Genomic DNA, 57671 nt, shown 5'->3' with positions numbered 1-57671 from the left:
TATATGGCGGTGAAATGAGTGCTCATCACTATTTCCGTGACTTTGCTTACTGCGACAGCGGTATGATTCCGTGGTTACTTACTGTTGCCCTACTTTCTGAAACAGGACAATCACTTTCAACCCTCGTTGAAAATATGATTACCAAGTTTCCTTGTAGTGGTGAAATCAACTTTAAAGTGGCTGACACACAAACCACTATTCAAAAGATTTTCGATTTCTATGCCGAACAAAAACCAGAAATTGACCGTACCGATGGTGTAAGCCTCGACTTTGGTGCATGGCGTTTTAATGTCCGCGCTTCAAACACTGAGCCTTTACTACGTCTTAACATTGAAAGCCGTGCAGATCGTCAAGCTCAGCCAATGCAGCATTATGTAGATGAATTGACTGGATTAATTCAGTCTTAATAGACCTCATATCAAAGATGATGGAACATTATTGTTCCATCTCTTTTTTGTTATTCTGCATAATTTTATAAGTATGATTATGTCCATCCAATACATCCTTATTTAGATTTTCATAACCTTTTAACAATACTTTCTTATCAAAATTACACGTTGGATTTTCATTAATAAATTTTTGGTGAATGGCACTATAACAACTCGAGACATCATCAACAAATTGATAGTAATCTGACAAAGGCAACCCTGCCAGCTTTAATAGTTTTGGAGCAACGAAACTTGCAGCAATATAAGGTTGCTTCAAAGGCTTCTTATCTAATTTATAATTGCTCCATACCACAAACGGTGTCTGATAATTTTTTAAATTAGTTCGCTCAGGATCATCTTTAAAAAATCCATAACTCTCATAAACTTCTTGTAGATTCGGTAAATGATCGCCAAAGGCCACTAAAATTGTTGGTCGATCTACTGTCTTTAAATATTCAGCGAGCTCTTTTAGCTTTTGGTTAGCACGCACAGTTCCAGCAGTATAAGTACTTAATTTTTGCTTTTCGGTTTCAGATAATTCTTTGTTAAATTTATAATTTTGTTTACCAAATCGATCATCGTTATACATTGGGTGATTTTCAACAGTAATCGCATAAATAAACTTTGGCTGTTGCTCACTCTCTTCTAAAGTAGACTTAATCGAATCAAAAATAAGATCATCTGTAGCCCATCCACCCAAGTTAAAAACTGTAGACCGATCTTTTTGGGCAATCATATTTTCAAGTGATATAAATTTATCAAACCCTAATGCTGGATATACCTTATTACGATTATAGTAATATCCATAGTTATTATGCATTGCAACCGTTTGATAACCGATTGAATTTAAATAATAAGGTAGAGCATAAATTGGCTTTTTCAGCTTAGAGACATATAACAACTCATTGGGGAAAAAAGTTGTATTTAGACTCGTAAGAACTTCAAATTCGACATTCGCAGTACCTCCCCCAAAAGAAGGAGACAATAAATTAGAGACCTGATTTTGATGAACAAAAGATAGTAAATCTTTAGATAAACCACTATCTAAATGATGGGAATCCCAAAAAGATTCTTCCATCACGATAACAATGTTCGGATATTCCTTCTCATTATTTTCTAAAGGTTGAACCAAACGATGTTCCTGCAAAATCTGCTGTATGTCTTGCTCAGATACTTTACGGTTAGGTAATAAAACACTGGTTACATTATCCAATACCTTAGATACGTAAAAAGTCACAAAGCCATAATCTTGAATTTTCCGATAGTCTCCAATCCAGTCATTTCTCGTATTTGGAAATTCCTGTAAACTGGCACAAATCATGGGTTTATTTTCTGAAAAACATGCCCCTGTAGGATTTTTAATAAAATTTAAGTAAATTAAGCCACTACCAAGCAATCCAAAAATAATAATATTGGGAACATAGGTATGAAAAGTGGCTTTACTTTCTTTACGTATAGCGATCAGCAGCACAATAAGAAAGAAAATTATCAGAGTAAAAAAGATGAGCTGTAAGTGCCAAGGAGTTGCCTTCATCGCCTCAGGAAGTAAAAAAATATCTTCAGGACTTAAATTACTAAATAAATATTGTTGCTTCTTTTTATTAATAAAATTTAAAAATATAACGAATAATTGACTTAAAATAAGAGCCGTATACTTACGACCAATTACAATAAAAAATAGTTGAATGACTGCATAGTTAAAGAGAATTGAAAAAATAGCTTTTTCTGAAATCAAATAGCTATAAAACTTATCCCATGTCAGACTCATATCCCATGCAACGTATACACCTACGCAAGTGGATAAAAAGGCAATAAAGATAAATAACAGCTGTTGACGTAGAAAAACCATGATGACAAAAAAGAGACTAACAGGATTGTGGCGAATACTAGCATGAAAGTAATCACTACAACTGTAGCCTCTTTTTAGAAAAGAGCTTTATCTCAATCCAAGAAAGGTAGGTAATTGATATTTAGAAAAATTAAATAATCAATTTTTATATCTTGCTCTAATGTTGTCTAAAGTTTTATCCATCAACTTTTTCTAATAAAATTTTAATCAATCCACGTGTTGATGCATCGAGTGTTGAAAGATCATTTTGGACACCATTTAAAATCGGGAGTAATTGATCAGCAATTTGTTTGCCTTTTTCTACGCCCCATTGATCAAACGGGTTAATGTTCCAAATTACGGATTGGACGAATACTTTATGCTCATATAAAGCAATCAACATCCCTAAACTATAAGGATTTAGTTCTTTTAAAAGTAATGTTGAACTTGGTTGGTTTCCTTCGTATTGCTTATGAATAGGCAAGTTCTCTAGTTCTTTAGCATCTAACGCTTCATTACCAAAAGCTAATAAACGTGATTGTGCCAAACAATTTGATAATGCAAGATGATGCTGTTCAATCAATGCCTCAGCATTTTCTACATAAGTAAAATGGTCTGCATTATAACGTTGCACAGGGGCAATAAAATCACAACTTACCGCCTGAGTTCCTTGATGGAGCAACTGATAAAAGGCGTGTTGAGCATTTGGTCCCACTTCACCCCATACAATTGGGCAAGTATCTAATTCGACTTTCTGCCCACCTCTCTGTACAGATTTACCGTTAGACTCCATTTCAAGCTGCTGTAAATAAGCAGCGAAATATTTTAGACGGCCGTCATAAGGCAATACAGCATGGGTCTGAATATTTAAAAAATTATTATTCCAGACTCCTAATAATGCCATAAGTACAGGTATATTCTGCTCAAAACTTGTATTCTGGAAATGCTCATCAACAGCATGGGCGCCAGCTAAAAGCTGTTGGAAACCTTCAACCCCAACTGACAATGCGATAGGTAAACCAATACATGACCAAAGAGAATAACGTCCACCAACCCAATCCCAAAGTAGTAATTGATTTTCAGTAGCAATTCCCCACTCTGACATTTTGTCAGCTTTTGTTGAAACTCCAATGAAATGGCTTTTCACTACCCGTTCGTGCTTTCCTAATGCTTTTTCAAGCCACTGACGAACTGTTTGAGCATTTGATAAGGTATCAATCGTACCAAATGACTTCGACGAAATAATAAATAAAGTCGTTTCTGGACGTAGTTGATGTAGGAGGTCCGATAACTGACTACCATCCATTGTGGATACGAAATGTACATTGAGTGGTTTAGCTGTTTTTACTTTAAAATCACACAATGCATGGGTCACCATTTGTGGCCCTAAATCAGAACCACCTACACCAATATTAACAACATCCTGAATGACTTCGCCTGTAGCACCACGATATTGTCCAGCATGTATTTTCTCAACCAGTGCATACATACGCTGCAATTGATCATGGACTTGTTTAGTTAGTCCTGGAAATTTAGAATACTCTGATGGTAAGCGTAAAGCCCAATGCATTGCCGCACGCTGCTCGGTACAGTTAACTTTATCTTGAGAAAATAATCGTTCGATCCAGTGAGTTAATTGTTTAGTTTTTGCTAAAGCTACCAATTGCTCTAAAACACTTTTAGTCACACGGTGCTTACTATAATCAAAAACCAATTGATCGAACTTTACAGAGTATTGCTGAAATCGATCAGACTCTGATGCAAATAGTTCTTTTATATGTAGATTCGAATTTTTCTCAACCAAAGAATGAAGCTGAGCGATAGGCGAAACTAACTCTTTAGGAAATTTTTCGATAGATTTATTCATAATCGACCTACCCCTTCATAAGCAAAACCCTTAGATTTGACATATGCTGGATCGTAAATATTACGCCCATCCAAAATAAGTGGATGCAGCATTAATTGTTGTAAATAGTTAAAGTCAGGACTCCAATATTGCTTCCATGCTGTAACCAGACACAGGGCATGTGCCCCTTGTGCTGCTTCATATCGATCAGCGCATAAAATCAGGTCTTCACGACTGCCATATATGCCTTCAATTTCCTCAAGAGCTTGTGGATCATGTAACCGAACTTTCACACCTTGAGCCCATAAAGCAGTTAATAGAATATGAATCGGAGAATTGTGCGTACTTGGAGTATTCTCTTTAAAAGAAGCTCCCCAAATTGCGACAGTTTTTCCACTCAAGTCACAATGATAATAGTTCCATAATTTACGGAATAAAATTTCTTTTTGTTGTTCGTTAATCGCCCAAACTTGTTCTAATAGTCGGCTTTTCACACCTGTTTCAGAAACAGTACTGGAGAGTGTAAGAATATCATGTGAAAAATTTTCACCACCAAATCCAACGCCTGCTGACAAGTAAGCTGCGCCAATACGTGTATCTGCAGCAATGCCATGCTTTACATTGGCAATATCAATCCCCAATTTTTCCGCAACTAGTGCAAGGTCATTCATATAACTAATTCTAGTTGCCAACATGCCTGAAATACTGAGCTTGGTAAATTCGGCATCTAAAATCGGCATGAATAAATATTGATAGCTAAAACGGAAGAATGGACGCAATAACTCTTGCATCGTATCTTGAGCAGAGTTTGATTCAACTCCAACAATGACATGTTTTACATTCAATACACTATTAATTGCATTTCCTTCCTGAATCACGTCAGGAAAATAAACCCATTCGTCTTTAGGTAAATGATGCTTTAATTTAGCTGTGCCATGTAAACCGAAGGTAGAACCATTTACCATTAGTCTCGGATGAACAATTGGACGTTCACTTAACTTCTCAACTGTTTTTAAAGCAAATTCTATTTGTGTTGGACTAAAACAAAATAAATAAACTTCAATATCTAAAGGAATTTGAGAGAATGAACATTCTATTAAAAAACCAGCTTTTCTTTGTTTATTTAAATAATTATTAACTTCTTGATCTTGATATGAAAGTACAGATATATTTTCCTCACAGGTGACACTAGTACACCAATAAATCTGATTACCATATTCAGCTAATAAAGCTGCCATCACACCAGCATGTAAGGTGGTTCCAAACACCGCGATTTTCATTGCACACCTGTTTTTAATATTCTGTAGATTTCTCTTCCATTTACAGGAAGAGAATATATTGCTTAACTCATATATTGATTAAATTTTACAAATATTTAATTAGAGCTACAAAAAATTATAGTTTAAGTTCATGAATCAACTGCTTAAAATCATTTCCCAATTTAGGATGCTCAATACCATAGTGAAGTACAGCTTTTAAATAACCAAGCTTACTACCACAGTCAAAAGTTTGACCCCGCATACGATAAGCTTCCACCCTATCTGTTTGCTGTAGCACAGCAATCGCATCTGTCAATTGAATCTCACTACTTGCACCTTTAGGAATGTTCTCTAAAAGGTGCATAATTTTTGCTGGTAATACGTAACGACCAACCACAGAGAGATTTGAAGGGGCAGCCCCAATCGATGGCTTTTCAATAATATCCTGTATAGCTATGCTTTCACCTACATCTGGCGTTCTCGTGACATCAACAATCCCATATTGGTCTACCAAATCATCAGGTATTGCCTCTACCATAATTTGTGCGGCTTTACTCTCAGCATACCGAGCGACCATCTGGGATAAATCATTTTTTTCTGAGTTATCTTTAACTAGTACATCTGGTAACAACACCGCAAAATCGTCGTCCCCTACCACGCTTTTAGCACATAATACAGCGTGGCCTAGCCCTAATGGTTGAGGCTGGCGCACACTAACAATGCTTACATTTGAAGGCAAAATATCAGTAATTTCTTTAAGTAAATCAAATTTCTGTTTTTCTTTTAATATTGTTTCTAACTCAAAATCATGATCAAAATAATCCTCAATAGCAACTTTAGCCGAATGCGTTACAAAAATAATTTGCTCAATACCCGCTTCGACTGCCTCACGTACTACATATTCAATAGCAGGGCGGTCAACTACCGTAACCATTTCTTTAGGAATAGACTTACTTGCAGGCAAAAAACGTGTACCTAAACCAGCAACTGGTAAAACTGCTTTTTTGATCATATGGCTAACTTTATAACTAACAATTAATATTGTACTTCATCTTTTTTTGGCGAACCTGAAAAGCGGCTTGCTCCCACTAACTGATCTGGTGCATTAATACCTTCTTTTTTAAGTATTACTAAAACTGTTTTCAACATAATCTTAAAATCTAACCAGATATTATGTTGTTCCACATATTCAACATCTAATTCAAATTTTTCTTCCCAACTTAAATTATTACGACCGCTTACTTGTGCAAGACCAGTCATACCAGGCCTTACCTCATGGCGACGCATTTGTCTTGGTGTGTAATGCTGCATAAAGTCAGCAAGTTGAGGGCGAGGCCCAACAATACTCATATCACCCTTTAATACATTAATCAGTTGTGGCATTTCATCTAAAGTTGTAGAACGCAATTTTTGACCAAAAGGAGTAATTCTTTCTTCATCTGGTAAAATATTGCCATCCTGATCCACTCCATCTTTCATAGATCGAAACTTAATCATTTTAAAAATTTTGCCATTTTTACCGGGACGCTCTTGTAAGAAAAAAACTGGTGATCCCAAATTCTTATTTACTTTATAGGCGATCAAAATAAAAATTGGCGATAAAATAATTAAAGCTATCAAAGAGATAATGATATCTATTAGTCGTTTCATTGTTTGCTCTTATTTCTACTGTGAAGTACACGTAAGCTTGAGTTATCCACGAAGTATAGTGAAAGTAGACACGCATGCATTCTATCAGGTTTTCAAAATAGTTCTTTATACCTCAACAAAAAACTTATGTTTTTTTACAATTGCAAACCCAGATTCCTCAGTTTAGATTAACAATACATCCACATTAAACTTAAATTATATCAATCACTTACTATAAATTTGCACAATAAATTCATACAGACATTTTCTCAAAAGCAGATTATGTCTTAGAGCAAATTAGGATACGTATAATATTTAATAACTCATCCAGTAATTTTTTTCCTCGCCTAAAAATATATCTTCTATCCACCCATCAATTGAACATTTATTATATAAATCTGATGTAAGAGGTTGGTATTTACTTAAGAAGAAATCTTTTTCAAGAATAAACTCATCACGTGAAATTAAAAAAATATTTTCAGAATTATAGAAAGGGTATTCTTTTATGTTTGTATTAGTTGTAATTAATTTTTTTCCTGCTCCAATTGCTTCAAATGTTCGCATTGTCAATCCTGACTGCCCAGGATGACTAATATCTAAGATAACATTTGATTTTTTATAGAATTCGATGATCTCATCTAAGCTTAAACCCTTAAAACTTAATTTATTAAAATCAAAATCGTAAAATGTCTTATCAAAAAATTTCTTATAAAAATATACTAATCTACCCTGCATATAATAATAATTAAATGTCGTTAGGTCATTTTCTTTGCACCACTCTGTTACTTTATTACTTATTATATAACGATCAGAATGAGCAGTACCTAAAAATAATACATCTATTTCTTTTTGATTTTTATTATCGTATATCTCTCTATACTTATCGGTAAAATATAAAGGTCTGAAACCGATGTTAAATTTCTCCGCATCCCTTTTATCAAAAGTGAATCGCTTATGAAAATAATCTAATATTTTAAGACCGTGGCTATGATTATGAAAACTATCCCAAGTATAGAATATACGAACACATTGGGGTTGAAGCTCTATAAACTTTTCAAGAAAAAAAGAAGGTACAACTTCACCACGATTAACTAATAAATAATCAAATTTTTCATTTCTAATTTTTTTTAAGATATTATTATAGTATTTATGAATTTTTCGCTGTAATAAATCTCTTTTCAAACGAATTAAACCTTTAATAAAATTATTATTTTTAGGTCTTTCATCAAAATAGGTTACTTGAGCACCATGTTTTTCCAGTTGCTGAACAATCCCTTTTTCTAAATCAAAAGTTTGTACACACAAAAATAGTACTTTTTTTCCTGCAAGGTGCTCAAGTTTTTTCATTTACTTATATAACCCTTTTTCTTTCATTTCATTGATAGATTGTTGATACCGATCTTCTTGAATTTCTTGAGTATTCACCCATTGTGTAAATTCTTTTATGCCTTCTTCAAATGAAACTTTAGGTTCAAAACCCAAATATTTCTTAATTTTTGTCAGATCAGCATAATTATGACGAATATCTCCTAAGCGATAATTTCCTGAAATAGCGATAGGCACATCTATATTGTAATTTTTAACAAGTTGATCAGCAACGGTTAAAACACTTGTTGCAATGCCTGTTCCAACATTAAATACTTGGTTATTTGCCTCTTCTTTTTCTAATCCTAGAATTGTTGCTTCGACCACATCATCAATATAAACAAAGTCGCGACTTTCTTTACCATCTTCAAAAATATTAATATTATTTCCATTTTTAATTTGTGTAGAGAATATAGATAAAATACCTGTATACGGGTTCTTAAGTGATTGGCCAGGCCCATATACATTTTGATAGCGGAATGCCACACCAGCAATACCCATACTTGAACAAACAGTTAATACCATTTGCTCCTGATTTTGTTTAGTGATTCCGTATACTGAAGATGGATGAATCTTAGACTCTTCATCTGTAGCAACTAGTTTTAATTCAGATGAACCATGATATTTGACTTCAAAATCTTTCTGATCCATATAATCAGCAGTTCTTTGAGTAGGATAAACAACTCCCAGCTCTTTACTAATATATTTTCCTTCACCATAAATTGAGCGAGAGGATGCTACTATTACTTTCTTAACTGGGTAAGAGTTATTTACTAATAAATCCAACATTAAAGCAGTACCATTAATATTTACATCAACATATTTATGTACTTCATACATAGACTGCCCAGTACCAGTTTCTGCAGCTAAATGGATAATAGCATCTTGATCTTTTAATGCTAATTCCCAATCAGACTTATTAGTTACTGTTCCTAAGATAAACTTTACTTTATCTTTAATACTTAGAAATAGTGGTGATGTTTCCTGAGGATTAACGCCATGAATCTGTTGTGATAAATTATCTAAAACAGTAACGTTATATCCTTTTGCAACAAGTTTTAATGCTAAGTTTGAACCAATAAAACCAGCACCACCAGTAATTAGTACATTTTTAATCAACATATTTTTCCCATTTTTGACTTTCAAAATTATAAAATTTTATTGGCCGAGCCGGCGAACCAACTGCAATAACATAAGATGGTAAACTTTTTGAAACAACAGAGTTTGCTCCCACGATAGCTCCCTCTCCGATAGTTACACCTGGTAAAACAGATACAAACTCACCAAGCCACACATTGTCATGAATTTTAACTGGTTTTATTGATAAGGGCCTATCTACTGGCAAGGACATTGGGTCAGAATCATTTTCATCACCTATATAGCTGCCATGTGTACAATCAGATATATAAATTTTACTAGCCATAAGAACATTATTACCAATTTCTACACTTTTCGCAGCAGTAATATGTACATAATCATTTAATTGTACGTTCTTTCCAAATTTTAAAAGCTTTGCATCAGTATTAATTTGAGGAAAACATTCAATCCTACAACCAACACCAGTAGTCAAATTTAACCCAAAATCAATATTTTTTTTGTTCCTAATATCAATTGGAAAGCGAACTAATCTGGCTTTTGAGAAAAAGAGTTTTGTTTTTATAACATTAAACGCAAGTTTAATTAGACCCAAATAACCATATTGATAAAGTATTTTCATATTACATTCTCTTGATTAGCTGTAATAATGTATACATTCGAACAATTAACTTATGAAGTAATGTATTGGTACTTTTCTCCCCACCAGTTGAAGCGTTATTACCATGGCGTCTATATTTAATAAGAGGAGTTTCTAAAAGTTTCACTTTAAAAAAGAACTCTCCAACATTAGCTATCCAGTAATCATGAGCACACCACTTTGATTGGATAGGAAATGGTAATAATTTAGAAAAAATTTCTCTTCTAAATGCCATGCATGCACCAATATACCTAGTTTTCAACCAATTATTTAGAAAACCATCTTTAGTATTATGTAATTCAAAGTGAGAACCTAAAGTTGGCTTAAGATGAGAATCTGAAATGATTGCATCGGAAACAACCAAATCAAAATCTAATAAATATTTCATCATTAATTCAACTTTATTTTCCATCCAGACATCATCTTGATCAGAAAGAAAAATATAATCACCAGAAGAATGATTAATAGCATTTTCAAAATTTTTGGTGTACCCCTTACCTAATTCATTAGTTATTATTTTAATTCTTGGATCATTTAATGATTTAATTAATAATAAAGTCTCATCTGTAGAATGATCATCAGATATAATAACTTCGTCAGTTGATGACAATTGTGGTAAAATAGAATTCAACTGTTCAATAATATACTTTTCACCATTATAGGTAGCTAAACAAACAGATATCATATTATTACTCACATTGCACTAACTTATATCAATCAGCTTGACAAAAAAATTAAAAATATATTGACAGTAAAATATATTAAAATACTATCAAAAACTCGAATAAAAAATATCACTTAAAAAAAATCTTTAAACCATCTTTAAAACCATTTATAAAAGATTTCATGTATTCCAATCGCTGCCCCTTAACCATATATATTATTAAAAATTGATGAATTACATTAATAACCAATTGATGCAAAACAAATATATTTGGTATATGTGGCTCTTTTAACATATAAAAACTATTACGAATAATATAATATCGTCTAAATGAAGAATGTATTGGCATTGTAAAATATTTAGTCTGCTTAATATTGTCGCCAATAGTGTGCCGCATAATTGCTTTCGAAGACATATAGTTTTTATATCCCAGAGCTTCCGATCGCATACACCATTCTGTATCAACATAGTCAATAAAATACTTATCTTTCATCAATCCGACTTTCTTAAGTGTATTAACACTAATTAACGAACCAGAAGAAATAAGCAAAATTGAATTAAATGGCTTAGTAATTTCTGAAACATTATATTTTACTCTTAAGCCATACTTAGAGATACTAATAGCCTTATAATAAAAATTATTTTTACCATCTATAAAGCGAGGCCCTATAGCACCAATTTTAGAATTTTCTCTTAAAATTAATTGATAGTCATCAACTATATCACGCACAAAGCCATCATAAATAACACTATCTTGATCAAAAAATAATATATATTCAGCACCCAACTCTAAAGCTTTTTTAATTCCTATATTTTGCGCACTTGCTATACCTAAGTTATTATCAAGACCTATAAAACAAATATTAGGATTATCTATTAAATCAGAGAAATTAAAATCTTTTGAACCATTATCTACAATAATTGGTAAAACATTTTGTTCCGCCAACTCCCTCACCAATAAAAATATATTTTCACTTGGATTAAACGTCACAATTACTGAAAAAACTATCATTTTACCCCCCACTCATCCAAATGGATTATTGACGTATCAGACAAGTAAAATATATATGTAAAATATATTGCCATAACAATTAAAGAGACATACTTATAAATATTTAAAACACCATTATTTCTCACAAAAACCAAACTAAGAACACTAAAAAATAAGCTATAGTCAGCAACACGAATAGCTATACTTGGATATTTAAATCCAAACACATAATACATAATTAGTAAGCTTATTGATACAGCACTTAATTTTTCAATATAATATCTATTGTCATCTTTACGATTAAAAAGAAGCCTTACAGCAAAGAAGGTTAGAATTATAAATAAATTTTTAAAAGATATAGGGTTAAATTTTTCGGAATAGCTTGAAGCATCATAAACAACATAAGGTGTGAGCCCAACTAAATAAAATAGACAAACACATAAGATCAATGAAAACAACAAGTGCAAATATATATTTCTTCTAACAAGAGAATATATCAATTCAAATAGAAGAACAAAAGATATTGAATAATGTGTTAATAAAGCGAGTATTTTAAATATTGCTTTTTTATAAGTTTTTAACGAAAAAAAAGATAACATTAAAAATGATACAGCTAAAGAGGCTCTTATTTGAGTAAGATCCCATAATGCAAAAAAACAAAAGAAATATAAAAATATAAAATAAGTAAAACCTTCATTACCAATTAATTTTAATTTTTTTGCTAATATAAAAGAGTATATCTTTAACAAAATAGAAAAAAAACAAAATAGAAATAATAATGAAGAAAAACCTAAATCCCAGCTATTTAAAAACATTGAAATAATTTTATATACTGGCTCAACATTAGATGTAGAATAATTTTCAAACATAACTTCATATGCTTGGTAATCATTATCAACATATGCTCCTCGATTAGAAACTATTAGAGCAATAAAAAAAACAATAATAATCGTAAAAAAAGTAATTATGCTATTTTTTGGTACTTTAAAATTTGACATATACTCTCCAAAACAAAATTAAACAATATGAGAAAGAATTTTTTCTTTCAGATTAATATTGTTTTGATTATAAATATATTCAATAACTTCAATATTTTTTTTACTTTTTTGCTTAGTAATATTACTACTAAAATTAGTTACATTTAAAAATTCATACCCCAACTCTTTAAAGTCACCAATATTCTCAGTCAACACTATAGGAATAATTCCATAATTCAGATATTCAATTATTTTTGTTGGGCAGGCTACATTATTAACTAGAATATCATCTCGTAAAATAAAACCATAATGACTCTGCTTATAATACTCTTCTAACTCATTTGGACTTACTGATTTTAAATTTATCTTATCAAGATCGATATTGTGACTACTTAATTTCTCACGAAACCCAATTAAATCACCAGTCAAAATAGTATAGTTAATATTATCATAAAAATGATTTTTTATTACCTCCAACATTAAATCGACATTTTGCCAAACTTGTGTATTACCGCTATAAATTACTTCAATCGTATTAGATAACTCTAACTCCATATTACTGCTTTTTAAATGAGAAGGTAAAATGGCATAGATAATATACTGACATTTTGCATTTTTATATTTTTTAGAAAAATGATTTGCCATAGCATTAGTAACTGCAATAGCAATATCTATTTTTTTGAATAAAATTCTTTCTACAATGTTAAATATTTTTGATTTAAAAATTTTTCCTTGCATTACAAGCTCTTCGGGCACCACCCCATGTAAATCTAAAATATATCTTTTATTAAAAAATATAATAAAAAGTATTAAATTTAAAGCATTGTAAATAGACTGTATATAAACAAGGTTAGATTTTTTAAAGGCCCTAAGGATATAAAAAAAATGTAAAAATAGATTACAAGAAACCTGTAAACGATTATTATGTTGAATTGATTTAAAGTTTAAGTTTTTAAAAAGACTAACATTTAAATATATTCTTTCATCTTCACTAAAAAAGTTATCAATGTTTTCTACCCGTTGGTAAAACCCATCTCTATATTCCTCATCCAATTCAGGATACTTACTTAAAAATAGAATCACTTGACCAATCTCTTTAGTAGCTCTCAACATAAATTCTTTACTATTCTTGCACAAGCTCTACCATCACCATAAGGATTATGAGCTTTAGCCATTTTCTCATATTCGATTTTACTATCAATTAATTTTTGTGCTTCTTTGATTAATGTATTTTTATCTGTTCCAACCAGCCTAACTGTCCCAGCCTCGACTGCTTCCGGTCGTTCTGTTGTATCTCTCATAACTAAAACAGGCTTACCTAAAGAAGGCGCCTCTTCTTGAATACCACCACTATCAGTAATAATAAAATATGACTCATTCATCATATAAATAAATTCTTCGTACTGAAGTGGATCAATCAAATATACATTCGTCAAATCAGAAAGAATCTCGTTTACTGGTTTTTGCACATTTGGATTTAAATGTACTGGATAAACAATATCAATATCTGGATTGTTCTTTGCTAACTCTTTTAATCCTTCACAAATATTGATGAAGCCTTGACCAAAATTTTCACGTCTATGCCCAGTGACCAAAATAATTTTTCTTTCTTCATCTAGCTGATATTGTTTAGAAATTTTAGATTTTATTTTTTCTTTTAGTGTCGGTTGATTTTCAATTCGCTGTAAAACATACATTAAAGCATCTATAACTGTATTACCAGTAACATAGATATCTTGCTGTTTTTTTCCTTCTTTTAAGAGGTTTTCTTCACTTTGCTGAGTTGGAGCAAAATGGTAATTGGTTAAAATACCTGTTAACTGCCTATTGCCTTCTTCTGGCCAAGGCGAATAAATATCATTTGTTCTTAAGCCTGCTTCTACATGCCCTACTTTAATCTTTGCATAAAAGGCCGCTAAGCTAGCAGATAAAGTAGTAGTTGTATCGCCATGTACCAAAACAACATCTGGTTCGAAATCATTTAATACAGATTTCATTCCTATTAATACATTTGAAGTAATATCATATAAATCTTGCCCAGGTTTCATAATATTTAAATCATAATCTGGCTTTATATCAAATATTTCTAATACTTGGTCTAACATTTGTCTATGTTGAGCGGTTACACACACTTTAGTTTCAAAATTATTAGTATCTTTTTGAAACTCTTTCACTAAAGGCGCCATTTTAATAGCTTCAGGACGTGTTCCAAACACAATTAATATTTTTTTCATAATTTCAACCTAAAAATAAGTCCTAACATAGATAATGTTAAAAGGATTTCACCAAATATCATTGAAAATAATATACCATCAATCATAAAGTGAGGAATTAGAACAATATTTAATATAACCGTAGCTGAGGCAGCAGCTACAAATGAATATGTGTACACTTTATCTTTCCTCATTGCGGTTAGATATTGAATACCAATAATATTATTAATTACACCAAAAAATAACCAAATCATCATTACAGCCAAAACATAGCTATAATTAATAAACTCTATTCCATAGATTAAATTAACGATAGGCTTAGATAATAAAGCAACTATTAAACTCAGTATTAATGCAATTCCACCCACTATAGTAAATATTTTTTTAATATATGGCTTTGCTAGATTCTCTTGATTAACTTTAGTGCAACTTATTGGATATAGAGCTTGGGTCACAGGTGTAAATAATCCAACTATAGCTCTAAAAAGCTTTTCAGATGCTGAATAATAACCAACAATAGTATTATTTGATACAAAAGATAAAATAATTGTACCTGAAGAAGTCAACAAATTACTTAGTGCAGAGGTTAAAAATAAGTGCACTCCACCTTTTAAATGGGAGGTCACCACATTAAATTTTTGTACACTAAATTTAATATTAAATTTTTTATAGATTAAATATAAAGAGTAACCACCTGCCAATATTGCGCCTAAAGAGGTCAATAAAGGTACTAAATAATAATCAGAAGCTTGTTTTACAAATATAAAAATTGCTATTGCGAATAGAGTCTTAGTTACTATATTAATTATTGTAATATATTTCATTTTTTCTACCCCCTGAAAAAACCATATAGGGAATAGGACCTGACCTAGTACTGTTCCAAAAGTTAAAAAATAGAGTTCTGGATCTGAACTAAACTTATCAAAAAAAGAAACCAATACTATAAGTATTACAAAGGATATAACTAAAAGAAAAAATTTAATAATCATTACACTACTAAAAATCTCATTTAACTTCTCATTATTTTCTTTATGTACTGCCACCTCTCTCGTTGCTGTAAAATTAAAACCATAATCAGTTAATACTATAAAATAACTAATTATGGCTGTTGCAAAAGCTAATGTACCAAACTTTTCTGCACCCAATATACGTACAAGATAAGGTAAAGTAAGTAATGGTAAAATATAGTTAAGCCCCTGTAATGTTGCTAGTGAAATAAAGTTCCCTAGAAATCTTTTATTTTCAGGGTTAGCTATCAATTTATTTAACTTAGCAAACAATTTACAGGCTCTTTTAGAATATATAAATAAATTTAATGATTAATTAATCAAATAACTTTGCATCTTCTAACTTCGATGCAACTTTATCTTTATCACTTACTAAAACTTGACCAATATTATTTATAGGCCAATCAATTGCGATAGATGGATCATTCCAAACAATCGCTCCTTCACTTTCTTTATTATAATAGTTCGTAGTTTTATATAAAAACTGTGTATTATCTTCTAAAGCAACAAAACCATGTGCAAATCCAGCTGGAATCCAAAATTGTTTATGATTTTCCCCAGTTAGTTCAATACCAACCCATTGACCAAAAGTTGGAGAACTTTTGCGAATATCAACAGCAACATCCCAAGCTTTACCCTGTACAACTCGAACTAACTTACCTTGCGCATATGGGTTAAGCTGATAATGCAATCCTCTTAAAACACCTTTTTGAGATAAAGAATGATTGTCTTGAACGAATTGAGGAATATCTAATCCACGTTCGTCTAACGCTTGCTCAAAAGCTTTTTGGTTAAAACTTTCCATAAACCAGCCACGGTCATCACCAAAAACTTTAGGCTCTAAAATTAAAAGACCCTTAATCTTTGTTTCAATTACATTCATTCTTTTATCTCTATACTTTGAAATATTTACAATTAACTATAAGTTACTACGAGAACATTAATTTTTTTGATGTTCAGCATGTAATTTAAATAAATATTGACCATAGCCTGTTTTCTTAAAGAAGTTTGCACGTTTAAGAAGTTGCTTTTCATCAATCCAACTATTGTTAAATGCAATTTCTTCTAAACAAGCAATTTTTAAACCTTGACGATGCTCTACAGTTTGAACAAACTGACTCGCTTCAAGCAATGAATCATGCGTACCTGTATCTAACCATGCAAATCCACGCCCTAACAACTCAACATTCAACTCTTCTTGTTGGAGATAAACATTATTTACATCGGTAATTTCTAACTCACCTCGATGTGAAGGTTTAATATTTTTCGCAATATCAACTACTTTATTGTCATAGAAATAAAGACCTGTAACAGCATAGTGTGATTTTGGATGTTCAGGTTTTTCTTCAATACTTAAAGCTTTTCCATTTTCATCAAAATCAACAACTCCGAAACGCTCTGGATCATTTACATAATAACCAAATACAGTTGCACCAGTCGCTTTTTCAGTTGCTCGCTTTAGCTGAGTTCCGAAACTTTGGCCATAGAAAATGTTATCACCTAGAATTAAGCAAACATTATCTTTACCTATAAATTCTTCACCCAAGATAAATGCCTGAGCTAAACCATCAGGAGATGGCTGTATTTTATAAGAAAGCTTTAAACCAATTTCTTCACCAGTACCTAAAAGCTTTTCATAATTAGGTAGGTCTTCAGGAGTAGAAATAATTAAAATCTCGTTAATTCCTGCCAACATCAACACAGACAATGGATAATAAATCATTGGCTTATCATAAATTGGCAATAATTGTTTTGATGTACCCATTGTGATTGGGTATAAACGAGTTCCTGAACCACCAGCAAGAATAATACCTTTACGTTTTACTTGGCTCATTAAATAATTTCCTCTAAAACTTGTGCTACACCTAACTTCCAATTCGGTAGGTGTATTTTAAAATTTGCTTGTAGTTTATTTGTATTTAAACGGGAATTTAAAGGTCGTTTAGCTGGAGTAGGGTATGCAGTCGTTTCAATTGCATTTACTTTTTGAATTGCTAAAGATTGTCCTTTTTGTTTAGCTAGCTCAAAAACAAATTGAGCGTAGTCGAACCACGAGCATTCACCAGCAGCAGCCAAATGATAATGCCCTAATAAATCTTTTTGTTGCTGAGCACCCAGTAATGAATAATACTTTAATGCTTGTGCTGTCACATCCGCAATAAGAGCAGCCCCTGTCGGCGCACCAATCTGGTCATGAATAATACTTAGCTCTTCACGATTTGACGCTAATTTCAACATCGTTTTTATAAAGTTATTACCATGTGAACCATAGACCCAACATGTTCTGAAGTTGATAAAAGCACAGCTACTTTGCTCAAGTGCAATTTCACCCAGACGCTTCGTATTTCCATACAAATTTACTGGATCCGTTACGTCACTCTCAGACCATGCTTTTGTTCCTTCACCATTGAAAACATAATCCGTTGAATAATGAACGAGTAAAATATGATGAGTCTGACAAAGTTCAGCTAGATTTTTGACAGCGAGATGATTAATTAAATCAGCATTTTCTTGATCTGATTCAGCTTTATCAACCGCGGTATATGCAGCTGCATTTACAATTATAGTTGGCTCAACTTTTTCAATAGTCTGTTTAATTTGATCAAAATTAGCCAAATCACCACTTAAACCATCTAAACTTGTAGAACGATCAAGTGCAATCACTTCACCAAGCGGTTGCAGAGCACGCTGTAACTCCCAACCGACTTGTCCATTTTTTCCGAGCAATAATATTTTCATGGTTACCACTCAAAAATTAGGCTTTTTTTGCCTGATATTGTTGTTGTACCCAGTTTTTATATTCACCGCTTTGTACGTTTTCAACCCATTCTTGGTTGTTTAAGTACCATTCAACAGTTTTACGCAGGCCTGTTTCAAAACTTTCTTCTGGCACCCAACCTAAATCTTCTTTAATTTTCGTTGCATCAATTGCATAGCGCAGGTCATGACCAGGGCGATCTTTAACATAAGTAATTAAATCAGCATAATGGGCCACGCCTTCAGGTTTATTTGGCGCAAGCTCTTCAAGCAACTGGCAAATTGATTTTACAACATCAATATTTTTTTGTTCATTATGGCCGCCAATATTATAAGTTTCACCCACTGTAGCTTCAGTAACAACTTTATAAAGTGCACGCGCATGATCTTCAACATATAGCCAATCACGAATTTGGTCACCTTTACCATAAATTGGTAAAGCTTTCCCTTTTAATGCATTCAATATCACTAAAGGAATTAATTTTTCTGGGAAGTGATATGGACCATAGTTATTAGAACAATTTGTAATTACTACTGGCAAACCATAAGTACGATTCCAAGCACGTACTAGATGATCTGAACTCGCCTTACTTGCAGAATATGGAGAACTTGGCGCATAAGATGTCGTTTCATGAAATAAATCATCTGTCCCTTCAAGATCACCATACACTTCATCGGTTGAGATATGATGAAAACGAAACGCTGTTTTTTTATCGTCACTTAAATTATTCCAATAATGACGTGCAGCTTCTAATAATTGATATGTGCCAATAATGTTGGTTTCAATGAATGCAGCAGACCCCGTAATTGATCGATCTACGTGTGATTCTGCTGCTAAATGCATAACTAAGTCTGGCTGAAACTCTTTAAATAAAACATCTAAGGCTTTACGGTCACAGATATCAGTTTGAGAAAATTGATATCTTGAATTTTGGTCAACTTCTTTAAGTGATTCTAGATTTCCTGCATATGTCAATTTATCAACATTAAGAACATCGTTATTAGTATTTTTGATAATATGACGAACAACAGCAGAACCAATAAAACCTGCTCCACCTGTAACTAAAATTTTCATAAAATTCCTATGTTAGTAATCTTTACAGTCGAATATCACTTTGTTCTTTATCTAAAACATATTTTAAATCGTATAAAACATGTTTTTCTTTGCCTAACGAAACAAGTTCCTGTGTAGACATTTTTTTAAACTGGTCATGTGCAACCGCAATTACGATAGCGTCATACCGACCTTGTTTTAATTCCATAATTGGAGCTAACCCATACTCTGCTTCAACCTCAGCACTATCTACCCAAGGATCATAGATATCAAGATCTAAATCGTATTCTTTTAGTGCTTTAACCATATCTACAATCTTGGTGTTACGGATATCTGGACAGTTTTCTTTAAAACTTAAACCTAAAATTAATATACGTGCCCCGACAACTTGGATACGTTTCTTTACCATTTCTTTGATCAATTGGGTTGCAACGTATTCTCCCATACGATCATTTAAACGACGAGCTGCTAAAATTATCTCAGGATGTAAACCAATTGACTCTGCTTTATGCGTTAAGTAGTACGGATCAACACCAATACAATGACCACCAACCAAACCCGGCCTAAAATTTAAAAAGTTCCATTTTGTGCCTGCTGCTTTAAGTACATCTTCAGTATCAATACCCATTTTATTAAAAATAAGAGCCAATTCATTGATCAATGCAATGTTGACATCTCTTTGTGTATTTTCGATGACTTTTGCAGCCTCTGCCACTTTAATTGTGGGTGCTTTATGTGTACCTACTTCAATGATCAAGTTATAAGCTTGATCAATATAATCAGCAACTTCAGGAGTAGATCCAGATGTAATTTTTAAAATATTGGTGACACGTCGTTGTTTATCACCAGGGTTAATACGCTCTGGACTATAACCTACAAAAAAATCTTGATTGAACTTTAAACCTGAATATTTTTCTAATTCAGGTATACACACCTCTTCTGTTGCACCTGGATAAACAGTTGATTCATAAACAACGATATCACCCTTTTTTAAAACTTTCGCAATACTTTGTGATGCTTTTATAAGAGGGGTCAAGTCAGGTTGTTTAAAATCGTCAATGGGTGTTGGCACAGTGACTATAAAAAAGTTTGAATTCTGTAAGTCTTGAATATTTGCTGTATACGACAAATGCTGTACGTGTTGTAACTCATCAGAAGTCACTTCTAATGTATGGTCATATCCGTTTTTTAACTCTAATATCCGATTTTCATTTATATCAAATCCGATTGTAGGTTTATGTTTACCAAATTCAACTGCCAAAGGTAATCCAACATACCCTAAGCCGATAACTGCTATTTTTAGTTGTTCAAGTTGAAACATATATAAAACCTAACCATTTAATTTTAAATGGAGAAACATCATGGATACGACCTACTACGTTAATATAGCAGACTTTAAACAAAATTTTCTCGAAATATACAATCACTGCTTGGCAAATAAAGTATGATTTGGGTTAATTATAGACTACAATCCAATGTCTTCATGCAAAGTATCATTGGATTACAAACAATAAAGGGTTTGAATGTGAAGCATCAAAGCACATTATTATTTTTAGCCATTTCACTTTCGTTTACAGGATGTGCAGTCACCTCAGGCTTACAAACTTACGACCTACCTGAACAAGGTACGTTTAAAACAGAACAAGGAGCAGAAGTTTCTGTTGTTCAACTCACCCAAAACAATATTCCAAAAATTAGTTCCGAGGCTTTGCGTCCACAAGGAAATATAAGCGCCTTATTTAATACTCCTTTTTATCAATACCGCTTAAGTGCTGGGGATGTTTTATCTATTCAGCTTTGGGCTTATCCTGAAATTACTCCTCCTATTCAAGGTGCCTCTACCGATATTAAAGCATTTGGATACCCTATTGATTCTGCAGGAAATGTACAGTTACCACTTGTAGGACAAGTTCATATTGCAGGGAAAACACTGGCTGAGACCAATAAATATTTACGAAGTCAATTTGCTAAGTATTTAAAAACACCTGATGTTGTAGTTCGCGTGTTGTCATACCAAGCTAAACGCTATTTTGTTAATGGTCAGGTTATGAAAAGTGGACAATACACTTTAGATGATCAACCGATTAGTATTTATACAGCCTTAAGTATGGCAGGAGGTGTAAATCAAGAGTCTGGTGACAATACTGATATTCAACTCATTCGTAATGGCGAAGTTTATAATTTAAATGTCGTTGCACTTGAGAAACAAGGTTATTCACTACACAAATTATTAGTCCAACCTAATGATACGATTTATGTAAATACAAAGCAAAATCAAAAACTTTATGTCATGGGTGAATCTAATAAAAGCTCAGCAATTCCATTACGAGATCAAGGTATGACCTTAAGTGATGTATTGGGCGAGAGTGAAGGTGTTAATCCATACTCAGCAAGTGCAGCTCGTATTTATGTCATGCGTACAGATTTACAAACAAAAAAATCAACAATCTATCAGCTCAATTTGAGTAGTATTGGCAACCTTGCATTATCTAATCAATTTCAAATGCAAAAAAATGATATTGTTTATATTGATGCAACTGGCTTAACACGCTGGCAACGTATTATGAACCAGATTGTACCGTTCTCAAGTGCACTTTATACCTTTGATCAATTGGGTAAAAACTAGAATGCAGTTACAAAATATCTTAGTAGTCTGTGTAGGTAATATTTGCCGCAGTCCAATGGCAGAATACTTTTTTAAGAACCAACATCCTACATTAAATATCTCATCTGCTGGTATTTCAGCCCTAGTAGGTCATACTGCAGATGACAAAGCTATTCATTGTATGGATCAGTTGAATATTGATATGAGACCACACGTGGCTCGTCAGCTCAGTGCTGAATTGATCAAACAAAATGATTTGATTTTAGTAATGAGCAATAATCAGCAAAAGCATATTGAACAAACTTGGCCATTTGCTAAGGGTAAAATTTTTAGGCTTGGCCATTGGCAAGGGCAAAATATACCTGACCCCTATCAGCATGACCAGGCTTTTTTTGATCAGACTTGCCGCAACATTCAAAGCTATGTGCAAGATTGGCGCACTCAATTATAATTGTATATTAGTTGTAAATTTATGAACCAAAACTCTAAAACTAGCGAAGATAGCATCGATTTAAAAGAATTATTCTTTTCATTGATTGCACAGTGGAAAATCATAGCATGCTGCGTGGTCTTAAGTTTAATTTGTGCCTTGTTATATTTGCGTATAACACCAGACATCTACGCTGTAGATGCAATGGTACAAGTTGAAGATAGTAAAGGTGCTGCCTCTGCTGCTTTACTTGGAGATCTTTCCAAAGTTAGTGGCGGCTTAACACAAAAATCACCAGCCGATCCAGAAATAGAGATTCTTCGTTCTAGAATGGTTTTGGGACAAGTAATTCATAATCTCAATCTTGATATTAAAATTAAAGATAATCAATTAGGTTTGATTGGTAAACTTGTTTCACAAGATAAGAGTAAACTTGAGTATCATCATGATGCTGTAACTTATATTAATCAGAACAATAGATTGATAGTTAAACAACTGAATATCCCTGAATATTATTTAGATAAACCTCTAAAATTAGAGTTTAAAGATGTAAATCAATTTACTCTAACCTATAAAGATCAAGTTATATTTAGTGGATTGTTAAACAAGAAAAATGTACTAAATGGCGAAAAAGGTTTATGGCAAGTACAACTTGATGCACAAGGTGATTTAAAAAAACAGAGTTTCACTTTAACTAAAGCAGCTCTTCCAACAGCTGTTAAGAATTTTAATAATATTTATGGTGTTGCAGAAAAAGGAAAGATGACAGGGGTTATTGGTCTAAGTTATTTAGGTCAAGATCCTGAGCACATTACGCAAGTACTTAATAATGTTTTAAATGTTTATCATGAACAAAACATTGAGAGAAAGTCTCTAGAATCTAAACAAACTTTAGCATTTCTTGAAAAGCAGTTGCCAGAACTTCGAAAACAGCTAGAGGATTCTGAGATCAAATTTAACCAGTTCCGTGAGAAGTATAAAACAGTCGATGTGAATGCTGAATCGGAGCTATTACTTAAACAAAATATTGATTTAGAAAAGCTTAAAATCGAGTTACAACAGAAACAAGCTGAGCTTTCAGCTAAATATACTAATGATCATCCATTAATTCTGCAAATTGATGCTCAAATTGCAGAGATTAATAAAAAGATTGCTGATCTTAATAATCGTTTAACTCAACTTCCAGAAACACAACGTTTATATTTACAACTTTATCGTGATGTAAAAGTAAATACCGAACTATATACATCTTTACTTAATTCTTATCAGCAGCTGAAGATCGCCAATGCTGGTGAAATTGGTAACGTTCGTATCATTGATACTGCTGTAGAACCTGTTAAACCTATTAAACCAAACAAACTGATTGTCTTAGCTCTATCTATACTTGCTGGTGGATTTATCGGTATATTAATTGCTTTATTACGTAATATGATGCGTAGTGGCGTTAAAGATTCTACACAAATCGAAACCGAGCTGGATCTTCCAGTTTACGCAACTGTACCTCGTTCTCCTATTCAAGAAACTCGTATGAGTATTTTGAAGAAGAAAAAGAGTATTCCTATTTTAGCAGTTAAAAGTAGTGATGATATTGCGATTGAAAGTTTGCGTAGTATTCGTACTGCCATTCACTTCGCATTAACTACAGCAAAAAATAATATTATTATGATTGCTGGACCATCTCCAGAGGTTGGTAAATCGTTTATTTCAACGAACCTAGCAACTATTTTTGCACAAGGAAATAAACGCGTATTATTGATTGATGCTGATATGCGTCGTGGCTATATGCATAAATACTTCGATGTTGATGTGAAACCTGGTCTTTCTGAGTTGTTAAGTGGACAGTCTGCTTTACAACAGGTATTACATAAAACTCAAGTTGCGAATCTTGATGTGATTACTCGAGGTAAGAGTCCAACCAATCCTTCAGAAATGTTGAGCTCTACACAATTTAAAGAATTACTCGAGCAACTCCAAACTCAATATGATCATATCATTATTGATACTCCTCCAGTGCTTGCAGTAACTGACGGTATTATTATTTCACAATACACAGGCGTGAACTTAATTGTTGCCCGTTACATCAAATCTCATATGAAAGAGCTTGAGTTAACAGTTAACCGCTTTGAACAAGCTGGTGTTAAAGTGAATGGCTTTATCCTTAACGATATTCAACGCTCTAGTGGCGGTGGATATGGCTATAACTATGCCTATGCATATAAAGCACAAAAAGAAGACTAATTAAGAGTTTTTTAAAAAAAGCCGGATCAAATGATCCGGCTTTTTTATTTGATTTTTTAAGTTTCGCCAAATTAAAACTAACTAAAATATATAAAAAAACCACTCGTTTTTTTTGTTAAACATTCTATGCTTAAGTCGAAGCATGCTAAGATCGAAGCAGCCTTTTAGACTCAAATGATTATTTTTGGAACCTTTTATGAGTAAAGCCTTACCCATTGCTGTCGCTGTAGTTTTAGGCGGTGCTGCACTTGTACCTGTATATTATGCAACTCAACATCCGACCACAGAAGTCGGACGTAAAGCAGACAAAAATGCTTCTCCAATTCAAAAAATCAGTTATGTTCTTGGTTATGAAGTTGCACAACAAACTCCTCCAGAATTGGATACTAAGGCCTTTGTTCAAGGGATCCATGATGCTCGTAGCAAGCAGTCAAGTGCTTATACTCAAGAAGATTTAAAAGCAGCTGTTGCAGCTTATGAAAAAGAGTTACAACAAAAAATGCAGCACCAAAACAAATCAGAGCAAGCAGTTACAGCTTCTGAATCTGCAGATGCACAATTCCTTACTGAAAACAAAACTAAAGCTGGGGTAAAAACCACTGCATCAGGCTTGCAATATATCATTACTAAAGAAGGTACTGGTAAGCAGCCAACAGCTCAGTCCGTTGTCAAAGTACATTATGAAGGTCGCTTAATTAATGGACAGGTTTTCGATAGTTCTTATAAGCGTGGTCAGCCAGTTGAGTTCCCGCTTAATCAGGTCATTCCGGGTTGGACTGAAGGTCTTCAACTCATGAAAGAAGGCGGAAAAGCGACTTTATTTATCCCATCAAACCTTGCATACGGTCCACAAGAACTTCCAGGGATCCCTGCAAACAGTACACTGATTTTTGATGTTGAACTCATTTCAGTGAAATAATAACAATTCAGGAGAGTCATTATACTCTCCTGTTTTTTTGGAAAATGGCATGAAAAAAATTAGTTTGTTTATTGCAGCATCAACAATGAGTTTATCTGTTCTTGCTGCCGCACCGATAACAAATAAAAGTCCAGCAAAGGATCAGTTTAGCTATAGTTATGGCTATTTAATGGGTCGTAATAATACTGATGCATTAACAGATTTAAATCTTGATATCTTTTACCAAGGTCTTCAAGAAGGGGCACAGAAAAAAAATGCCCGCTTAACAGACGAAGAAATGGCGAAAGCAATTAATGAGTATAAGAAAACTTTAGAAGCTAAACAGCTCGTTGAGTTTCAAAAACTAGGGCAACAAAATGCTCAGGCTGGCGCTGCTTTTCTCGCTGAAAATGCGAAAAAATCTGGTGTGATTACAACTAAATCGGGTTTGCAATATCAGGTATTAAAAGAAGGTTCTGGTAAAACACCTAAAGCTACTTCTCGCGTAAAAGTCAACTATGAAGGTCGTTTACTTGACGGGACTGTTTTTGATAGCTCAATTGCACGTAATCATCCTGTAGATTTCCAATTAAACCAAGTTATTGCAGGCTGGACAGAAGGCTTACAAACAATGAAAGAAGGCGGTAAAACCCGTTTCTTCATTCCAGCTAAACTTGCTTATGGTGAAGTAGGTGCTGGTGACAGTATCGGTCCAAATAGCACGTTAATTTTTGATGTTGAATTACTACAAGTTTTGCCAAAATAAATTTTTTTAGTTAGAAAAAAGCGATCATAAATGATCGCTTTTTTATTTTAATGTTTTAAATCTCTCGGTCTAAAACCAGTAATCAGTAAGCCAATTAAGTAAGCGATTACGCCTACTACGCATAGACCTGCGACCTCAGCAATACGGATCCATTGAGAAAGTTCACCGTTGTACCAACTTAACCCAAACCAAAGCGCTGCAATCATGGCAAGATTTGCTAAACCATATTGAAGGACTAATTTTTTCCAATGCGCGCCAAATCGGAAAATATTACGCTTATGTAGATAGAAGTAGAGTAAACCAGCATTTACCAAAGCCGAGCCTGAAGATGCCAAGGCAAGCGCCATATGTTCAGCCTGCCAATTGATTAGTTTAAAGAATCCAATAAATACAACGTTTAAAATTGCATTTGCAGCAACTGACATTAAACCCACACGGACTGGTGTTTTGGTATCTTGTTGAGCATAGAAACCCGGTGCGAATACCTTAATTAACATAAAGGAAATTACACCAGCACTCATACATTGCAATGCAAGTGCAGTCATTTGAGTGTCATGTAGGTCAAACTCACCACGTTGGAATAGAGCTTGAATAATCGGTGTAGAAAGCATAAATAAAGCAATACTTGCTGGTAATCCCACCAATACAATAACTTTTGCTGCCCAGTCGATCATACCGCGGAACTTTTCTTGATCTTGCTCAGCATGGCGTGCTGAAAGCGAAGGTAAAATTACTGTACCAATCGCAACACCAATTAAACCTAAAGGTAGTTCCGTCATACGCTCAGCACTATAGAGCCAAGATACCGAACCATCTTGCATGAAAGATGCCCAAATTGTATTTAACAACAGGTTAATCTGAGTTACAGATACGCCAAATAATGCAGGAAGCATTAATTTTAAAATACGCTCTACACCCTCGTGTTTAAAATCAACTTTAGGTGGAATTAAGAGGTTTTTACGCCATAACTCAGGAATTTGTACAGCTAACTGTAAAATACCCGCTGCTACAACTGACCATCCTAATGCTTTAATTGGCTCAGCCATATATGGTGTAAGCCACCATGCACCTGCAATCATTGCTACATTGAGCAATACAGGTGAAAAAGCTGGGGAAGCAAAAGAACCGTAACTGTTTAAGATACTGCTGGCAAAAGCAGTCAGTGACATAAACATTAAATATGGAATAGTCAGACGGAACATGCTGACCGCTAAATCGAACTTTTCAGGGTCATTATGGAAACCCGGCGCATACATATAGATGATTGCAGGTGCTAAGACCATAGCCACGAAAGTGAGTAAGGTCATGACTGTGAGTAAGCAACCAAATACCCGACTAATCAGGATTTGAACTTCAGCATGTGCTCGGCCTGTTTTATATTCGGTTAGTACCGGAATAAAAGCCTGTGAAAAAGCCCCTTCGGCAAACAACCTTCGAAAGAAGTTGGGAATACGAAAAGCAACGACAAAGGTATCGAAATCTTTACCCGCACCAAACACGTTGAGCAATACGACATCTCGTACTAAGCCCAATACCCGTGACAACATCGTCATCGCACTGACAATAAAAGTCGATCGCCACAATGCCATCGTACTCACCTACAGCTATATTCGAAAGTCGCTATTGTAATGAAACTAGAAAATCTTTTCGTTGTGAAATGATGAATGAACTCAAGTTTTTTTCTGTGCTAACAGTTGTCTAAAGTGTTGCCATTTAAAATAAGGCCCCGGATCAGTTTTTCGGCCCGGTGCAATGTCCGAATGCCCTGCAATATGATTTTTAATTTCAGAATAAGCCTGACGAATAGCGGTAACTACATCGGTTAGTACGCTGTACTGTACTTCCTCAAAAGGCAAGTCATCACTTCCTTCAAGTTCTATTCCAATTGAATAATCATTGCATTCAACTTTAGCTAAATAGCTCGAACGTCCTGCATGCCATGCACGATCATTAAAGTTAACAAACTGTAGGACTTCACCTGTTCGTAAAATTAACAGGTGCGTAGAGACTTGCATACCTTCAATAGTCTGAAAATAGGGATGTACGGACCAATCTAATTTATTTTGGAAAAACTGCTCAATATAGCCTCCCCCAAATTGAGATGGTGGCAAGCTAATATTATGAACCACAATCATTTGAATTTCGGTACCAGTCGGACGCTGGTTAAAATTTGGAGAAGGAACTTGTCTCGCCCCTTTTAATTGTCCATCTATAACTTCATACGGTGTGATTTTCTTCATTGAAGTGCCAATAAATTGCTTGCCATTGTTTTAGTTTAAAACAGTTATGTGCTTTTCAAAGTAGTCAGCACGATTGTTTATCGCGATTAAACGCATAAAACAGCTTATTTTTAAAGTCGACGGTGCTAATATATCGCAAGTTTTAGGGTCATCGACAAAATGGAAACCGTATGAGCATACCTCAGTCTTTGCTTGAACAGTCAATTCAAATCAATATTCAACAAGCATTACAAGAAGATATTGGGGACGGTGACATTACCGCTATGCTCACGCCTGAAGATGAGCAGGCAACCGCGACCATTATTAGCCGTGAAGATATGGTTTTAGCTGGACAGCCGTGGGTGAATGCGCTCATCTCAGCTTATGACAATACTGTTCAAGTGACTTGGCTAAAACAAGAAGGTGAACGTGTTGCTGCAAACGAAGCCTTTTTAAAACTTGCAGGTTCTGCACGTAGCTTACTGACTGTAGAGCGCCCTGCTTTAAACTTTATTCAAACTTTGTCTGCTGTTGCAACAAAAACTGCTGAATATGTTCAGCATCTTGAAGGTTTAAATACAAAACTTCTCGATACACGTAAAACTTTACCGGGCTTACGTATTGCACAAAAATACGCTGTTGCTATTGGCGGCGGACAAAACCATCGTCTTGGTTTATTTGATGCATTCTTAATTAAAGAAAACCATATTATGGCAGCTGGTGGTATTGCTCAAGCGATTGCAAAAGCACATCAAATTGCGCCAGGCAAACCTGTTGAAGTCGAAGTTGAAACTTGGGATGAGCTAAACCAAGCGCTTGAAGCGGGTGCTGATATTGTCATGCTCGACAATTTTAGCCAACAACAAATGATTGATGCTGTAAAACACGTAGCAGGTCGCTGTAAACTCGAAGCTTCTGGCAATATCACCATTGAAAACTTACGCGAAGTGGCGACTACTGGTGTCGACTATATTTCTATGGGTGTGTTGACTAAAGATGTCAAAGCCGTTGATTTATCAATGCGTTTTAATGCCTAAATAAAATCCACATCATTATTGGTATTTTTTTGCGACTTGGTCATGTCTGCCGCTTGTGTTTTTTGCCATGCTGACTGAGTCGCTTGTGCCCCGTTATCTCGTGGGTCGGCAGCCATTAAGACAAATGTAACTACTGCTAATAATACAATAAAACCTTGTAGCATAAATTTTCCCCATCACTTTTAAAAATTCAGGGTTTCAAGGTAAAAGATAAATATGACCAAGCTTAGGAGATTCTGTTACAAAAGGTAAGTCTTTATTTTTATTATTCATCTATACAACAAGTTATTACCTGTCTTCATTTATATTTCCCAACATGAGATTGTGCGAGATGTCATCTACAACCTGCCCAAAATTTATAAATATATTGTTTTTGCAATAAATCAGATATATGCAGAAAGAGAACAGGTTTTGTAGATGACAAATGCATTTGGTTACTTTGGGCGAAACCAAAGTAACGAATTAGCTACTTCCACTGGATGAATAAACGATAAGACTCCGTCGTGCTAACTAATTTAAAATAATTATTAACTAAGACTTCAGCTTAATATTCATGCATTACAGCAACTTAAGACTCTAAATATCCCATATATGGGTCAGAAATTGAATCTTCTTGAGTTTCTATACGTCCTGCAAAACGGCGACTAAACGTCGCATCGTCCGCTAATGTCACCGTAAAGTCATACCAACCACCAAATTCAGACATATCCCAAACCAGTTCTTTTTCGGAACTATTCGTTTCTATAGCCCATGTCTTGTTTGGAAGATAAGCATTTGCTTTAACTGTGAGTTTGACTGACTTATTGCCGTCGTGACGTACTTTTAAATATAAATTCGCATCACACTCTTCCACACATACTCTAATTTCCGGTAATGCTTGAGTCTGGTTAACTTGACTCAAATTACCTTTAAATGCACGGTGGAAACCATTTGGTCCAAGTACCCACAAATCATACTGTCCATTTGTAGCATTCCACACGTCATCAAGCTGTTTACCCACCTCAACCATATAACGACGTGGAATTGCTGTAAGATCTAATCGGTTATACACATGAAAAACTGCTGCTTGTTTGCCCGTGTTTGAGAACATTAGCTTTACAGTTTTTTGAGTGGCATCGACTTTGGCACTGGTGTGCAAAATATATGGCAAAGCACGTGATGGTCTAATCCCCATTTCCTGCTGAGGAAATTGCTGCTGGCTCGGAACAGGAACTTGTGGCAATAAAGCTTGAGCAACACGAATTGCATCGGCTTCGGCTTTAGTTTTCTTCCCATCTAGTTCAGCAACGGGCAAAAGGTTCGGTGTTTTAAAATTAAATGCTGTTATTAAATCACCACATACAGCACGGCGGTATGGGCTAATATTCGGCTCTTGCACACCAAAACGTTTTTCTAAGAACTGTAAAATAGAAGTATGATCAAAGACTTGAGAATTTACCCATCCTCCACGGCTCCACGGAGAAATCACATACATCGGAACGCGTACACCCGGCCCGTATACTCGACCATCTGGCTTAGGTTGAGATTTTGAAGTTGCTACTGCTGGATGATTAAAATACTCATAAGATACTTGCTGATCACTTAATGTAGTTTTTCCATATACGACACCGTTTAAATCTTTAGACGGTGCACTTGGTGAAGGGACATGGTCAAAGAAACCGTCATTTTCATCGAAGTTCACCAATAAAACGGTTTGACTCCACACTTGAGGGTTTTCAGTTAAAGCATTTAATACTTCCTGAATATACCAAGCGCCCTGTACAGGACTAGAAGGCCCCGGATGTTCACTATAAGTTGCAGGAGCAACTAACCAACTCACTTGCGGTAATTTACCCTGCGCAATATCAGCTTTAAAAGTTCCTAGAAAACCACCGTCTGGCATGGTATTGGCAATACCTTTGTAAAGTGGTTGAGTCGCATCAATCTTTTCATCATATGCTGGACACGTTAGTGTGTCGTTACTGACAGGTTGACCAGATTGCTCATTTGCACGGCGATATTGCTTGAAACCAGCTAAAGGGTTATCAGTAAAGTTATCTGGCATATTTTGATAAACTTTCCATGTCACGCCAGCCTGCTGTAAACGCTCAGGATATGTCGTCCATTCATAACCTTCTGTTGATGGTCCAATCCCATCAAATTCATTTACCACACTCGCAACACCTGCACCTGTAGGGCCATTGGTTCCCGTCCAGATAAATTTACGGTTCGGGTTAGTTCCCGCATGCATAGCGCAGTGGTACGCATCACAAATCGTAAAAGCATTCGCTAAGGCAAATTGATATTCAACTTCTTGCTTTTTGTAATAGCCCATCGACTGCGTTTTTTTGTAGGCTACCCAATCACTCATACGACCATTGTCCCAAGCTGCTTGGCCATCAGACCATGAGTGAGGAGTGCCTGAAACTCGCTGAGCATTTCCTAAACGACTATCTAAATGGTAAGGCAATACTTTATTTTTCTTGGCATCGTATTGCTCCCAAACCTTACGACTTTCTGTCATTGGAATGGTAAAACGGTCACCGAAACCACGTACACCTTTTAACGTTCCAAAATAATTATCAAAAGAACGGTTTTCCTGAGTCAAAATCACGATGTGTTTAACATCTTGAATAGTTCCACTTTCAACTTTGGCATCAATTGCTAGCGCTTTTTGAATACTCAGCGGGAAACTCGCCAGAGCAGCGGTCCCAAACATAGTTTTTGTAGAATTTAAAAGAAATTCGCGACGATTCATTTTTTCATCCTTAATTTTTTATTATGGTGCACAGTGCATTTTGCAATTGCTGGTTGGCGGTGTTGTTGGCGATGAATTATCTGAGTTGTTGTCATCGTTACAAGCACTGAGCATAAGCGCTAAAGATGTAATGAATAAAAGTGAAAGTTTTCGCATTAGTTTTTTCCAAACGGTTTAAATGCGAACTACTAATAAAGCGAAAAAGTGACAGGCAAGTGATGTTTTTATGTCGATTTGATGAAGGCATAAAAAAACGCATCCGAAGATGCGTTTTTTAGATAACTTGAAATTACCAGCCTAAAGCTTCTTGCTGCTTTTTAATCAGCTCGGCAATTCCTTTTTCAGCCATTTCTAACATGGCATTGCTTTGTGCACGAGTAAAGGGTTTATCTTCGGCTGTACCTTGAATTTCAATAAACTCACCCGCTTGTGTCATTACTACGTTTAAGTCAGTTTGACAGTTCGAATCTTCTTCATAGCAAAGATCAAGAAGTACTTCATCTTGGTACATACCTACAGAAATTGCAGCAACTAAGCCTTTAAGCGGATCTTGCTTAATTTTTTTCTGTGCAAGTAAAACATTCATCGCATCAACCAATGCTACAGCAGCACCAGTGATTGAAGCAGTACGTGTACCACCATCTGCCTGAATGACATCACAGTCGATGGTAATGGTATTTTCACCAAGCTTTTTCAAATCAACCATCGCACGTAAGCTACGACCAATCAGGCGTTGGATTTCTTGAGTACGACCAGTTTGTTTACCACGAGCAGCTTCACGGTCACAACGTGAGTGTGTTGAGCGCGGTAACATGCCATATTCTGCTGTTACCCAGCCTTGACCTTGGCCTTTTAGAAAGCGTGGCACTGAGTTATCAATGCTTGCAGTACAAAGGACTTTGGTGTGACCAAATTCGACCAGCACAGAACCTTCAGCATAACGGGTGTAGTTTCGTGTAATTTTCACTTCACGTAATTGGTCTAATGCACGTTGGTCAATACGCATAATCCTTCCTAACTTCTCTTAAATACAAACTTGGGCATAGTATAGCAAAGGATTTTGACAGGTTGAGTTTATTCCCTACTTTCAAATGTAAGTCTGCACTTTTCATAACTCAAAAATAAAAATAGCCCCTAAGAAGGAGCTATTTTGGATTAACTGAGATTACGCAAATTTGAATTTTGCTTTTAACTTTTCCAATGTCTGCATTACTTTTCCTGTGGTGTGGTTTGGCAGTGAGCATTTTGCTAAACGCACCCATACACTCCAGAACTGACGCATAAAGTTCGCTTCGTTGTAATTAATGCCATATTCTGCACAGAGGGTCTTAATTTTTGGCGCTACTTCTTTATAGCGGTTGGCAGGCATATCTGGGAATAAATGGTGTTCAATTTGATGACTTAAGTTACCACTCAGAAAATGAAGCCATTCTGTCCCACTAAAATTACTTGAACCACGAATCTGACGTAAATACCACTCTGCCTTAGTTTCAGTATCGGTATTATCTGGCTCAAACGTTTCTGCATCTTCAGTAAAGTGACCATTAAAGATCACAGCAGATGACCACAAGTTACGAATAATATTCGCAACTACATTTCCTGCAAAAACTGGTAAAAACATAGGACCAGAGATGACAGGGAAAAACACATAGTCTTTTAAAACTTGGCGCGTTGCTTTTTTACGCACTTTAGCCGAATCATTCCAAACCTGTTTCCAGCTCTTGGTTTTATAAACTAATGCATCTTCAAGATGTAAGTTTTGCACACCTACATACCACTCGAAGAAAAACATTAATTGTAAACCTAACGGAATATTAAACAGGTGACGAGGTTCCCACTTTTGTTGGTCACTTACTCGTAAAAGGCCATAACCCACATCATGGTCTTTACCTACAATATTGGTATAAGTGTGATGTATATAGTTATGTGTTTCACGCCAGTCATCACCCGATGCAATGGTATCCCAATCGTAAGTATTACCGTTCAGGCTTGGTTCATTTAACCAGTCAAACTGACCATGCATGACGTTATGACCAAGTTCCATGTTTTCTACAATTTTAGAAATACCTAGTAAGCCTGTTCCCAATAACCAGACAGGTGGAATCCAGCCACCAAACATCAACATGCCACGCGATGCGATTTCGGTGTAGCGAACAAAATTACGTACTTTGTAGATATATTTTGCGTCTTGTTCACCAAGACTTTGCATAACGTCTTGACGAATCTGCTCAACACGGCGACCAAACTCAGCAGTTTGCTCTGGTGTTAAATGAGCAGATTTAGAAACAGTAGAAAATTCTAATGCCATATTCATAGGGTTAATCCTCTGTAATTCTTTTTATAGATCAATCGTGACTGGGCTTAATGCCTGGCTCACGCATAGTTTAATTGGACGATTCGGTTGGTCTTCAATTTCACCTGTTAACAGGTTTTGAGTGATACCGCTTACTTTGGTGCAGCTACATTTATTGCAGACACCCATACGGCAGCCATGTTGCGGACGTAGTCCTGCTTGCTCTGCACTGCTCAATAAATTCGTTTCAGCTAAAAACTCGTGTTGGGCACGGCGGAAAATAACAGGCTGTGCGGTATGGGTTCCCATCACTTGAAGTGGTTGGAAATACTCTTGATGAAGCTGAGACTGAGCACCTTTTTGGGCATAAATTTCATTTGCCTGTTGCATCATGCCGTGATGACCACACACATAAGTTGCTATTTGCTCGAAGTCAGGAACAAGCTTTTGCAGTAAACTTTCAGTTAAATGCTGTTTTTGCTCGGTGGTATTAAAAAAATGATATTGAAGCTGTGGGTACTGCTCTGCCAAAGCTTTTAATTCAGCATGAAAAATTTCTGCACGATTAAAATAAATCACATGAATTTGTTTAAGCTGCTGTTTCAAAGCTTGCTGCAAGAGTGAATAAATTGCAGTAATGCCACTTCCTGATGCGATTAAGATGGCAGGCTGCTGGCCTTGATGCAAAGTGAAATCACCTTGTGGCTGTGAAATTTCAACACACTCACCGACATGTAACAGTTGAGCTGCACGAGACACTAAGCCTTGTACTTTAATACCTAAAGCGATTTCACCTTGAGTGGTTACTTCAATAATCGAGTAACTACGTTGTTGGTAAACGCCATCGATAAGCAAAGTCAGTAAAATACTTTGTCCCGCACAAACCTGATCGAAATTAAAATTACGATTTGGTTTAAGCTTGATCAGTACCATATCGGTATGCAGTGGCTGAACTACGGTAACTTCTGCAAGTACCCTTTTCCAAGCCCAAGACACGTTAATTTTTTGCAAAATAAAATCAACGAAATCTTCTCGAACCCAATGCGGTTGATAGTTAAGTGTTGCGTTCATACGTTCCTCTTTTGTTTCTGGCTATTTATTTGAGTGAACACATGTTCGTATAGTGAACATATGTACACTATATTTATAAGTGTTCACTCAGTCAACACTTGTTCACTATTTTTTTTATGAAAGTTTGCTCTTTTTTGTTAGACTTTGGCTCACGGTTTAAATAGGTTTTTTTAATGTCGATACGGGATGAACGAAAACAGCAAAGTCGTCAGGCACTTCTCGATGCTGCCTTGCATCTGAGCACGTCTGGGCGTTCGTTCAGTAGTATCAGTTTGCGTGAAGTTGCACGTGAAGTAGGTTTGGTACCAACAGCGTTCTATCGTCATTTTCAAGACATGGATGAACTTGGTAAAGAACTGGTTGATCAAGTTGCACTGCATTTAAAAAGTGTTTTGCATCAACTTGGACAAAGTTATTTACAACATAAATCTGCTAAAACCCAAACCAGCATTGAGCTATTTGTGCAGGCAGTGAACCATAGTCCGAAACAGTGGCAATTTATGATTGCTGAACGTTGGGGCGGCTCGGAAACTGTTCGTGCAGCCATTGCTAGAGAAATTGAATTTTTAATTGAAGACTTAACGACAGATCTGACTAAACTCGAAAATTTTAAACATATTCAAAACCCTCAAGACTTAAATGTCTTATCTACCATTTTGACCAATATGTCATTTACGTGGGCAATGACGTGGCTCAACCTAGCCAAACAATATCAAGGTGAGCAACTCAAACAGCAGCAAACTGCCTTTATTGAAAATGCATCTACACAAGTTCGCTTACTGTTTAGAGGCATTGCCAACTGGGAACGGTAAAACTGGCAAATGACAAAAAACAGGTTATGTGTTAATACGTAAAGAGTGAAAGAAAAAGGCTAAAATTTCGAGAAAAGTCTTTTTCTTTTTACAGGAAGTAAACTATTCGTTAGGCCAAACTGGTGCGGGAATACCTATGAATCTTGATCGTCATACACAATTTTTGATGCGCAAAGAAAAAATTCTAAGCGTTGCTGAAAAATTGTTACTAGAAAACAATCAGGAAATTACTCTAGATGAATTAGTGGCCGAGCTCGATATTGCAAAAGGTACGCTTTATAAGCACTTTAGAAGTAAAAATGAACTTCTGCTTGAATTGATTATTCAAAATGAAAAACAAATTTTAGAAATTTCTCAAAAATATAATACTGATTTTAAAGAGTATGCACCACGGTATATGCTCCACCATTTGCTCACACCGGGAAAAACGATTTTATTGCATCAACTTGAAGAAAATCTGACCATGACAGAATCTAAGTTGAAGCACCTTTTTGAAGAGCTGTATGAAATCCGTCAGCAACGTATTCTAGCGATTAAAGATATTACCGAAAGTTATTTAAAATCATTAAATTATGATATGTCGATTCGTGACTATTTATCTTATATCTGGTCACTCACTTACGGTGCATCACTACTTTTAAATTCGACTTACTATCAGCGTTCGATTGGTTCTCGCCAAAAATTGATTAATTTATATATTAATCAGGCATTGTCATTACCCACGCAAACCACCAATTTTGATGCGCTAAATTTCCAGATTGAAGAAGAAAATCATCAAAATTAATTGAATTATTTCGTGATTATGAAAGTAATTAAATATTAAAAAAAGGGCTTCTGATGAAGCCCTTTTTTTAACGCAATCAAAATTATTTTGCTTTACGTTCTTTCTCAATTAAGTAGTTAAGTACTTGAGTAACTTTACCATCTTCACCCTGTACAACATATTTACCATTTACCACTACAGCAGGAACGCCTGTTAATTGGTACTGTTGAGCAAGTTTATTTGATTCGGCAACTTTTGCAGTCACAGCAAATGAGTTGTAAGTACTATTAAATTTCTGTTCAGGCACACCATAACGTGTGAAGAACTTAGCCGCAGAAGCTTGGTCAAAAATCTGCTGACCATTTACCTGAATCGCATGGAATAACGGCAAGTGAGTGCGCTTACGTACACCTAATGCCTCAGATGTATAATAAGTACGTGCCCCCTGTTCCCATACTTTGTTCATAGCGGCTGGTGTACGTACGAAACGTATATCACTCGGCGCCTGTTTTAACCACGCTTGCATATGTGGCTCAAGTTTAAAACAGTGCGGACAGCCATACCAAAAGAACTCACGTACTTCGATTTTCCCCGGTACTTCCACTTTGCCTGGATTGGCAATCACGGTGTAGTCTTTACCAGCAACGAAATCTGCTGCCATTGCACTACCCGATACGGCCATAATTGCTGCACTCAAACCACCCAAAACCAATTTTTTCATTGCTACAGCTTTTCCTCTAAGTTGTTATGCATTAGCTTATGCCCTAAATATAAAACAAATATGCTAAATTCGTTTTGCTTCTGTGAAGTTTTTTATTGGGTTTATCGCTTTTTTCCCAATAATCGCTACACTAACGGCGAACTACATCCAAAAAGATAACTCAAGTTTAGAGGTAGCACCATGTCGCAATTGAATGTTGATTTACAAGAAATCGCAAAGTTTGAAGCACTTGCTGCCAAATGGTGGGATCAACATTCTGAATTTCGCCCACTTCACCAGATCAATCCACTACGTCTTAACTGGATTGATGAACGTGCAGGCGGTCTCGCTGGTAAAAAAGTACTTGATGTCGGCTGTGGTGGCGGTATTTTAGCTGAAAGCATGGCACGTCGTGGAGCAGATGTACTGGGCATTGATATGGGTGAAGCGCCTTTAGCCGTAGGCCGTTTGCATGCTCAACAAGAAAATGTTCAAAATATTGAATATCGCCAAATTCCAGTTGAAGAGTTGGCTCAAGAACAAGCAGGCCAATACGATGTGGTCACTTGCATGGAAATGATGGAACACGTTCCAGACCCAGCATCTATTGTTAAAGCATGTCAGGCTTTGGTTAAACCGGGTGGTCATGTGTTCTTCTCGACCATTAACCGTAATCCAAAATCTTATTTGTTCGCCATTATTGGTGCTGAATACGTGCTACGCATGCTTCCAAAAGGTACGCATGATTATCACAAGTTCATTCGCCCTTCAGAAATGGCACATGACATTCGTAATGCAGGCCTAACGTTAAAAGAAATGACGGGCTTACACTACAACCCTATTACGAAACGTTATTGGTTAGCACCAAATGTTGATGTTAACTATATGGTTCATACAGTAAAGACAGGTGCATGATGAAAGCTGTTTTATTTGATTTAGACGGCACTCTCATCGACACGGCTGCCGACTTTATCCGTATTATTCAACAAATGTGCCGTGATGAAAGACGTCCTGTGGTAGAAGCAGATCTCATCCGCACTCAGGTTTCTGAAGGTGCACGTGCGATGGTCAAATTGGTCTATCCAGAACTGGATGTGACCAACCCAATTTTCTTGGCGCATCGCCAAAACTTTTTAGATATTTATGGCAATAATATTGTCGTCGATACAGACCTGTTTGAAGGCATGTATCCGCTTTTAGAAGAGTTAGAAGCTCAGCAAATTCCGTGGGGTATTGTGACCAATAAACCACGCGGTTTAAGTGAGTCATTATTAGAGAAATTAAACCTGACTGAGCGCTGCGCGGTGTTGGTGTGTCCGGAAGATGTTTCTAAAACTAAGCCTGACCCGGAACCGATGTATTTGGCTGCAAAGCAGTTAAATATTCCAGCAGATGAAATTATTTATGTGGGTGACCACCCTCGTGATATTGATGCTGGTCGCAATGCAAATATGTATACCATCTTGGCAGCATACGGTTATTTACCTATTGAACATCGTGATGATCTAGCTGCTTGGCAAGCTGATTCGATTGTAAATACGGTGACAGAATTACACGAGATGTTACGTCAAAAGCTTCCTGCTCTACAGGAAAATCAGCGTATGATAGGTTAACACAAGAGTTTTACAGGCTTTTTTAACGGTTATTTATATCAATATAAAAAGAAGGAGGTTTACCAATGAAATATTCAGAATATCAACCTCGTCCAGATCTACTCAAAGATCGAATTATTTTAATCACTGGTGCAGGTGATGGAATTGGGCGAGCTGCGGCCCTCAGTTATGCTTTACATGGTGCAACTGTAGTCTTGCATGGTAGAACCTTAAATAAACTTGAAGTAATTTATGATGAAATTGAAGGTTTAGGCGCCCCTCAGCCTGCAATTTTACCACTCCAGCTTTCGAGTGCTTCTGATCGTGATTATGACTTTTTAGTGAGTACACTTGAAAAGCAATTTGGACGTCTAGATGGTATTTTGCACAATGCCGGTATTTTAGGTGACCGAGTAGAACTCGCCCATTATCCAGCAGAGGTATGGGATGATGTGATGGCAGTCAATTTACGTGCACCTTTTGCGCTTACTCAAGCCTTACTCCCACTTTTACAAAAATCAGATAACGCTTCTGTTGTGTTTACCAGCTCTGGCGTAGGTCGCGAAGCACGTGCACTTTGGGGTGCTTATTCAGTATCTAAAGTCGCGATTGAAGCTGTGAGCAAAATTTTTGCAGCTGAGCATACTTATCCAAATATTCGCTTTAACTGCATTAACCCAGGTGCAACACGTACCGCAATGCGTGCTAAAGCTTATCCTGAAGAAGATCCAAAAACATTACTAACACCAGAGTCAATCATGCCAGCTTATCTTTATTTAATGGGTGAAGATAGCCTGACGCTCAATGGTCAAAGTATTGATGCACAGGACTAAATAACTATAGATGAAAAGCTAAAATAAATTACGGCCGATCATCACATCTGGCTTGGCTATACCTGAAAAGATATATACAAGCCTTTTTTATTATTGATAAAACACTGGATTTATCCGTAATTTTAATTGAAGCATTAAATGATCTTCACAGTTTCTCTGCATTTTGCGCGTACAGTATTCAACATGAGAGACATCAGATGTAAACGAGGATGCATCATGAAAAAGTTGTTCACCATCTTAGCCCTTAGCATAACTGTACTGACCACCAGTATGGCAAGCTTTGCTGATCCTCCATTTGACCGAGGACATGGCCAGAAAGGACCTAAAGGTGGGCCTCGTGGTGAATGGAATGATCGTGGGCATAAACATGACCGTGACGATGATGAAGATCGTTTTCGCGATGAACGCCGTATGCGTGAAGAACGCGGTTTTGAGCGTCTAAAACAACATCGCTGGCAGCCTGGTTATGTCATGCCACAGCATTATCGCGGCAATGGCTATAAGGTCGACTATAGAGACAGTAACTTGCCTAAACCAGACCGTAACCAGCAATGGTATAAAATTAACAATGACTATATTTTAGTCGACACAGACTCTAACAGTATTGTTAGCATTCGTGGTTTATAAAACTGATAGCTCCTCACTATCAGTTAATAAAAAGGATAAAGCCAATCGGTTTTATCCTTTTTTTATTTTTTATATCAATAAGATATTAAAAACTTATATATTCTAAATTTCTTCTTATTTGATAGATATTTTTCACATTTATTGTTCTTAGCCTTCACGATTTATCTGTAATTTTTCACTAACCTTCAATTATCGAAATTTAATTGATCATTCGAGGTTCATGATGAAAAAACTAACAACAGCAATTGTTCTTTCAATGAGTGGTTTAATTGCAACAACAGCAATGGCTGCACCAAATGATCATGACCATCATGGTAACTACCGAGACCATGATGTCAGACCAGTCAAAGTCATTCACAAAGATGACCATGCGAATATCTGGCGAGAAGGCCAAGTTGTGCCGCATCAATATCAACACCCACGTTATGCAATTGACTATCGCTCACACCAGAAATTGACCAAACCTGGGCGTTTTCAAAAATGGTATAAAGTGAATGGAAACTATGTACTAGTAAATGAACAAAGCCATAAAATCATTAAAGTGATTCGTTAATTTAATAAAACATCAAACACCCAAATGTAATTTGGGTGTTTTTCTATCTAATACATGCGACTTTAAGCTTTTTTGTTTAGAATCATCTTTATATCTTTTTGCTGTTGATTCGAGATCGGTATGCCAACTAAGTCTTTAGAGAAATCACATAATAACACCCAACATTATGTACATTGGTTCCGACATTCAGCACCTTATATTAATGCCCATCGCGATAAAACTTTTGTTCTAATGTTTGGCGGTGAAGCAGTCCGCGACCCTAATTTCGAGCATATTATCCATGATATTGCTTTATTGCATTCACTCGGTATTCGCTTAATTTTAGTCCACGGCGCACGTCCACAAATTAATCAAAACCTTAAAGATAAAGGTATCGAAACACCTTTTTATGACAATAGCCGTATTACCACACGCGAATCATTAAGTTGTGTCATGAGTGCTGTAGGTTCTATTCGTTTAGAAATCGAAGCACTGTTATCTATGGGGTTGGCTAACTCTCCAATGTACGGTGCTCGCATAGACGTCGTATCAGGAAACTTTGTAACAGCTAAACCTTATGGTATTCGTGATGGCATGGATTTTCAGCTTACAGGAGAGGTTCGTTCCATAGACACCGACGCGATTGAACGCCATCTTGATAACGATAATATTGTTTTACTTGGTCCAACTGGTTATTCAACCACAGGTGAAGTATTTAATTTAAGAGCTGAAGAAGTAGCAACGAAAACAGCAACCTATTTAAAAGCAGATAAATTAATATTTTTAGGTGAGCAACAAGGTTTGCTCAATGAAGAAGGACAATTATTGCGTGAATTGAGTCCGCATCAACTTGACTACTATATTCAACAATACCAAGCCAGTAGCCCTACCTTGACCCTACATTTACAAGAAGCAAAAAAAGCTTCTCTATCGGGTGTACACCGTGTTCATTTGATTTCATATGCCTATGATGGCGCACTCATTGAAGAACTGTTCACGCGTGATGGTGTGGGCACCATGATTACCGATGCGCATTATGAAGAAGTTCGTATGGCGCATATTCAAGATGTCGGCGGCCTAATGAATCTATTACGCCCGTTAGAAGAAGAAGGTATTTTGGTTTATCGCTCACGTGAACGTTTAGAGCAAGAAATTAGCCAGTTTGCGGTTATTGAACGAGACGGTATGATTTTGGCCTGTGCTGCTCTTTATCCAATTCCAACTGAATTTAATGAAACTCGTTCGGCAGAAATTGCTTGTGTAGCAGTACACCCAAGTTATCGCAAATCCAACCGTGGTAGCCAAATTCTGCAATTCCTTGAGGAAAAGGCCAAACAACAAGGCATTCGTCAATTATTTGTTTTAACAACACGAACTGCACACTGGTTTTTAGAACATGGCTTCCACCAAGTTACTGTGGATGAATTACCCAATGCCCGTCAGGCACTTTATAACTACCAAAGAAATTCTTTAGTCTTTAAAAAACTGCTTCCATAGGCTTTGCATTTTTTAAGATATTCTTATTTCAGATAAGCTTAGTCCAAAAAGTACGACCATACATACCATTAATGTATGGTTGTACTTTTTTTAAATCTTTAAATTTTATTATTTTAATATTTTTCATTTTATTTACAAAAACTTAAACACTATTTTTTAAATATTATTCTATTTAATAAATCATTTTTTTGCATAAGTTTATCGCCGAATGTTTTTAGCTTTTTTTTGCATAAATAAAGACTGAATACTTATTTTTTATGAAATAAAAATCCCTTTAGGGTATCTGCTCATCCAATTATTTTTCTTTTTCTCTTTCGGGGAGCACGAAACCACATGGCACTTTTTAATTCCACTTCATGGGCAAAATATTCAGTCATTGCTGCCAGCCTTGCGGGAGTGATGATGCTAGGTGGTTGTGCCAAAAAAGAGGAACACTCCACCACAACTCTAAATATTGGATACCAAAAATATGGCATCCTTCCTATTTTAAAAGCACGTGGTGACTTGGAAAAAGCACTCAAAGATCAAGGCGTACAAGTGAAATGGGTTGAGTTTCCTGCGGGACCTCAATTACTTGAAGGTCTAAATGTTGGAAGCGTTTCATTGGGTGAGGCAGGTGAAGCACCACCTATTTTTGCTCAAGCAGCCAATCCAAATTTAGTCTATGTTGCAAACCAACCTGCTGCACCAAAAGCAGAAGCGTTATTGGTACAAAAAGACTCTCCTATTCACTCTATTCAGGATTTAAAAGGCAAACGTGTCGCACTGAATAAAGGTTCGAATGTTCACTACCTTTTATTGAAAGTTCTAGAAGCAAATCACTTGAGCTTAAGTGATATTCAACCTGTTTATTTACCTCCATCAGACGCACGTGCTGCCTTTGAAAAAGGCGCTGTCGATGCGTGGGTGATTTGGGACCCGTTCTTTGCAGCAGCTGAACATCAAATTCAAGCTCGCGTTTTAGCAACAGGTGAAAACTTGGTAAGCAATCATCAGTTCTACTTAGCTGATCGTAAATTTGCAGAAAGTAATCCAAAAGTACTCAACACTGTTGTGCAGACACTCAACCAAACAACCCAATGGGTCAGCACGCATCAAGATGAAGCGGCCAAGCTACTCGAAAAACCTACCGCACTTGAATTTGATGTACTCAAAACTTCTATTTCGCGAATGGGTTTTGGTGTTCAGCCAATATCTGACAAGGTAGCCCAAGAACAACAATATGTAGCCGATGCCTTTTATGCGCAAAAGCTCATTCCAAACAAGCTCACCATTCAAGATGCCATTTTAAAACTGAAATAAACCCAGCTTTGGCACAGCTTAAATAACGATATAAATGCTGTGCCTTGCCTTAAGGGAACAAGGATATCTATATGCAACATCAGTCATTATTTAATAAGGGTCAGTGGGCCCAATTAGTTAAGCGCTTTAGCGCAGTCGCTATCTTAGGTTTAACGATTGCTGCACCCGCTTGGGCAATAGATCCTACTGTAAAAGAGCTTCGTATTGGTTTTCAAAAAAGCTCGATTAACTTTGCAATTGCCAAACAGCAAAAACTATTTGAACAAGAATTTCCAAATGCCAAAATCACTTGGAACGAGTTCCCTGCCGGCCCACAAATTTTAGAAGCCTTGGCTGTTGGCTCACTCGATGTCGGCGTTACTGGAGACACACCGCCAGTCTATGCTCAAGCAGCGGGTAAGCCTTTATATTACATTGCTTATGAAGCAGCTAAACCTTTAGCGTCAGCAATTTTAGTTCCTAAAAACTCGCAGCTCACCCAGCTTAAAGACCTAAAAGGCAAACGTATTGCGTTGCAAAAAGGTTCTAGTTCACATTACTTGCTCGTACAGGCTGTGCGTAAAGCGGGCTTAAAATGGAGCGACATTACGCCAATTTGGCTCACACCTGCCGATGCTCGCGCTGCATTCCAAAAAGGTGCCGTTGATGCATGGGCAATTTGGGACCCTTACTACGCTTCAGCACAATTAGAAGACCAAGCTCGTGTTCTTGCATCTGGTAAAGGTCTAAGCCCGAACTATACCTTTTACTTAGCCGCTCCAAATTTTGTTAAGCAATATCCAAAAGCTGTTCCTGAACTCATCAAACAGATCAATCAAGCTGACAAATGGGTTCAAAGCCATCAAGCAGAAACTGCAAGTGCGATTGGCCAAAGTACAGGCCTAAAACCTGCGACCAGCGACTTATTTATTAAACGTCGTCCACGTCCATCAGCAGCAGCTCCGCTGAACAGTAAAGTGATTGCTGAGCAGCAGCAACTTGCAGACATCTTTACTCAACAAGGCATCATTCCAAAACCAATCAGCATTAAACAAGCTGTTTGGGGTGCCAAGTAATTTCAATAGACATATAGGTAATGCACATGAAAATTTTCTGGTTTATTCCTACCCACGGTGATAGTCGCTATTTAGGTACAAGTAAAGGCGCTCGTCAGGTTGACCATGCCTATATGAAGCAAATTGCTGTGGCAGTAGATAATTTGGGCTATGAAGGTGTACTTATTCCAACGGGCCGTTCATGTGAAGATCCTTGGATCACGGCGGCTAGCCTTATTGATGCAACTCAGCACCTTAAGTTTTTAGTTGCGTTACGTCCGGGTGTAACAACACCAGCTTTAGCTGCACGTATGGCTGCAACATTTGACCGCCTATCGAATGGTCGCGTGTTACTCAACTTAGTGACAGGTGGCGATGAAGCCGAACTACGTGGTGATGGTTTATATGAAGATCACTCAACGCGTTATCAAACTGCTAATGAATACGTAAAAATCTGGCGTGAGATTTTGACACGTTCACATACAGGTGAAGCTTTTACATTCCACGGTGAACGTTTACAAGTAGATGATGCAAAACTACTTTACCCACCTGTGCAAAAGCCTTACCCACCACTTTGGTTTGGCGGTTCTTCAGATGTCGCTGTCGACCTTGCAGCTGAGCAAGTAGACACTTACCTCACTTGGGGTGAACCACCAGCAGCCGTGAAAGAAAAGATCGAGCATGTTCGTGCAAAAGCAGAGGCTAAAGGCCGTAAATTAACTTATGGCATTCGCTTGCATGTCATTGTTCGTGAAACCAACGAACAAGCATGGGCAGCTGCTAACGAACTTATTCAATATCTCGACGATGCAACTATTGCTGCAGCACAGAAAAAATTTGCACAAATGGACTCCGTAGGCCAACAACGTATGGCCGCGCTACACGGCGGTAACCGAGACAAGCTAGAAGTCTCTCCAAACCTTTGGGCAGGTATTGGTTTAGTCCGTGGTGGTGCAGGTACAGCACTGGTAGGTGACCCAGAAACAGTTGCTGCTCGTATTCAGGAGTATGCAGACCTTGGTATTGATACCTTCATTTTCTCAGGCTATCCACATCTTGAAGAGTCTATCCGTTTTGCAGAGTTAGTATTCCCGTTATTACCAATTGAGACCCGAGCTAAACTTGCTCAGCCAAACTTAACTGGTCCATTCGGTGAGATTATTGCCAACAACTATGTTCCAGACGAGAAGAAGCAAAATAGTTCCGTCAAGGAGCCTGCATGAGTAAAGATATAACTATTGTTTCACGTGGAACAAGACAAATCGGACAGCGTTTGCTGCCTTGGATTTTCCCAATTGTTCTATTGGTTGTCTGGCAAATTGCCTCAAGTTCGGGTCTTTTAGAAAACCGTATTTTGCCAGCCCCGACTGCTGTCGTTTCCGCTTTCTGGCATCTTCTCGTTAGCGGCGAATTATGGCATCACGTTAAGGTAAGTGCTGGTCGTGCACTGCTTGGGCTTCTAATAGGTGGTGGTTTAGGTTTGCTATTAGGTCTGCTCAATGGATCTTCGCGTTTCGCCTCTACCCTGCTCGATACGACCTTGCAAATGATTCGTAATATTCCGGCTCTTGCACTTATTCCGCTTGTGATTTTGTGGTTTGGTATTGATGAAACAGCAAAATTATTCTTAGTAGCAGTTGGTGTTTTCTTCCCTATTTATATCAACACCTATCATGGTATTCGGTCAGTTGACCCTCAATTGATTGAGATGGGTAAAAGCTATGGTCTTTCCCGCTGGCAGCTTTACAAAGAAATTATTCTACCTGGTGCGATGCCTTCTATTTTAGTCGGTTTACGTTTTGCGTTAGGTTTGGTTTGGGTATTACTCATTGTAGCCGAAACTATCTCAGCACAAGCTGGCATTGGTTATATGACCATGAATGCACGAGAGTTTTTGCAAACAGATGTAGTTCTGGTCGGTATTCTTCTTTATGCCCTATTAGGCAAGTTAGCCGATGTTTTAGCACAAATTTTGGAACGCTATTTACTACGTTGGCACGCTGGTTATCAAAAATAAGGGAGCTTAAAATATGACAAATCTGAATTTAAATATTAATCAGAATGACGTAGAGCTCATTCCAGAAAATCATCCAGAGTCACAAGAGCCTGTAGTAGGTGCAGAGATTCTGATTGAACAGCTTTATAAATTTTATGGTGAGGTGAAGGTTCTTGAAGATCTTAACCTGCATATTCAACCGGGCGAATTTTTAGCGATCGTAGGGCGTAGTGGCTGCGGTAAAAGTACCTTATTACGCTTAATTGCCCAACTTGAAAAAGCAAGTTTTGGTGAGATCAAGTTTAAATCTGCCCGACATTTACGTGAAGGAATTACTAACGATGACATTCGGGTTATGTTCCAAGACCCCCGCCTACTTCCTTGGCGAAATATTCTTCAAAACGTTCAACTTGGACTACCAAAATCACAACATGCTTTAGCAGAAGAATTACTGGAAAAAGTGGGCCTCAAAGAAAAATCGGGACAATGGCCTTCACAGCTCTCAGGTGGTCAACGTCAGCGTACAGCCTTAGCCCGTGCGTTATCGCATACTCCACGTATTTTACTGTTAGATGAGCCGTTAGGCGCATTAGACGCGCTCACCCGTCTTGAGATGCAAAGCTTGATTGAACGTTTATGGAAAGAGCAAGGTTTTACTGCCATTTTAGTTACACACGATGTAAGTGAAGCAGTGCAACTGGCTGACCGCATTATATTGTTAGATAAAGGTCAGATTGCTCAAAGTTTTCAAGTTAATTTGCCGCGTCCACGGAAAAAGAGCATTACTTTTGCTCAGCTTGAACAACAAGTACTCGACGCAGTCTTAGCAACTTAAGGTTAAGATGAGTAATGAGAACCATTCAACTGAAAAATGCCCAATTAACGAGCAATAAAACTGATGATTTATTGCTCTTTTTTAGGGCGAAGATCAAAAAATATTTTTAAGAATAACAATAAACTAGTGAATCTCTCTATTTTTTGCACAATAGTATATCTATTGCTCAAATAACTATCCGTTTTTTCACTAAAAAAGTGAGACACCTGTGCACAAATCAAACGATTTACCTTACAATGGGAACACTATCTTTTTAATTTATGCAGCAAATGGAACAAAAGAAGAGTACTCAAAAGCGCAATCAGCTTCTTGCTGCCGCCCTTGATGTGTTTTCACTATATGGGTTTAGTGGTGCAAGTCTGGATGAAATTGCCCAACTCGCTGACATGCATAAGTCGAATATTTTCTATTACTATGAAAATAAAGAGTCTTTATATGTGGAAGTGCTGACCACAGTTTTACAAAAATGGCTTGCTCCCTTACAAACTTTAGAAGCTGAGTTAGAACCAGCCGAAGCTTTGTCTCACTATTTAATACAAAAAATCGAACTTTCTCGTAGCCAACCAAAGGCTTCGCGATTATTTGCTTTGGAAATTATCCAAGGGGCTCCGCACATTTTGCCTATACTGAAAGGGCCTTTGAAAAAGCTATTTAAGCGCAAAGCTAAAGTCATTCAGACTTGGCAAGAAGAAGGGAAAATTTCTCCAGATATCGATCCTGAGCTGTTAATACTCAATATTTGGGGCCTTACGCAAAACTATGCCGATTTTGCCACTCAAATGGAAATGGTGACTGGTAAAACACTTCGTAACCGCAGTATGTTCCAGCGCTCAATTGAGCATACGGTACATATGATGCTCTACGGCGTATTACCTCGCTAAAATAAAAAAGATCGGCAAATTTGCCGATCTTTTTTTAGAAATGATTTTGATAAAGAGCCAAGAGCTTTTGTGCACCCAATAACAAATTTTCTTCCCAATCTACATGTGCAGTGTCATCTGCACCATCAGTAATATATTTCACCGAAATCAGGCGTACACCTAACTTATGGCAAACTTTGGCTAAGGCATACCCTTCCATATCCACCACATCACACGCGACTTTCGGCTGGCCAGTTTCAAATGAGTCCCCTGTCCCGCAAATCCCTTTTGGCAAATCAGCAAAATGTGGTTGAAGATGAATCTCTGCCGGTAAATGATCATCTAACGGCGTTACACCGACTTCAAATCCTAACGGTGAAACATCCATATCACGTTGTACAAAAGTTTTTACTTCAACCAGATCATGTCGATTAAAAGAAGAACTTCCAGCTGTACCTAGGTTAATTAAAGTTTTACAGCCTGTTTTTTGAATAACTTCAAACGCTTTAAAAGCAGCGTTGATCTTACCAATACCACTGTAATGGACTTTGATACCTGCTTGCTCGAATAAACCTTTAGACTCGTTGGGAAGTGCCATAATTAAAGCGGTATCTGTGTTCATTCAAAAAGCTCAAATCAGAATTAACAAAATTAGAAAGTAAGTATAAATCAGGTGCAAAAGCTTTTTGCACCTTTTCACCTTTACTGCATTCTTTGTTGTAAAGCCACCAAACATGGAGAGAAGAATAGCTTGCCACTGTATGCTCCGGCTAAGGTTTTCTTCATTACAACACTCCACATCACTAATAATAAAACACTGAGTGCCACTGCAACATACTGTAAAAATACAACTTCAACCTGATGCCCTAAATTAAATAAAGCCAAAATAAACACACCAAGTGGAAAGGTTAAGCCCCACCATCCCAAGTTAAATGGAATACCTGTCTTTGCATGACGAAGCGTTGTTAATATCGCAAGACCTAGCCACCATAACCCAAAGCCTAACAGTACCAAACTGCCCACCACGCCTAATGCTTGAAATACATTGGCAAACTGGTCAAATCCTACATTTGGCACCACTCTTTTTGCCTGTTCACCTAGCAACAATAGACCTAAAGCACCTGTTCCAATTGGACCTAAAGATAACCAGCTAGAAATTGCGACTTCTTTTTCCGGTAACTGATGCAAAGCCATCCGCAACATTAAAATTGTTAAAATAGCGAATGCAGGTAAAACAGAGATTCCCCAAAGCACGTATCCCGCCATTAATAAATGAAAGCTATGCAAATCTGCTGGTAAATGTGCAACCAACATGCCCGCAGAACTTGCTGCTACTTCACATGCAACCACAGGTAAAAGCCAGATTGCAGTCATGGTATGTAGCTGATGGTTCTGACGGCTAAACATACAAAACGGCACAATCCAAGCAATTGCTAGCGCTAAAAAGACATCGACGTACCATAAAGCTTGAGCGATATGAACTGCCACTTCACCGTAAAGCCCGACACCGAAGCTTAAAAAGCCATTTAATATGGTTGCGAGCCCCATCGGTATAGCGCCTAAAAACAAGCTCATATTTGGATGATTAAATACGTACTTCGCTTCATGAGGGAAAAGAAACCACCGCAATAAATAAAGACCTGAAAAAACACTAAATAGAACAATATTAAATTGCCATAACAGTGTAGCCAGCATAAATAAAAATGATTTGGCAAATGGAAGCTGAATTAAAATCATACTGACCACACCAGTACCCATAGTTGCTGTAAACCAATTTGGGGTAAAATGCCGTATAACATCTTTACTTTGATTTAATTGGTAAAAGGGTCTTTTCATCTTGAGTCTCTATTCAAAGAGTGGATGAAGCTATAGTAGGATAAATTAATAATAAGAAAAATTGATTTATTTTTATTTAATTCATCAATTTTTTAGATATAAAAGATATTCGTATTGAAAAATACCTGAGTAAAAACACAACAACAAGACGAATCTGTGAGATTATGGCAATATATAGCCCTTGCAAAAATAGCCATATTTTAAGTTCATGAAACTGCTTCGTCTTAATGCGTTATCGCCCAATTTCCAGTTGCCGCAAACAGCGGTAACTATTGGTAATTTTGATGGTGTCCATTTAGGTCACCAAGCGATGATTGCTCAACTCAAAAAAATTGCTGCAGCACAAGGCTTAAAAACATTGGTCATGATTTTTGAGCCACAACCGCTTGAGTTCTTTAAAGGCTACGATGCCCCACCCCGTATTAACTCATTACGGGAAAAAGTTGAATATCTAGCTGAACTTGGGGTTGATTACATTGCGGTTGCCAAATTTGATCAGCATTTCCGTAGCATGAGCGCATCAGAATTCGCAGATTTATTAAAAGACAAATTAAATGCACAGGCTTTGGTTTTAGGAGATGACTTTCATTTCGGCAAAGACCGTCAAGGCAACAGCGAATTTTTAAGAAATTACGGCTTTCAAGTCACAAATTTACATACGATTGAACTCGAAGGTGAACGCGTGAGTTCAACTCGTATTCGCCAAGTGCTTCAAGTGGGTAATCTCGCTTTAGCAGCTAAATTATTAGGCCGTCCGTACAGTATTACCGGACGAGTTCAATATGGCGACCAAATTGGACGAACTTTAGATTTTCCAACGATTAATGTCCGTCTCAACCGCCATAAGCCTTGTTTAAATGGTATTTATGGCGTTGAAGTCATTTGCGAAACAACTTCGCTAACTCAAAAAGTGCTTCAGGACTCGCCTGAAAAACCGGGAATTGCCGGATATCATGAAAACAGCCTTTATGGTGCAGGTCATGTGGGTACACGTCCAGCCATTCAGCAAGAGCATCCAGAGTGGAGATTAGAAGTACATTTCCCTGATGTTTCTGCTAATCTGTATGGCTTATTTATGCGGGTGACTTTTCTTCACTATCTTCATGGTGAATTGAACTACCCTTCGCTTGAGGCACTTAAGGCAGGAATTGATAATGACGTGCAACAATTACGACAATATCGTAACGACACGACACAATTTCCTTTTTAATTCGAATTTTGATTGTAAAACATGTCGGCTCCCAAGCTGATTAAACTGGAAGACAACTTGCATGAGCGATAAGCAAACTACTGAAAATGCAGTGGACTACAAAGCCACGCTAAACCTGCCGGATACTGAATTTGCAATGAAAGCAAATTTGGCAGTACGTGAAGTGAAATGGTTAGAAGAGTGGTATACCGACAACATTTATCAGCAGATTCGTGCATCGCGTATTGGCAAGAAAAAATATATTTTGCATGATGGCCCTCCATATGCGAACGGTACAATTCACTTGGGTCATGCGGTTAACAAAGTACTCAAAGACGTCATTGTAAAAAGCCGTACTTTGGCAGGTTTCGATGCACCATATGTTCCGGGTTGGGACTGTCATGGCTTGCCAATCGAACTAAAAGTTGAAGAAAAAGTAGGTAAAGTGGGCGAAAAAGTTGACGCAGCGACTTTCCGTAAACTCTGCCGTGAATATGCGCTAAAACAAATTGATTTACAGCGTACTGACTTTAAACGCCTTGGTGTTTTAGGTGATTGGGATAATCCTTACCTCACCATGAACTACAAACAAGAAGCCGATATCGTTCGTGCTTTAGGTTTAATTCAAAAAAATGGTCATATCCAGCCGGGCTTAAAGCCAGTGAACTGGTGTATGGACTGTGGTTCAGCACTTGCTGAAGCTGAAGTTGAATATGAAGATAAAAAATCTGACGCAATTGACGTTGGTTTTGGCGTTGTAGATTTAAAAGACTTAAGCGTTCGTGTAAATGTAGATGTTCAAGATCCAACTGATATCGTGATCTGGACCACTACACCTTGGACATTGCCAGCGAACCAAGCAGTTGCATTGCATGCCGAAATTGAATATCAATTGGTACAAGTGACTACTGAACGTGGTAAGCAAAACTTTATTCTTGCTAAAGACTTAGTTGCTTCTGCAATTGAGCGTTACAAGCTTGAAAACCCAGTTGTTTTAGCTGACTTTACTGGTTCAGCTCTTGAAAACCTTACTTTACAACACCCTTTACTTACCGATCGCCAAGTTCCGGTTATTTTGGGTGAACACGTTATCGCAACAAGCGGTACAGGTGCTGTACACACTGCGCCTGGCCACGGTGCAGACGACTATAAAGTAGGTATTCAATACAACCTTAAAGTTGAAAACCCAGTGGGTGGTAACGGGGTTTACTTACCAACCGCACCAATCTTTGCTGGTGAGCACATCTATAAAGCTAATCCAAAGATTATTGAAGCTTTAGGTGCTGTAGGCCGCTTATGGGCTCATCAACCGATTAAACACAGCTACCCACACTGCTGGCGCCATAAAACTCCTATTATTTTCCGTGCTACACCACAATGGTTTATCAGCATGGATCAAAAAGGTTTACGTGAAGGTGCGCTTAACGCCATTGAAAATGATATCGAGTTTGTACCGAACTGGGGTAAAAACCGTATTGAATCAATGATTGACGGTCGTCCGGATTGGTGTATCTCACGTCAACGTACTTGGGGTGTACCAATTCCATTCTTCGTTCATAAAGATACTAACGAATTGCACCCTCGTACACCTGAACTCATCGAAGAAGTTGCTAAACTTATCGAACAAGAAGGCATCGATGCGTGGTTTAACCGTGAAGCCAAAGACTTCATTGGTGAAGATGCTGAACAGTACAATGCTGTTCGCGATACGCTTGATGTATGGTTTGACTCTGGTACAACGCATTACGCTGTACTTGAGCAACGTGAAGAATTAGAAAGCCCTGCTGACTTATATTTAGAAGGTTCAGACCAACACCGTGGCTGGTTCCAATCTTCTTTATTAACGTCTATGGCAATTCACAATCGCGCGCCATACAAAGCCTTGTTAACACATGGTTTCACAGTGGATGAAAATGGCCGTAAATTGTCGAAATCTTTAGGCAACTACATCCCGCTTGAAGAAATTATCAAACAACTTGGTGCTGACGGTTTACGTTTATATGTAGCATCTAGCGACTATCGCTATGAAATCGCAGCATCAAAAGAAATCTTTAGCCGTGTAAGTGATAGCTACCGTCGTATTCGTAATACGCTACGCTTCTTGCTTGCAAACTTAAATGGTTTCCAACCGAGTACAGATGCTCTGGCAGTAGATGATCTTATCGCTCTTGATCAATACATCTTGCAACGTGCAAATGAAGTACAACAAACTATTATCACTGCATATGAAGAAATGAACTTCCATGTTGTGTGTAGTGCGTTAACAAGCTTCTGTATTAATGACTTAGGTGGTTTCTACCTAGACATCATCAAAGACCGTCAATACACCACTAAGGCTGACTCACAAGCACGTCGTTCTGCACAAACAGCGCTTTACCATATCGTACAAGCATTTGTTCGTTGGATGAGCCCGATTCTAAGCTTCACAGCTCAAGAAGCGTGGCCACTTATTCCAGAACAAACTGAGAAGTATGTATTTACAGCTGAATGGTATGACCTACCTGTTTCATCAAAAGCAAACTTGCTTTCCGAAGCAGACTGGCAAACATTGATTAGCGTAAAATCTGCAGTAAATAAACAGATTGAAGCAGCTCGTAACGCTAAACTTGTCGGTAGTAATCTTTCAGCCAAAGTTGAACTTTGGGCAAATGAATCATTACAAACAGTTTTAAACCAACTGGCTGATGAACTCCGTTTTGTTCTTATTACTTCGCAAGTAGTAGTACATCCATTTGCTGAACAAGGTGAAGCAACTGAAATGGAAGGCTTACGTGTACAAGTATCTGCAGCTGAAGGTGAAAAATGTGCACGTTGCTGGCATGTCCTTCCTGATGTAAATACGCACGCCGATCATCCTGGTTTATGTGGTCGTTGTATTGTGAACGTCACTGGTCGTGGCGAAGTGAGAAAATATGCCTAATTCACAAGCTAAAAAAGGCTTATTCCAGTTTTATCCTCACAACCTCATTTGGCTTGGACTTTCTATCCTTGCCATTGTGTTGGATCAATGGACAAAATGGATCGCAAGTACACATCTGAACTATGCAGATCCTGTACCTGTGCTTCCATTTTTAAACTGGACACTATTACATAACTATGGTGCAGCTTTTAGCTTTTTATCTGATGCTGGAGGATGGCAACGCTATTTCTTCACATCTTTGGCAGGCTTAGTTTCAATACTTTTTGTATTTTGGTTGCTACGTATGCCTAAAAAAATGGTGGTGCTACCTGTAGCTATCGCTTTAATTTTAGGTGGAGCACTTGGTAATCTAATTGACCGTATTACTTTAGGGTATGTGGTCGATTTTATTCATGTTTATTACCAAAATCATCACTTTCCAGCTTTTAATATTGCGGACAGTGCCATTACTCTAGGTACCATTTTGCTACTCATCGATACATTCTTCCTTGAGAAGCAAAGACCTAAAAATTCGGATGCATAATATGACCGAAATTATTCAACCTAATGAAGAAATTCGTATTACTGACGGTTCTAAAGTTGACCTACACTTTTCTGTTGCTCTTGAAAATGGCGTAGAAATTGACAATACACGTAGCCGTGAAGAACCTGTTAGCTTAACTATTGGCGACGGTAACTTATTACCAGGTTTTGAGAAAGCCTTATTCGGCTTACGTGCAGGTGATCGACGTACTGTACACCTTCCACCAGAAGATGCTTTTGGTCCTTGGAACCCTGAAAATATACAAACTTTTGATACGGTTAAATTCGAACAACGACCTATTCCTGGTCACATGATCGAGTTTGAAGATAAAGCAAAAGCAACTTTATTTGGTGTCGTGAAATCAGTGAATGATGATATTACTGAAATTGATTTCAATCACCCTTTAGCTGGCAAAAATATTACTTTTGAAGTAGAGATATTCAAAGTAACTCCAGCTGGCCAGCAAGGCATTAAGTTGATGTAAAAAAAGCCCTCGATTGAGGGCTTTTTTATTATTTAAGTTTTATGCATGACATAAGAATCCTTACAAATTCTATATTCTCACTTCCTATGTAATGAATTAAGTTATAAAGATAAAAATCCTTAGGAAAAATATATGCTGGTCTATATCATCGTAGGAAGTGTTCGTGAAGGACGCACAGCTATTAAAATTGCCAATTGGTTAGAAACAGCAATTCCATCATTTAATCTAGAAAATTTTCAGACAGAAGTAATTGATTTAAAAGAGTGGAATCTACCCTTATTTTCAGGCTCTCACCCACCTGCAACAGGTATTTATGATCAACCAAAACAACAAGAATGGGCAGATAAAATTGCTCAAGCAGACGCATTTATCTTTATTAGCCCAGAATACAACCATGGTTATAGTCCAGCTTTAAAAAATGCACTCGACTATGTGGGTAAAGAATGGAGTGGCAAACCAGCCGCATTTATTGGCTATGGTTCAACAAATGGCTCTCGATCTATTAGCCAAATACGTCAAGTCACCTCAAGTTTAAGTATCATTGATCCCAACGCTGTAATAGAAATTCGGGATATATTTAAGCGCAATAAAGATGAAAAATTCGAAGCTAATGAGTTTGAAGTAAAAGGACTTCAATCCATTGTTGAGAAACTACAGAAATATCATTTATCTTAAATTGAACAAAAGGCCTCTTTTCGAAACAAAAGAGGCCTTTTAATTTTACAAACTTTTTAAATAATTCACTACATCAGTATTACCAGCCATTTCTGCAAGCTCTAATGCGGTATATTCACTCTTATAAGCGACATGCGCACCCTTCTCAACTAAGAGTTGAACTATCTCTAAATGGTCATTTTCAGCAGCCGCTTGTAGAGCACTATATCCTTCATCATCTGTCTGATTAGGGTCTTCTCCATCTATTAATAATTCTTTTACATGATCGATATCACCTAAAGATGCCCAATAAATCAATGCAGGCAAAGATAGCTCCTCATCATCTTCAGGTATTGGAGAGAAAGAATTGATTTTCATGGACGTACCCAAAAATAATAGAGTTCATCATTATATTCATAGAATGCAGCCAGAATACAAATCTAATTTTGGATCTATCTTTTATTAAAAATTAAATTCTCACGCAATAAAAAACACCCCAGTTTCTTTCGAGACCGGGGTGTTTGGAATAATGAGCTGGCGATGACTTACTCTCACATGGGTAACCCCACACTACCATCAGCGCTAAGAGGTTTCACTTCTGAGTTCGGGAAGGGATCAGGTGGTTCACTCTTGCT

At 36.7% G+C, this 57671-nt stretch carries 57 protein-coding genes and 1 rRNA gene (1 of these 58 running past the window's edge); 26 read left to right on the top strand and 32 right to left on the bottom strand.

All coding sequences use genetic code 11. From position 1 onward, the window contains the following. Positions 1 to 407 carry the 3' end of a phosphomannomutase CpsG gene (locus ACIF8R_RS11410; RefSeq protein WP_396480826.1) on the top strand. The gene continues 964 nt to the left of window position 1, outside the view, so the window shows 407 of its 1371 coding nt (coding positions 965-1371); its start codon lies beyond the left edge, outside the window; it ends in the stop codon at positions 405 to 407. Between the two features lie 28 nt (positions 408 to 435). Here the strand turns inward: ACIF8R_RS11410 and ACIF8R_RS11405 are convergent, their stop codons facing one another. From ACIF8R_RS11405 to tviB, 19 genes are all read right to left on the bottom strand, one after another. After that, positions 436 to 2277, bottom strand: coding sequence for an LTA synthase family protein (locus tag ACIF8R_RS11405; RefSeq protein WP_396480824.1), 1842 nt, complete (start codon positions 2275 to 2277; stop codon positions 436 to 438). Positions 2278 to 2452: 175 nt separating this feature from the next. Beyond that, complete coding sequence (pgi, locus tag ACIF8R_RS11400) at positions 2453 to 4123, bottom strand: glucose-6-phosphate isomerase (protein WP_396480822.1); 1671 nt, start codon at positions 4121 to 4123, stop codon at positions 2453 to 2455. Beyond that, positions 4120 to 5382, bottom strand: coding sequence for a UDP binding domain-containing protein (locus ACIF8R_RS11395; protein ID WP_396480820.1), 1263 nt, complete (start codon positions 5380 to 5382; stop codon positions 4120 to 4122). Before ACIF8R_RS11395 ends, pgi begins: the two co-directional genes overlap by 4 nt. Before the next feature lie 115 nt (positions 5383 to 5497). Further along, entirely contained in the window at positions 5498 to 6373 is an 876-nt protein-coding gene (gene galU / locus ACIF8R_RS11390) for a UTP--glucose-1-phosphate uridylyltransferase GalU (RefSeq protein ID WP_396480818.1), read from the bottom strand. Positions 6374 to 6396: 23 nt separating this feature from the next. Further along, the gene (locus ACIF8R_RS11385) at positions 6397 to 7011 is read right to left on the bottom strand and encodes a sugar transferase (RefSeq protein WP_396480816.1); all 615 of its coding nucleotides are present in this window, start codon (positions 7009 to 7011) and stop codon (positions 6397 to 6399) included. 294 nt (positions 7012 to 7305) lie between these two features. Continuing rightward, positions 7306 to 8337: a lipopolysaccharide biosynthesis protein gene (locus ACIF8R_RS11380; protein WP_396480814.1), complete on the bottom strand. Its 1032-nt coding sequence runs from the start codon at positions 8335 to 8337 to the stop codon at positions 7306 to 7308. Next, positions 8338 to 9477, bottom strand: a complete 1140-nt coding sequence (locus tag ACIF8R_RS11375; RefSeq protein WP_396480812.1) for an NAD-dependent epimerase/dehydratase family protein — start codon at positions 9475 to 9477, stop codon at positions 8338 to 8340. After that, positions 9467 to 10072 carry an acetyltransferase gene (locus ACIF8R_RS11370; protein ID WP_396480810.1) on the bottom strand — a complete coding sequence of 202 codons (606 nt, stop codon included), beginning with the start codon at positions 10070 to 10072 and terminating at the stop codon, positions 9467 to 9469. Before ACIF8R_RS11370 ends, ACIF8R_RS11375 begins: the two co-directional genes overlap by 11 nt. 1 nt (position 10073) lies before the next feature. Then, positions 10074 to 10775, bottom strand: coding sequence for a glycosyltransferase family 2 protein (locus ACIF8R_RS11365; protein ID WP_396480808.1), 702 nt, complete (start codon positions 10773 to 10775; stop codon positions 10074 to 10076). A 109-nt stretch (positions 10776 to 10884) separates the two neighbouring features. Next, complete coding sequence (locus ACIF8R_RS11360; RefSeq protein ID WP_396480806.1) at positions 10885 to 11766, bottom strand: glycosyltransferase family 2 protein; 882 nt, start codon at positions 11764 to 11766, stop codon at positions 10885 to 10887. Next, positions 11763 to 12743 (bottom strand): EpsG family protein, encoded by a 981-nt coding sequence (locus ACIF8R_RS11355; protein ID WP_396480804.1) that lies wholly within the window; start codon positions 12741 to 12743, stop codon positions 11763 to 11765. Before ACIF8R_RS11355 ends, ACIF8R_RS11360 begins: the two co-directional genes overlap by 4 nt. Before the next feature lie 18 nt (positions 12744 to 12761). Continuing rightward, entirely contained in the window at positions 12762 to 13835 is a 1074-nt protein-coding gene (locus ACIF8R_RS11350) for a glycosyl transferase family 1 (RefSeq protein ID WP_151688135.1), read from the bottom strand. Further along, positions 13829 to 14956, bottom strand: a complete 1128-nt coding sequence (gene wecB / locus ACIF8R_RS11345) for a non-hydrolyzing UDP-N-acetylglucosamine 2-epimerase (RefSeq protein ID WP_396480802.1) — start codon at positions 14954 to 14956, stop codon at positions 13829 to 13831. Before wecB ends, ACIF8R_RS11350 begins: the two co-directional genes overlap by 7 nt. Continuing rightward, a complete protein-coding gene (locus ACIF8R_RS11340) occupies positions 14953 to 16215 on the bottom strand; it encodes a flippase (protein WP_396480800.1) in 1263 nt (420 codons plus the stop codon). Before ACIF8R_RS11340 ends, wecB begins: the two co-directional genes overlap by 4 nt. Positions 16216 to 16258: 43 nt before the next feature. After that, positions 16259 to 16825: a dTDP-4-dehydrorhamnose 3,5-epimerase gene (gene rfbC / locus ACIF8R_RS11335; protein WP_001100717.1), complete on the bottom strand. Its 567-nt coding sequence runs from the start codon at positions 16823 to 16825 to the stop codon at positions 16259 to 16261. A gap of 57 nt (positions 16826 to 16882) precedes the next feature. Continuing rightward, a complete protein-coding gene (rfbA, locus tag ACIF8R_RS11330) occupies positions 16883 to 17776 on the bottom strand; it encodes a glucose-1-phosphate thymidylyltransferase RfbA (protein WP_396480798.1) in 894 nt (297 codons plus the stop codon). Then, positions 17776 to 18681, bottom strand: coding sequence for a dTDP-4-dehydrorhamnose reductase (gene rfbD / locus ACIF8R_RS11325; RefSeq protein ID WP_396480796.1), 906 nt, complete (start codon positions 18679 to 18681; stop codon positions 17776 to 17778). Before rfbD ends, rfbA begins: the two co-directional genes overlap by 1 nt. Before the next feature lie 16 nt (positions 18682 to 18697). Then, complete coding sequence (gene rfbB / locus ACIF8R_RS11320; protein WP_017482357.1) at positions 18698 to 19774, bottom strand: dTDP-glucose 4,6-dehydratase; 1077 nt, start codon at positions 19772 to 19774, stop codon at positions 18698 to 18700. A gap of 22 nt (positions 19775 to 19796) precedes the next feature. Then, a complete protein-coding gene (gene tviB, locus ACIF8R_RS11315; RefSeq protein WP_396480794.1) occupies positions 19797 to 21074 on the bottom strand; it encodes a Vi polysaccharide biosynthesis UDP-N-acetylglucosamine C-6 dehydrogenase TviB in 1278 nt (425 codons plus the stop codon). 162 nt (positions 21075 to 21236) lie between these two features. On the opposite strand from tviB, the gene ACIF8R_RS11310 reads away from it, so the two are divergent. From ACIF8R_RS11310 to ACIF8R_RS11290, 5 genes are all read left to right on the top strand, one after another. Continuing rightward, positions 21237 to 22379: a polysaccharide biosynthesis/export family protein gene (locus ACIF8R_RS11310; protein ID WP_001190672.1), complete on the top strand. Its 1143-nt coding sequence runs from the start codon at positions 21237 to 21239 to the stop codon at positions 22377 to 22379. Between the two features lies 1 nt (position 22380). Then, entirely contained in the window at positions 22381 to 22809 is a 429-nt protein-coding gene (locus tag ACIF8R_RS11305; RefSeq protein WP_396480792.1) for a low molecular weight protein-tyrosine-phosphatase, read from the top strand. Positions 22810 to 22830: 21 nt separating this feature from the next. After that, positions 22831 to 25026, top strand: coding sequence for a polysaccharide biosynthesis tyrosine autokinase (locus ACIF8R_RS11300; RefSeq protein ID WP_396480790.1), 2196 nt, complete (start codon positions 22831 to 22833; stop codon positions 25024 to 25026). 196 nt (positions 25027 to 25222) lie between these two features. Beyond that, entirely contained in the window at positions 25223 to 25945 is a 723-nt protein-coding gene (locus ACIF8R_RS11295; RefSeq protein ID WP_396480788.1) for an FKBP-type peptidyl-prolyl cis-trans isomerase, read from the top strand. Positions 25946 to 25994: 49 nt separating this feature from the next. After that, positions 25995 to 26690 (top strand): FKBP-type peptidyl-prolyl cis-trans isomerase, encoded by a 696-nt coding sequence (locus ACIF8R_RS11290; RefSeq protein WP_213064725.1) that lies wholly within the window; start codon positions 25995 to 25997, stop codon positions 26688 to 26690. Between the two features lie 47 nt (positions 26691 to 26737). Here ACIF8R_RS11290 and murJ read toward each other — a convergent pair whose 3' ends face one another. Continuing rightward, a complete protein-coding gene (murJ, locus tag ACIF8R_RS11285) occupies positions 26738 to 28288 on the bottom strand; it encodes a murein biosynthesis integral membrane protein MurJ (RefSeq protein WP_171073910.1) in 1551 nt (516 codons plus the stop codon). A gap of 72 nt (positions 28289 to 28360) precedes the next feature. After that, positions 28361 to 28930: a 1,6-anhydro-N-acetylmuramyl-L-alanine amidase AmpD gene (gene ampD, locus ACIF8R_RS11280; protein ID WP_396480785.1), complete on the bottom strand. Its 570-nt coding sequence runs from the start codon at positions 28928 to 28930 to the stop codon at positions 28361 to 28363. Between the two features lie 170 nt (positions 28931 to 29100). On the opposite strand from ampD, the gene nadC reads away from it, so the two are divergent. Next, a complete protein-coding gene (gene nadC, locus ACIF8R_RS11275; RefSeq protein WP_396480783.1) occupies positions 29101 to 29946 on the top strand; it encodes a carboxylating nicotinate-nucleotide diphosphorylase in 846 nt (281 codons plus the stop codon). Here nadC and ACIF8R_RS11270 read toward each other — a convergent pair. From ACIF8R_RS11270 to ACIF8R_RS11245, 6 genes are all read right to left on the bottom strand, one after another. Next, on the bottom strand, positions 29943 to 30110 hold the full coding sequence (locus tag ACIF8R_RS11270) for a hypothetical protein (RefSeq protein ID WP_004640355.1): 168 nt from the start codon (positions 30108 to 30110) through the stop codon (positions 29943 to 29945). The genes nadC and ACIF8R_RS11270 overlap by 4 nt on opposite strands. Before the next feature lie 404 nt (positions 30111 to 30514). Further along, entirely contained in the window at positions 30515 to 32683 is a 2169-nt protein-coding gene (locus ACIF8R_RS11265) for a phosphocholine-specific phospholipase C (protein WP_396480781.1), read from the bottom strand. Between the two features lie 21 nt (positions 32684 to 32704). Continuing rightward, positions 32705 to 32839 (bottom strand): hypothetical protein, encoded by a 135-nt coding sequence (locus ACIF8R_RS11260; protein WP_264653691.1) that lies wholly within the window; start codon positions 32837 to 32839, stop codon positions 32705 to 32707. A gap of 133 nt (positions 32840 to 32972) precedes the next feature. Continuing rightward, positions 32973 to 33689 carry a ribonuclease PH gene (gene rph / locus ACIF8R_RS11255; protein ID WP_001217232.1) on the bottom strand — a complete coding sequence of 239 codons (717 nt, stop codon included), beginning with the start codon at positions 33687 to 33689 and terminating at the stop codon, positions 32973 to 32975. A 159-nt stretch (positions 33690 to 33848) separates the two neighbouring features. After that, entirely contained in the window at positions 33849 to 34991 is a 1143-nt protein-coding gene (locus ACIF8R_RS11250; RefSeq protein WP_396480932.1) for a fatty acid desaturase family protein, read from the bottom strand. A 30-nt stretch (positions 34992 to 35021) separates the two neighbouring features. Beyond that, the gene (locus ACIF8R_RS11245) at positions 35022 to 36047 is read right to left on the bottom strand and encodes a ferredoxin reductase (RefSeq protein WP_396480779.1); all 1026 of its coding nucleotides are present in this window, start codon (positions 36045 to 36047) and stop codon (positions 35022 to 35024) included. Positions 36048 to 36220: 173 nt separating this feature from the next. On the opposite strand from ACIF8R_RS11245, the gene ACIF8R_RS11240 reads away from it, so the two are divergent. After that, entirely contained in the window at positions 36221 to 36859 is a 639-nt protein-coding gene (locus ACIF8R_RS11240) for a TetR family transcriptional regulator (protein ID WP_000027529.1), read from the top strand. 136 nt (positions 36860 to 36995) lie between these two features. Beyond that, a complete protein-coding gene (locus ACIF8R_RS11235; RefSeq protein WP_209834843.1) occupies positions 36996 to 37643 on the top strand; it encodes a TetR/AcrR family transcriptional regulator in 648 nt (215 codons plus the stop codon). Positions 37644 to 37725: 82 nt separating this feature from the next. Here ACIF8R_RS11235 and ACIF8R_RS11230 read toward each other — a convergent pair whose 3' ends face one another. Beyond that, entirely contained in the window at positions 37726 to 38343 is a 618-nt protein-coding gene (locus ACIF8R_RS11230) for a thiol:disulfide interchange protein DsbA/DsbL (protein WP_263612645.1), read from the bottom strand. A 180-nt stretch (positions 38344 to 38523) separates the two neighbouring features. Between ACIF8R_RS11230 and ubiG the strand changes: the two genes are divergently transcribed. The 12 genes from ubiG (at position 38524) to ACIF8R_RS11170 (ending at position 49451) form a co-directional block, all read left to right on the top strand. Continuing rightward, entirely contained in the window at positions 38524 to 39237 is a 714-nt protein-coding gene (ubiG, locus tag ACIF8R_RS11225; RefSeq protein WP_002050579.1) for a bifunctional 2-polyprenyl-6-hydroxyphenol methylase/3-demethylubiquinol 3-O-methyltransferase UbiG, read from the top strand. Further along, complete coding sequence (locus tag ACIF8R_RS11220) at positions 39234 to 39935, top strand: HAD-IA family hydrolase (RefSeq protein WP_311086677.1); 702 nt, start codon at positions 39234 to 39236, stop codon at positions 39933 to 39935. The genes ubiG and ACIF8R_RS11220 overlap by 4 nt, the downstream gene beginning before the upstream one ends. A 65-nt stretch (positions 39936 to 40000) precedes the next feature. Continuing rightward, a complete protein-coding gene (locus tag ACIF8R_RS11215) occupies positions 40001 to 40747 on the top strand; it encodes a YciK family oxidoreductase (protein WP_396480776.1) in 747 nt (248 codons plus the stop codon). A gap of 216 nt (positions 40748 to 40963) precedes the next feature. Then, on the top strand, positions 40964 to 41374 hold the full coding sequence (locus ACIF8R_RS11210; protein WP_396480774.1) for an RcnB family protein: 411 nt from the start codon (positions 40964 to 40966) through the stop codon (positions 41372 to 41374). 223 nt (positions 41375 to 41597) lie between these two features. Next, positions 41598 to 41927 carry an RcnB family protein gene (locus ACIF8R_RS11205; RefSeq protein WP_348888643.1) on the top strand — a complete coding sequence of 110 codons (330 nt, stop codon included), beginning with the start codon at positions 41598 to 41600 and terminating at the stop codon, positions 41925 to 41927. A 120-nt stretch (positions 41928 to 42047) separates the two neighbouring features. Continuing rightward, entirely contained in the window at positions 42048 to 43403 is a 1356-nt protein-coding gene (gene argA / locus ACIF8R_RS11200; protein WP_111034918.1) for an amino-acid N-acetyltransferase, read from the top strand. A 333-nt stretch (positions 43404 to 43736) separates the two neighbouring features. Beyond that, a complete protein-coding gene (locus ACIF8R_RS11195) occupies positions 43737 to 44705 on the top strand; it encodes a sulfonate ABC transporter substrate-binding protein (RefSeq protein WP_396463724.1) in 969 nt (322 codons plus the stop codon). Between the two features lie 71 nt (positions 44706 to 44776). Further along, on the top strand, positions 44777 to 45760 hold the full coding sequence (locus ACIF8R_RS11190; protein WP_396480772.1) for a sulfonate ABC transporter substrate-binding protein: 984 nt from the start codon (positions 44777 to 44779) through the stop codon (positions 45758 to 45760). A gap of 26 nt (positions 45761 to 45786) precedes the next feature. Continuing rightward, on the top strand, positions 45787 to 46962 hold the full coding sequence (gene ssuD / locus ACIF8R_RS11185; RefSeq protein ID WP_000689549.1) for an FMNH2-dependent alkanesulfonate monooxygenase: 1176 nt from the start codon (positions 45787 to 45789) through the stop codon (positions 46960 to 46962). Continuing rightward, a complete protein-coding gene (ssuC, locus tag ACIF8R_RS11180) occupies positions 46959 to 47756 on the top strand; it encodes an aliphatic sulfonate ABC transporter permease SsuC (protein WP_396480770.1) in 798 nt (265 codons plus the stop codon). Before ssuD ends, ssuC begins: the two co-directional genes overlap by 4 nt. Positions 47757 to 47769: 13 nt before the next feature. After that, positions 47770 to 48570, top strand: coding sequence for an ABC transporter ATP-binding protein (locus ACIF8R_RS11175; protein WP_004706121.1), 801 nt, complete (start codon positions 47770 to 47772; stop codon positions 48568 to 48570). 260 nt (positions 48571 to 48830) lie between these two features. Continuing rightward, positions 48831 to 49451 carry a TetR/AcrR family transcriptional regulator gene (locus ACIF8R_RS11170; protein WP_002050490.1) on the top strand — a complete coding sequence of 207 codons (621 nt, stop codon included), beginning with the start codon at positions 48831 to 48833 and terminating at the stop codon, positions 49449 to 49451. A 34-nt stretch (positions 49452 to 49485) separates the two neighbouring features. On the opposite strand, the gene ACIF8R_RS11165 is transcribed toward ACIF8R_RS11170, so the two are convergent. Beyond that, on the bottom strand, positions 49486 to 50052 hold the full coding sequence (locus ACIF8R_RS11165; protein WP_396480768.1) for a 5'-nucleosidase: 567 nt from the start codon (positions 50050 to 50052) through the stop codon (positions 49486 to 49488). Positions 50053 to 50132: 80 nt separating this feature from the next. Beyond that, positions 50133 to 51266, bottom strand: a complete 1134-nt coding sequence (locus ACIF8R_RS11160) for a TDT family transporter (RefSeq protein ID WP_396480766.1) — start codon at positions 51264 to 51266, stop codon at positions 50133 to 50135. A 208-nt stretch (positions 51267 to 51474) separates the two neighbouring features. Here ACIF8R_RS11160 and ribF point away from each other — a divergent pair, with 208 nt between their 5' ends. The 5 genes from ribF (at position 51475) to ACIF8R_RS11135 (ending at position 57057) form a co-directional block, all read left to right on the top strand. Next, a complete protein-coding gene (gene ribF / locus ACIF8R_RS11155; protein WP_396480764.1) occupies positions 51475 to 52476 on the top strand; it encodes a bifunctional riboflavin kinase/FAD synthetase in 1002 nt (333 codons plus the stop codon). 61 nt (positions 52477 to 52537) lie between these two features. Further along, positions 52538 to 55375, top strand: coding sequence for an isoleucine--tRNA ligase (gene ileS, locus ACIF8R_RS11150; protein ID WP_396480762.1), 2838 nt, complete (start codon positions 52538 to 52540; stop codon positions 55373 to 55375). Continuing rightward, a complete protein-coding gene (gene lspA, locus ACIF8R_RS11145; RefSeq protein WP_031977507.1) occupies positions 55368 to 55898 on the top strand; it encodes a signal peptidase II in 531 nt (176 codons plus the stop codon). The genes ileS and lspA overlap by 8 nt, the downstream gene beginning before the upstream one ends. A gap of 1 nt (position 55899) precedes the next feature. Further along, on the top strand, positions 55900 to 56382 hold the full coding sequence (locus ACIF8R_RS11140) for a peptidylprolyl isomerase (protein ID WP_004884037.1): 483 nt from the start codon (positions 55900 to 55902) through the stop codon (positions 56380 to 56382). A gap of 132 nt (positions 56383 to 56514) precedes the next feature. Further along, a complete protein-coding gene (locus ACIF8R_RS11135) occupies positions 56515 to 57057 on the top strand; it encodes an NADPH-dependent FMN reductase (RefSeq protein WP_396480759.1) in 543 nt (180 codons plus the stop codon). A gap of 45 nt (positions 57058 to 57102) precedes the next feature. Here the strand turns inward: ACIF8R_RS11135 and ACIF8R_RS11130 are convergent, their stop codons facing one another. Further along, positions 57103 to 57414: an ankyrin repeat domain-containing protein gene (locus ACIF8R_RS11130; protein WP_396480757.1), complete on the bottom strand. Its 312-nt coding sequence runs from the start codon at positions 57412 to 57414 to the stop codon at positions 57103 to 57105. A gap of 154 nt (positions 57415 to 57568) precedes the next feature. Continuing rightward, positions 57569 to 57671 (bottom strand): 5S ribosomal RNA (gene rrf / locus ACIF8R_RS11125); the annotation flags it as partial.

The sequence above is a fragment of the Acinetobacter sp. ABJ_C4_1 genome (genome assembly GCF_044538495.1).
Lineage (GTDB): Bacteria > Pseudomonadota > Gammaproteobacteria > Pseudomonadales > Moraxellaceae > Acinetobacter > Acinetobacter nosocomialis_A.
This window is presented reverse-complemented; position numbering and strand designations above follow the sequence as displayed.

Bases quoted from the DNA above. Each gene is read 5' to 3' on its own strand.
- ACIF8R_RS11365 (WP_396480808.1), bottom strand. From the start codon at position 10,775: ATGATATCTGTTTGTTTAGCTACCTATAATGGTGAAAAGTATATTATT.
- ACIF8R_RS11140 (WP_004884037.1), top strand. From the start codon at position 55,900: ATGACCGAAATTATTCAACCTAATGAAGAAATTCGTATTACTGACGGT.
- galU (WP_396480818.1), bottom strand. From the start codon at position 6,373: ATGATCAAAAAAGCAGTTTTACCAGTTGCTGGTTTAGGTACACGTTTT.
- ACIF8R_RS11160 (WP_396480766.1), bottom strand. From the start codon at position 51,266: ATGAAAAGACCCTTTTACCAATTAAATCAAAGTAAAGATGTTATACGG.
- ACIF8R_RS11220 (WP_311086677.1), top strand. From the start codon at position 39,234: ATGATGAAAGCTGTTTTATTTGATTTAGACGGCACTCTCATCGACACG.
- wecB (WP_396480802.1), bottom strand. From the start codon at position 14,956: ATGAAAAAAATATTAATTGTGTTTGGAACACGTCCTGAAGCTATTAAA.
- ACIF8R_RS11165 (WP_396480768.1), bottom strand. From the start codon at position 50,052: ATGAACACAGATACCGCTTTAATTATGGCACTTCCCAACGAGTCTAAA.
- ACIF8R_RS11130 (WP_396480757.1), bottom strand. From the start codon at position 57,414: ATGAAAATCAATTCTTTCTCTCCAATACCTGAAGATGATGAGGAGCTA.
- ACIF8R_RS11355 (WP_396480804.1), bottom strand. From the start codon at position 12,743: ATGTCAAATTTTAAAGTACCAAAAAATAGCATAATTACTTTTTTTACG.
- ACIF8R_RS11295 (WP_396480788.1), top strand. From the start codon at position 25,223: ATGAGTAAAGCCTTACCCATTGCTGTCGCTGTAGTTTTAGGCGGTGCT.
- ACIF8R_RS11170 (WP_002050490.1), top strand. From the start codon at position 48,831: ATGCAGCAAATGGAACAAAAGAAGAGTACTCAAAAGCGCAATCAGCTT.
- ACIF8R_RS11270 (WP_004640355.1), bottom strand. From the start codon at position 30,110: ATGCTACAAGGTTTTATTGTATTATTAGCAGTAGTTACATTTGTCTTA.
- ACIF8R_RS11380 (WP_396480814.1), bottom strand. From the start codon at position 8,337: ATGAAAAAACTTGAGCACCTTGCAGGAAAAAAAGTACTATTTTTGTGT.
- ssuC (WP_396480770.1), top strand. From the start codon at position 46,959: ATGAGTAAAGATATAACTATTGTTTCACGTGGAACAAGACAAATCGGA.
- ACIF8R_RS11260 (WP_264653691.1), bottom strand. From the start codon at position 32,839: ATGCGAAAACTTTCACTTTTATTCATTACATCTTTAGCGCTTATGCTC.
- ACIF8R_RS11265 (WP_396480781.1), bottom strand. From the start codon at position 32,683: ATGAATCGTCGCGAATTTCTTTTAAATTCTACAAAAACTATGTTTGGG.
- ACIF8R_RS11195 (WP_396463724.1), top strand. From the start codon at position 43,737: ATGGCACTTTTTAATTCCACTTCATGGGCAAAATATTCAGTCATTGCT.
- rfbC (WP_001100717.1), bottom strand. From the start codon at position 16,825: ATGAATGTAATTGAAACAAAGATTAAGGGTCTTTTAATTTTAGAGCCT.
- ACIF8R_RS11300 (WP_396480790.1), top strand. From the start codon at position 22,831: ATGAACCAAAACTCTAAAACTAGCGAAGATAGCATCGATTTAAAAGAA.
- ACIF8R_RS11360 (WP_396480806.1), bottom strand. From the start codon at position 11,766: ATGATAGTTTTTTCAGTAATTGTGACGTTTAATCCAAGTGAAAATATA.
- lspA (WP_031977507.1), top strand. From the start codon at position 55,368: ATGCCTAATTCACAAGCTAAAAAAGGCTTATTCCAGTTTTATCCTCAC.
- pgi (WP_396480822.1), bottom strand. From the start codon at position 4,123: ATGAATAAATCTATCGAAAAATTTCCTAAAGAGTTAGTTTCGCCTATC.
- ACIF8R_RS11405 (WP_396480824.1), bottom strand. From the start codon at position 2,277: ATGGTTTTTCTACGTCAACAGCTGTTATTTATCTTTATTGCCTTTTTA.
- rfbB (WP_017482357.1), bottom strand. From the start codon at position 19,774: ATGAAAATTTTAGTTACAGGTGGAGCAGGTTTTATTGGTTCTGCTGTT.
- ACIF8R_RS11190 (WP_396480772.1), top strand. From the start codon at position 44,777: ATGCAACATCAGTCATTATTTAATAAGGGTCAGTGGGCCCAATTAGTT.
- ubiG (WP_002050579.1), top strand. From the start codon at position 38,524: ATGTCGCAATTGAATGTTGATTTACAAGAAATCGCAAAGTTTGAAGCA.
- ACIF8R_RS11375 (WP_396480812.1), bottom strand. From the start codon at position 9,477: ATGTTGATTAAAAATGTACTAATTACTGGTGGTGCTGGTTTTATTGGT.
- argA (WP_111034918.1), top strand. From the start codon at position 42,048: ATGCCAACTAAGTCTTTAGAGAAATCACATAATAACACCCAACATTAT.
- ACIF8R_RS11240 (WP_000027529.1), top strand. From the start codon at position 36,221: ATGTCGATACGGGATGAACGAAAACAGCAAAGTCGTCAGGCACTTCTC.
- ampD (WP_396480785.1), bottom strand. From the start codon at position 28,930: ATGAAGAAAATCACACCGTATGAAGTTATAGATGGACAATTAAAAGGG.
- ACIF8R_RS11215 (WP_396480776.1), top strand. From the start codon at position 40,001: ATGAAATATTCAGAATATCAACCTCGTCCAGATCTACTCAAAGATCGA.
- ACIF8R_RS11235 (WP_209834843.1), top strand. From the start codon at position 36,996: ATGAATCTTGATCGTCATACACAATTTTTGATGCGCAAAGAAAAAATT.
- ACIF8R_RS11250 (WP_396480932.1), bottom strand. From the start codon at position 34,991: ATGGCATTAGAATTTTCTACTGTTTCTAAATCTGCTCATTTAACACCA.
- rfbD (WP_396480796.1), bottom strand. From the start codon at position 18,681: ATGAAAATATTATTGCTCGGAAAAAATGGACAAGTCGGTTGGGAGTTA.
- ACIF8R_RS11310 (WP_001190672.1), top strand. From the start codon at position 21,237: ATGCAAAGTATCATTGGATTACAAACAATAAAGGGTTTGAATGTGAAG.
- ACIF8R_RS11230 (WP_263612645.1), bottom strand. From the start codon at position 38,343: ATGAAAAAATTGGTTTTGGGTGGTTTGAGTGCAGCAATTATGGCCGTA.
- ACIF8R_RS11350 (WP_151688135.1), bottom strand. From the start codon at position 13,835: ATGTTGAGAGCTACTAAAGAGATTGGTCAAGTGATTCTATTTTTAAGT.
- ACIF8R_RS11305 (WP_396480792.1), top strand. From the start codon at position 22,381: ATGCAGTTACAAAATATCTTAGTAGTCTGTGTAGGTAATATTTGCCGC.
- rfbA (WP_396480798.1), bottom strand. From the start codon at position 17,776: ATGAGCCAAGTAAAACGTAAAGGTATTATTCTTGCTGGTGGTTCAGGA.
- ACIF8R_RS11210 (WP_396480774.1), top strand. From the start codon at position 40,964: ATGAAAAAGTTGTTCACCATCTTAGCCCTTAGCATAACTGTACTGACC.
- ACIF8R_RS11175 (WP_004706121.1), top strand. From the start codon at position 47,770: ATGACAAATCTGAATTTAAATATTAATCAGAATGACGTAGAGCTCATT.
- ACIF8R_RS11245 (WP_396480779.1), bottom strand. From the start codon at position 36,047: ATGAACGCAACACTTAACTATCAACCGCATTGGGTTCGAGAAGATTTC.
- nadC (WP_396480783.1), top strand. From the start codon at position 29,101: ATGAGCATACCTCAGTCTTTGCTTGAACAGTCAATTCAAATCAATATT.
- ileS (WP_396480762.1), top strand. From the start codon at position 52,538: ATGAGCGATAAGCAAACTACTGAAAATGCAGTGGACTACAAAGCCACG.
- ACIF8R_RS11290 (WP_213064725.1), top strand. From the start codon at position 25,995: ATGAAAAAAATTAGTTTGTTTATTGCAGCATCAACAATGAGTTTATCT.
- ribF (WP_396480764.1), top strand. From the start codon at position 51,475: ATGAAACTGCTTCGTCTTAATGCGTTATCGCCCAATTTCCAGTTGCCG.
- ACIF8R_RS11205 (WP_348888643.1), top strand. From the start codon at position 41,598: ATGAAAAAACTAACAACAGCAATTGTTCTTTCAATGAGTGGTTTAATT.
- ssuD (WP_000689549.1), top strand. From the start codon at position 45,787: ATGAAAATTTTCTGGTTTATTCCTACCCACGGTGATAGTCGCTATTTA.
- ACIF8R_RS11135 (WP_396480759.1), top strand. From the start codon at position 56,515: ATGCTGGTCTATATCATCGTAGGAAGTGTTCGTGAAGGACGCACAGCT.
- ACIF8R_RS11370 (WP_396480810.1), bottom strand. From the start codon at position 10,072: ATGAAAATACTTTATCAATATGGTTATTTGGGTCTAATTAAACTTGCG.
- ACIF8R_RS11395 (WP_396480820.1), bottom strand. From the start codon at position 5,382: ATGAAAATCGCGGTGTTTGGAACCACCTTACATGCTGGTGTGATGGCA.
- rph (WP_001217232.1), bottom strand. From the start codon at position 33,689: ATGCGTATTGACCAACGTGCATTAGACCAATTACGTGAAGTGAAAATT.
- tviB (WP_396480794.1), bottom strand. From the start codon at position 21,074: ATGTTTCAACTTGAACAACTAAAAATAGCAGTTATCGGCTTAGGGTAT.
- ACIF8R_RS11385 (WP_396480816.1), bottom strand. From the start codon at position 7,011: ATGAAACGACTAATAGATATCATTATCTCTTTGATAGCTTTAATTATT.